This is a genomic window from Actinosynnema sp. NPDC091369 (assembly GCF_044757065.1).
In the GTDB taxonomy this organism is placed as follows: domain Bacteria; phylum Actinomycetota; class Actinomycetes; order Mycobacteriales; family Pseudonocardiaceae; genus Actinosynnema.
In genome coordinates, this window is sequence record NZ_JBIVUG010000018.1 from 1 (window position 1) to 57,671 (window position 57,671).

The window sequence follows — 57,671 nt, forward strand, 5'->3', positions numbered from 1 at the left end:
AATCACCGGGATTGGCCGCGACCCACCTCGCACTCGACGTGTTCGGGTCGACGTAGAACGCGGAGTCGGCCGCCTGCGCGGTCGTCGCGCCGCCGCCGAGGACCAGGGCCACCGCACTGGCCACCAACGCGCCGGACAGCGCGCCGGCCGTCGCCAGCCTGGCCTTGTGGCGCGGTTCGTGGGTCGGGTGGCCGGGGCCGTGGGCGTCGTGTGCTCGCATCGGGTCCTCGCAGCGTCGGTGCTGAACGGGGGCTGACTTGACCTGGGAGCGCTCCCAGGTGGCAGGACTGTAGCCAGTGGGAAACGGTGAAGAAAAGAGGCCGTGATCGGCCGGTAGCTCACGATGGTTTATACGGTCCGTGAAGAAAACGCCGGATGAACCGCACCTGAGACCGGTCGCCTGCCGATGAACGCGGTGTTCGCCACCGTCGGTCACATTTTTTGGCCTGCGCTGGTCCGATCGGGTGAGTGAGATCCGGGTCACGGCGCGTTCGAAGTTGATGTCGAAAAAGTTGTCGAATTACGCTGTGCGGTCGCGGTGGCGCTGCTCCGAAAAGCGCAAGTCTGGTGCTTTAAACCGGACATTCCTAGTCTGGGAACGCTCCCAGCCCATTCTCGGGCCCTGTTCCCGACCCGGAGGCACCGCAATGACGCGCACTCCCTCCCGACCCGTCGCGGTGGCCGCGACGACGGCCCTGCTGGCCGCCGTCGCCCTCGCCGCCACCGTGCTCGTGCCGCACCTGCGGCCCGTGGCCACCGCCCAGGTGGCGGCCCAGGCCGACCCGAGGGTCGAGCAGCTGCTCGCCCGGATGTCGCTGGACGACAAGGTCGGCCAGATGACCCAGGTCGACCGCGGCGCGCTCAAGTCGACCTCGGACCTGGCCGCCTACCGGATCGGCTCGGTGCTGTCCGGCGGCGGTTCCGCGCCGGCCACCAACACGCCCCAGGCTTGGGCCGACATGTACGACGGCTTCCAGCGCGCGGCGATGGCCACGCCGCTGGGCATCCCGCTGATCTACGGCGTGGACGCGGTGCACGGGCACAACAACGTGCGCGGCGCGACGATCTTCCCGCACAACATCGGCTTGGGCGCCACGCGCGACCCGGAGCTGGTCGAGCGCATCGGCGAGGCGACCGCGAAGGAGGTCGCGGGCACCGGCATCGACTGGAACTTCGCGCCCTGCCTGTGCGTGGCGCGCGACGACCGGTGGGGCCGCACCTACGAGTCGTTCGGCGAGGTGCCGGAGATCCCCACCGCGATGACCAGCTACATCGACGGCCTCCAGGGCGCGACCCTCGGCGGCACGCCCAGCTCCGTGCTCGCCACGGCCAAGCACTTCATCGGCGACGGCGGCACCGAGGGCGGTGACGACCAGGGCGACGCGCGGATCAGCGAGCAGGAGCTGCGCTCGGTGCACCTGCCGCCGTTCAAGGCGGCCGTGGACCGGGGCGTCGGCTCGGTGATGATCTCCTACAGCAGCTGGAACGGCGTCAAGGCGCACGGCCACCGCTACCTGATCACCGACCTGCTCAAGACCGAGCTGGGCTTCACCGGGTTCGTGGTCTCCGACTGGGCGGGGATCGACCAGCTCGACGGCGCGACCGGGTTCACCGGCGCCGAGGTCGCCGCCGCGGTCAACGCGGGCATCGACATGGTCATGGTGCCGACCGACTACCAGCGGTTCACCAGCCTGCTCAAGGGCGAGGTGCAGGCCGGACGCGTGAGCACGGCCCGGATCGACGACGCCAACCGCCGCATCCTGACCAAGAAGTTCGAGCTCGGCCTGTTCGAGCGCCCGCTCACCGACCGGTCGCTGACCTCGACGGTCGGCTCGGCCGCGCACCGCGACCTGGCCCGCCAGGCGGTGCGGCAGTCGCAGGTGCTGCTGCGCAACGACGGCGTGCTGCCGCTGCGCAAGTCCGGCAAGTACTTCGTGGCGGGCAAGTCGGCCGACAACATCGGCTACCAGAGCGGCGGTTGGACGATCTCGTGGCAGGGCGGCAGCGGCAACGTCACCCCCGGCACGACGATCCTCCAGGGCATCCGCGACCTGGTCGGCTCCGGCGCGTCGATCACCCACGACCGGTACGGCGCGGGGGTGGACGGCTCGTACACCGCGGCCATCGCGGTGGTGGGGGAGACCCCGTACGCCGAGGGCCAGGGTGACCGGCCGTACGGCCTGGGCCTGGACCGCGAGGACCTGGAGACGATCAACCGGCTGCGGTCGGCGGGCGTCCCGGTGGTCGTCGTGCTGGTGTCGGGGCGTCCGATGGACATCGCGAACCAGGTGGGCGACTGGGACGCGCTGCTCGCGTCGTGGCTGCCCGGCACCGAGGGCCGCGGCGTGGCCGACGTGCTCTTCGGCGACCACAACCCGACCGGCAAGCTGCCCGTGACCTGGATGACCAGTGGCTCGCAGCAGCCGATCAACGCCGGTGACGGCAAGGCGGCCCTGTACCCGCTCGGGTTCGGCCTGAGCTACAGCCCGACCACGACCACCAGCACGACGACCAGCACCACCACCACGACGACAACCACCACCACGACTACGAGCACCACCACCACCACGACCACCGCGCCACCGCCCGGCGGCTGCGTGGCCACCGCCCGCGTCACGTCCTCCTGGCAGGGCGGGTTCCAGGCCGACGTGACCGTCACCAACACCGGCACCGCCCGGCTCAACGGCTGGACGGTCACCTGGGCGAAGTCCGGCGACCAGGCGATCACCTCGCTCTGGAACGGCAAGCTGACCCAGGCCGGCACGTCGGTGTCCGTGGACGACGTCGGCTGGAACGGCACGCTCGCCCCCGGCGCTTCGGGGTCCTTCGGGTACACCGCGAGCGGCCCGGCGTCCACGCCCGAGCTGACCTGCCGGGCGAGGTAGCACCGCGCCGTGGTCACTTTCTGGGAGCGCTCCCCCACGCTGGGTCATTCGGCTCAGCGCGTGCCGTCGTTCGGCCCAGAGGCGGAACGCCTCGAAGCCCAACTTGTCAAGCCTTTGTGGCTGAACCCTCTTTTCACGGTGTTTCGATGCCGTTACAGTCCCCGACTGGGAGCGCTCCCAGAAACCTCCACCGCCCTGCCCCTCGGAGGCACCGCATGCGACGACGCATGTCCGGAGCACTGGCCGGCACACTCGCTGTGCTGGTCAGCGCCTTGACGCTGACCCCGTTCCAGCCGTCCGCGACGGCCGCGCCCGCGTTCAACTACGGCGAGGCCCTCCAGAAGTCGATCTGGTTCTACGACGCCCAGCGGTCCGGCGACCTGCCCGCGGACAACCGGGTGAACTGGCGCGGCGACTCGGCGTTGCGCGACGGCAGCGACGTGGGCCTGGACCTCTCGGGCGGCTTCTACGACGCGGGTGACCACGTCAAGTTCGGCCTCCCGTTCGGTGCCACGATGACGATGCTGGCGTGGGGCGCGGTGGAGAACCGCGCGGCCTACGAGAGCTCGGGCCAGCTGCGGCACCTGATGGCCAACCTCAAGTGGGGCACGGACTGGATCATCAAGGCGCACCCGTCCGCGAACGTGGTGTACGGCCAGGTCGGCAAGGGCGACGACGACCACAAGTGGTGGGGCGCGGCCGAGGTCATGCAGATGGCCCGCCCGGCGTACAAGGTGGACGCCTCCTGCCCCGGCTCCGACCTCGCGGGCGAGTACGCGGCGGCGATGGCGTCGGCCTCGATGGTGTTCAAGGCGACCGACCCGACCTACTCGGCCACGTTGCTGACCCACGCCAAGCAGCTCTACAGCTTCGCCGACACCTACCGAGGCAAGTACAGCTCCTGCATCACCGACTCGGCGAACTTCTACAACTCCTGGAGCGGCTACCAGGACGAGCTCGTGTGGGGCGCGATCTGGCTCTACCGCGCCACCGGTGACGCGAGCTACCTGGCCAAGGCCAAGGCGGAGTACCCCAAGCTGTCCACCGAGCCGCAGACCACCACGCGCTCGTACCGCTGGACCATCGCGTGGGACGACAAGTCCTACGGCGCCTACGCGCTGCTGGCCAAGCTGACCGGGGAAGCCGAGTACGTCGCCGACGCCAACCGGTGGCTGGACTACTGGACCACCGGCTACAACGGCAACCGGGTGCGGTACTCGCCGGGCGGCCAGGCGCACCTCGACACCTGGGGCTCGCTGCGGTACGCGGCCAACACCGCGTTCGTCGCGCTGGTCTACAGCGACTGGCTGCGCGACCGCGACGCCGCCAAGGCGGCCACCTACCACGACTTCGGCGTGCGGCAGATCAACTACGCGCTCGGCGACAACCCGCGCAGCGCCAGCTACGTCGTCGGCTTCGGCGCCAACCCGCCGCGCAACCCGCACCACCGCACCGCGCACGGCGCGTGGGCCGACACCATGCAGGACCCCGTGACCAGCAGGCACGTCCTGTACGGCGCGCTGGTCGGCGGCCCCGGCACGAACAACGACGCCTACAAGGACGACCGCACCGACTTCGTCGCCAACGAGGTCGCGCTGGACTACAACGCCGGCTTCACCGGCGCGCTGGCCCGGCTCTACCAGGAGTACGGCGGCACGCCGCTGGCCAACTTCCCGGTCGCGGAGGCCACCGACGGCCCCGAGCTGACCGTGCAGGCTTCGGTCAACCAGAGCGCGACCGGCTTCACCGAGATCAAGGCGTTCGTCCTCAACAAGACCGCGTGGCCCGCCCGGATGTTCAACGGCTCGCTGCGCTACTACTTCACCCTCGACGGCGCCACCACGCCGGACCAGATCACCGTCACCACCAACTACAACCAGTGCGGCACGCCGAGCGCGCCCAAGCAGCACAGCGGCTCGGTGTACTACGTGGACGTGCCGTGCCCCGGCGTGTACCCGGGCGGCCAGTCCGCGCACAAGCACGAGGTGCAGTTCCGCATCACCAGCGCCGGCTCCTGGGACCCCTCGAACGACTGGTCTTTCGAGGGCCTGGGCACGGGCAACACCGTCGCGCTGACCGACCGCCTGGTGCTCGTGCAGGACGGCGCGGTGCAGTGGGGCAAGGAGCCCGGTCCGGCGGTGGTGGACCGCGAGGCGCCCACCGTCCCCACCGGGCTGCGGGCGGTCACCGGTCCGAACAACACCTTCACCCTGGGCTGGAACGCCTCCACCGACAACGTCGGGGTGGCCGGCTACGACGTGCTGCGGGCGGACGGCACAGTCGTAGGTGCCACGGCCACCCCGACGTTCCCCCTCTCCGGTCTCGCGCCCGGCTCGCACTCCTTCTCGGTGCGGGCCAAGGACGCGGCGGGCAACGCGTCGGCGGCGAGCACGCCGATCGTGATCACCGTGGCGGACAACGGCGACCGCGAGGCGCCGACCGTCCCGGGTGGACTGGCGGCCTCCGCGATCACCAGCACCGGCGCGACGATCACCTGGACCGCCTCCACCGACAACAACGCCGTGGTGGGCTACGACATCCTGCGCCCGGACGGCACGGTCGCGGCCACCACGACCGGGGTGAGCCACCAGCTGACCGGCCTCACCGCCGATACCGCGTACACCTTCGCCGTCCGCGCCCGCGACGCCGCCGGCAACGTCTCCGCGGCGAGCACCGCGGTCACGTTCCGCACGACGACCGGCGGCCCGACCGGCCCGATCGCCGTGCAGCAGCGCGGCAGCGGCTCGGCCTCGGCCAACCAGATCGGCGCGACGCTGGCGGTGGTCAACCGCGGCACGGCGGCGGTCGACCGGTCCGCGATCACCCTCCGGTACTGGTTCACCGGCGACACGGCGAACGCCAACTACCAGGTGTTCTGCGACTGGGCGGTGGTCGGTTGCGCCAACGTGCGCGCCACCGTGGTGAAGCTGCCCAACGCCCGGCCGGGGGCGGACGCCTACCTCCAGGTGTCGTTCGCCGCGGGCACGCTCGCCGCGGGCGCGAGCACCGGCGACATCCAGCTGCGGGTGGCCAAGTCCGACTGGTCGACCTTCAACCAGGCCGACGACCACAGCTACCGGGTCAGCGCGACCCTCACCGACTTCGACCGGGTGACCGCCTACACCGGCGGTTCCCTCACCTGGGGCACCGAGCCCTAGCACCAGTCTCGGCACGGGGCGTTCTGCGCGCCCAGGCGTCCCGTGCCGACTCCACTCTCCGCCACGCCGCTTCAAGCTCGCGGGTCAATGGCTGATCCGTGCAGGAGGAGGACGCATGAGGTACCGCACCAGAGCGGGACGGTTGCGCACCGGTCCGCTCGCGCTGATAGCCGCGGCGGCGACCGCCGCGGGTGTTATGCCGTTCGTCGCGCCGGTGGCGAACGCAGCCGTGGCCTGTACGGTCAACTACCAGGTCACCAACCAGTGGCAGGGTGGCTTCGGCGCCAACGTGTCGATCCGCAACGAGGGTGACGCGGTCAACAACTGGCGCCTCACGTGGACCTTCCCGGACGGCCAGCGCGTGCAGCAGGGCTGGAACGGCACGTTCTCGCAGAGCGGCAGCGTCGTCACGGTGGCCGCGCCGAGCTGGTCGCCGAACCTGGGCACGGGCGCCAGCGTCACGCCCGGCTTCAACGGCTCGTGGACCGGCCAGAACCGGCCGCCCACGGACTTCGCCCTCAACGGCACCCGGTGCACCGGTCCGAACGTCAACGCCAACCCGACGGTGTCGTTGACCTCGCCGACCACGGCGCAGTCGTTCCAGGTCGGCCAGGCGGTCCCGCTGGCGGCCACCGCGGCCGACTCCGACGGCACCGTCGCCAAGGTCGAGTTCCTGGCCGACGGCGTGGTCGTCGCGACCGACACGAGCGCCCCGTACACGGGCTCGTGGACCGGCGCGGCCGTGGGTGAGCACGCGATCGTCGCCCGCGCCACCGACGACAAGGGCGGCATCGGCAACTCCAGCATCGCCAGCATCCGCGTCATCGCGGGCCAGGCGATCCAGGTCAGCCCGCCGTCGCTGAGCGTGCGGCAGGGCGGCACCGGCACCTTCGGCGTCTCGCTGGCCACCGCGCCGACCGCGAACGTGACGGTCGCCGTGGCGCGTTCGGCCGGCAGCACCGACCTCACGGCCGGTCCCGCGTCGCTGACGTTCACGCCGAGCAACTGGGCGACCAAGCAGAACGTCACGGTCACCTCGGCGGCCAACGGCGGCGAGCTGGCCACGGCCACGTTCACCGCGAGCGCCACCGGTGTGACGGCGGCGTCGGTGGAGGTCAAGGAGACCAGCGCCGACACCTCGACGTTCGAGCAGGAGTTCCTGGACCTCTACGCCAAGATCAACGACCCGGCGAGCGGCTACTTCCGCACCTTCTCCGATGGCCTGAAGGTGCCGTACCACTCGATCGAGACGCTGATGGTCGAGGCGCCGGACCACGGTCACCAGACCACGTCCGAGGCGTTCAGCTACTACCTGTGGCTCGAGGCCAGCTACGGCAAGATCGTGGGTGACTGGGCGCCGTTCAAGAAGGCTTGGGCGTCGATGGAGAAGTACATCATCCCGGCCAAGGTCGACCAGCCGACCAACGACAAGTACGACGCGTCCAAGCCCGCGACGTACGCGCCCGAGCACCCGCGGATGGACCAGTACCCGTCGGTGCTGGACTCCGGCGTGCCGGTGGGTCGCGACCCGATCGCGGCCGAGCTGAAGGCCGCCTACGGCAACAGCGACATCTACGGCATGCACTGGCTCCTCGACGTTGACAACACCTACGGCTTCGGCCGGTGCGGCGACGAGTCCGACGCGGCGCCCGCGTACATCAACACCTACCAGCGCGGTTCGTCGGAGTCGGTGTGGGAGACCATCCCGCAGCCGTCCTGCGACACCTTCGCGCACGGTGGCCCCAACGGCTTCCTCGACCTGTTCACCAAGGACGCCAGCTACGCCAAGCAGTGGAAGTACACCAACGCCCCGGACGCCGACGCGCGTGCGGTGCAGGTGGCCATGCTGGCGCAGGAGTGGGCGACCGAGCAGGGCAAGGCGACCGAGATCGCGCCCGAGCTGGAGAAGGCCGCCAAGATGGGCGACTACCTCCGCTACGCCATGTTCGACAAGTACTTCAAGAAGATCGGCAACTGCACCAGCCCCAGCTGCGCGGCCGGCACCGGCAAGGACAGCGCGCACTACCTGATGTCCTGGTACTACGCCTGGGGTGGCGCGACCGACACGTCGGCCGGGTGGGCGTGGCGCATCGGTGACGGCGCCTCGCACCAGGGCTACCAGAACCCGCTGGCGGCCTACGCGCTGGCCAACGTGCCCGCGTTGAAGCCGAAGTCGACCACCGGCCAGCAGGACTGGGCCACGTCGATGACCCGGCAGCTGGAGCTGCTGCAGTGGCTGCAGTCCGCCGACGGCGCCATCGCCGGTGGTGTGACGAACAGCTGGGAGGGCCAGTACGCCGCACCGCCGTCGGGCACGCCGACGTTCTACGGCATGTACTACGACCCGCACCCGGTGTGGCGCGACCCGCCGTCGAACCGCTGGTTCGGCTTCCAGGCGTGGCAGATGGAGCGCACGGCGGCCCTGTACGAGAAGACGGGCAACGCGGCGGCCAAGAAGATCCTCGACAAGTGGGTCCCCTGGGCGATCGCGAACACCACCGTCGGCACCGGCGGCCAGTTCCAGATCCCGTCGGACCTGGAGTGGACCGGCGCGCCGGACAACTGGAACGCCACCAGCCCCGGCGCCAACGCGAACCTGCGCGTCACGGTGCTCAACCACAGCCAGGACGTCGGCATCGCCGCGTCCTACGCCAAGACGCTCCTCAACTACGCGGCCAAGTCGGGCAACGCCCAGGCGAAGACCGTCGGTGAGGGCCTGTTGACGGCGCTGCTGGCGCACAAGGACGACAAGGGCATCTCGGTGCCGGAGGAGCGCAAGGACTACAACCGCTTCGACGACGTCTACAACTCGACGACGCGCGAGGGTCCGTACGTTCCGTCGGGCTGGTCGGGCGACATGCCCAACGGCGACCAGATCAAGCCCGGTGTGTCCTTCGTGGACATCCGCTCGATGTTCAAGCAGGACAAGGACTGGCCGAAGGTCCAGGCGTACCTGGACGGCGGCCCCGCGCCGACCTTCACCTACCACCGGTTCTGGGCGCAAGCTGAGATCGCCACGGCGTTCCAGCTGCACGTGGAGCTGTTCGGGTAGACCGAAGAAGGTCGCCGGCACCCCCCTCACGACGTGGTGAGGGGGGTGTTCGGCGTGTCGTGGAACGTCTCGACAATCGATTGTGCTCGACGTGGACTTCGCCGGTGGCACAACTCCGGAACTTCGGTGTTGACGCCGGTGAGAGAGCTGTGCCACATTTCTGGCACCCCGCCAGCTGACTCCGGTCGGCGCCGTTGTCGCAGCGATCGAAACGATTCGATTCAGTGAGCTGCACCTTCGAACAATTCGACGACCGCGAGAGGTGTGCCGTGGACCCGCTGCCGTTCCGAGATCCGGGTCTGCCGGTCGAGGACAGGGTGACCGACCTGCTCGGCCGGCTGACCGACGAGGAGAAGGTGGCGCTGCTGCACCAGCACCAGCCGCCCGTGCCGCGGTTGGGCCTGGCGGGGTTCCACACGGGCATGGAAGCGGTGCACGGCGTGGCGTGGCTGGGTCCGGCCACGGTGTTCCCGCAGCCGGTCGGGCTGGCCTCGTCGTGGGACACCGACCTGGTGCGGCGGGTCGGCGAGGCGGTCGGCGTCGAGGCGCGGGGCTTCCACCACCGCGACCCGGTGGCGCACGGGCTGAACGTGTGGGCGCCGGTGGTGAACCCGTTGCGCGACCCGCGGTGGGGCCGCAACGAGGAGGGCTATTCCGAGGACCCGACGGTGACCGCGGCGATGGGCACGGCGTACGCGACGGGATTGCGCGGCGACCACCCGCGCTACCTGCGCACGGCGCCGACGGTGAAGCACTTCCTCGGCTACAACAACGAGGACGACCGCTGCGTCACGTCGTCGGACCTGCGGCCGCGCGTCCTGCACGAGTACGAGCTGCCGTGCTTCCGCGGCCCGGTCGAGGCGGGTGCGGCGGTCGCGGTGATGCCGTCGTACAACCTGGTGAACGGCCGGCCCGCGCACCTGAGCCCGTTGATCGAGCAGGAGCTGCGGACCTGGGCGCCGAACGGGCTCGCGGTCGTCAGCGACGCCTACGCGCCGTCGAACGTGGCCGGGTTGCAGGCGCACCTGCCGACGCACGCCGAGGCGCACGCGGCGATGCTCGAAGCGGGCGTGGACAGCTTCACCGACCAGGACGCCGACCCCTCGCTGACCGTCGAGAGCGTCACCACCGCGATCAAGGACGGCCTGCTGGACCGGTCGGCGGTGGACCGCGCGGTGGGCAACGTGCTGGCGCTGCGGTTCCGGCTCGGCGAGTTCGACCCCGTCGACGACAACCCGTACGCCGCCATCACCTCCGACGTGATCGGCACGCACGGCGAGCTCGCGCTGGAAGCCGCCCGGCAGGCGGTCGTGGTGCTGCGCAACGAGTCCGCGCTGCCGCTGGCGCGCGGCGCGAAGCTCGCGGTGATCGGCACGCACGCCGACGCGCTGTTCGAGGACTGGTACAGCGGCACGCTGCCCTACCAGGTGACCGTGCGGAGGGGGCTGGAGGAGTTCGCCTCCTCGGTCTCCTACGCCGAGGGCGTCGACCGGATCGCGCTGCGCGCGGCGGACGGCCGCTACCTCGGTGTGCGCGGCGGCGTCGTGGGCCTGGGGGAGCGGGCGCTGTTCGACCGCTTCGACTGGGGCGACGGGGTGTGGACGCTGCGCGACGTGGGCTCGCGGCGCTACCTCGGCGTGGCCGAGGACGGCTCGCTGGTCGCCACCGCGACCGCGCCGGGCGGCTGGGACGTGCGGGAGCTGTTCGAGCCGAGGCTGACCGACGCGGGCGTGGTGCTGCGCGACAAGGTCCACGGCGCGGACACCGCTCCGTTCGCGATCGAACGCGTGGTGGACGGCGTCGCCGCGGCGGCCGAGGTGGCGGCGGGGGCCGACACCGCCGTGCTGGTGCTCGGCAACGACCCGCACATCAACGGCCGGGAGACCCAGGACCGCACCACGCTGCGGCTGCCGTCGCTGGACCTGGTGCGCGCGGTCCGCGAGGCCAACCCGAACACGGTGGTGGTGCTGGTGAGCGGCTACCCGTACTCGCTGGACGGCGAGGAGCGGCACCTGCCCGCCGTCGTGTGGACCGCGCACGGCGGTCAGGAGCAGGGCCGGGCGGTCGCGGAGGCGTTGTTCGGCGCGTTCTGCCCGTCGGGCCGGCTCACCCAGACCTGGTACCGCTCCGACGACGACCTGCCGGACATCTTCGACTACGACATCATCCGCGCGGGCGGCACGTACCTGTACTTCACCGGCGAGCCGCTGTTCCCGTTCGGCCACGGGCTGAGCTACACCACGTTCGAGTACTCCGACCTCACGTGGGCCGACGGCGTGGCCGCGGTGTCGGTGACCAACACCGGCGAGGTGGCGGGCGCGGAGGTCGTGCAGCTGTACTCGTCGGCGCTGGACTCGCGGGTGCGCCGGCCGGTGCGCGAGCTCCAGTCGTTCGAGCGGGTGTTCCTCGCGCCGGGTGGGACGGCGGTGGTGCGGCTGCGGACCGACCGGCTGTGGCACTGGGACGTCACGACCGGTCGCCGGGTGGTGGAGGCCGGGCGGTACGAGCTGTGCGCGGGTTCGTCGTCGCGCGACATCCGGTCCCGGCTGGTGGTGGACGTGCCGGGGGAGCGGATCGGGCCGCGGACGGGCCCGTTGGCGGCGGTGGACTTCGACGACTGCGACGGCGTGCGGCTGGTGGACGACGAGGTCGTGTTCACCGGCGAAGGCGCGTGGATCTCGTTCCACGACGTGGCGCCGGGGTCGCGGTCCGCGCCGCCGCCGGGCACCCGGATCTCGTTCGACGGCACGTCGTTGGTGCTCACCGCCCAGACCGCGGGCGTGCGCGTGAAGGAGGTGCGCTGACATGGTCACGATCGCCGATGTGGCCCGGCACGCCGGGGTGGCGCCCAGCACGGTGTCGTACGTGCTGACGGGCCGCCGTTCGATCTCCTCGGCCACCAAGGCGAGGGTCGAGGCGAGCGTGCGGGCGCTGGGCTACCACCCGCACGCGGGCGCCAGGTCCCTGGCCAGCAACCGCGCGAACGTGCTGGCGCTGGTGCTGCCGATGCGCGAGGGCATGCACATGCCGGTGCTGATGCAGTTCGTCGTCGCGGTCGCCAACGCGGCCCGCCGGCACGACCACGACGTGCTGCTGGTGACCGCCGACCAGGGCGCGGCGGGGCTGCGCCGGGTGGCGGGCAGCGCCCAGGTCGACGGGCTGCTGGTGATGGACGTGGAGATGCACGACGAGCGCGTGCCCGTGCTGCGCGACCTGGACCGGCCGTCGGTGCTCATCGGCTTCCCCGCCGACGCGGCCGGGTTGACGTGCGTGGACCTCGACTTCGCCGAGGCGGGCTCGCGGTGCGTGGACCACCTGGCCGACCTGGGCCACACCTACGTGGCGCTGGTCGGCGCGCCCCGCGCGGTCTACCAGCGCGACACCGGTTTCGCGCACCGCACCATGGCGGGGTTCAGCGCGGCGGCGATGCGGCGCGGCGTCTCGTCGACGACGCTGCCGACCGAGACCGACCACGAGTCGGTCCGGGTCGCCATCACCGGCCTGCTCGAACGGCACCCGGCGGTCACGGGCCTGGTGGTGCACAACGAGGCCGCGCTGCCGTCCGTGGTCGAGGTGCTGCGGTCGTTGGGGCGCAAGGTGCCCGACGACATCGCCGTGATCGCGATCTGCCCGGACGACCAGGCCGAACGGCTGATGCCGCCGCTGACCTCGGTGGCGGTGCCGGCCGAGCAGCTCGGCCACCACGCGGTGGCGCTGCTGATGGCCAAGCTCGACCGCACGCCGACACCGCCGCTGACGCTGCTGCCGCCGCGGCTCACCGAACGGGCGAGCACGACCCGCTGACGCCGCGGCTCCCCGGACGGGCGAGCACGAGCCGCCGACCTCCGCTGGCCGGCGGCTACCCTCCGGTGGATGGACGACAACCACGTCGTGGTCATCACCACCACCGACAGCGAGGACGCGGCGGGCGCCTTGGCGAAGGCGATCGTGGAGGCGCGGCTGGCGGCGTGCGTGCAGGTCGGCGGCCCGATCCGGAGCGTGTACCGGTGGGACGGCGAGGTGCACGACGACCGCGAGTGGCAGCTGTGGATCAAGACCGCCTACGACCGGGTGGACGAGCTGACCGAGTTCGTCAAGGCGCGGCACTCCTACGACGTGCCCGAGGTGGTGGCGCTGCCGGTGCTCGGCGGCAACGCCGACTACCTGGCCTGGGTCACCGAGCAGACCCGCCGCTGAGCAGCGCGGTGACCGGCGCGGCACGCGGCGGCCAACCGGGTTCGCGTCCCGGGCGCGCGGCGCGGACCCGTCCCCCGGCAGCACCTGCCACGCCATGGTCACGACCGCCTGCCCACCCTGGTGCCGGAGGTCACCAGGCCCGCCTGGCCACCGGCAACGACGTCCTGCGCGTGCGTGACGGCCGGTTCGCGGAGTACCGGGTCGCGACCTGGACCGGGTCCTAGATCCCCAACCGCCGCCGCACCAGGGTGGCGGTGTGCACGGGCTCCGCGTCGGTGCCGTGGCGGACCTGCGTGCGGCAGCTGAACCCGTCCGCCACGACCGCCGTGCCCCCGTCGGCCGACCGCACGGCCGGGAACAGGGTCTGCTCACCCACCGCCATCGACACGTCGTAGTGCCCGCGCTCGAACCCGAAGTTGCCCGCCAGCCCGCAGCACCCCTCGAGCAGGGACGCGCCCACCCCGGTCTTGGCCAGCAGCTCCCGGTCGGCGTCCAGCCCCAGCTCCGCGTACTGGTGGCAGTGCGGCTGCACGACCGCGCGCCCCTCGCCCGGCACCGGCTCCAGCAGCGGCGAGACGTGCTCGGCGAACGTGCGCACGGACCCGGCCAGCCGCACCACGTCCGGGTCGTCGCCCGCGACCTCCAGCGCGTCGGACCGCAGGAACGCCGTGCAGCTCGGCTCCAGCCCCACCACCGGGACGCCGTCGCGCGTCCACCGCCGCAGCACGCGGGCCGTCCGCCGCACCACCCGCCGCGCCACCCCGAGCTGACCGGTGGAGAACCACGTCAACCCGCAGCACACCGCGCCCTTCGGCACCTCCACCGCCTGCCCGACGTGACCGAGCACCGCCGCCGCGTCGAACCCGATGCCCGGCTCGAAGTGGTTGGTGAACGTGTCCGGGAACAGCAGCACCCGGTCACCGCCGCCGACCGGGGTGAACCGGGACTGGAACGACCGCACCGGCGTCGGCAGCGGCCGTTCCGGCGCGACCCCGCCGAACCGCCCGAACCGCGCCGTCACCGGGTTGACCAGCCGCAGCCGCAGCCACAGCGGCAACCACCCCATCGAGTAGTGCGCCGCCGGCCGGACCCGTCCCCGGTAGTGGTGGTGCAGGAACTCCGCCTTGTAGGTGGCCATGTCCACGTCCACCGGGCAGTCCCGCTTGCACCCCTTGCAGCCCAGGCACAGGTCCAGCGCGTCGCGCACCTCCTCCGACCGCCACCCGCCGCGCACCACCTGCCCGCTCAGCATCTCGAACAGCAGCCGCGCCCGGCCGCGCGTCGAGTGCTTCTCCTCCCTGGTCACCCGGTAGCTCGGGCACATCACCCCGCCGGAGGTGTTCAGGCACTTGCCCACGCCCACGCACCGCCGCGTCGCCGCCGCCAGGTCGCCGCCGTCGGCGCGCAGCGCGAGCGCCGCCCGGGTCGGGATGACCGGGGGAGCCACCAGCACCCGCAGGTCGTCGTCCAGCTTCGCGGGCGCCACGATCCGGCCGGGGTTCATCAGGTTGCCCGGGTCGAACGCCGCCTTGAACCGCCCGAACGCCTCGATCGCGGCCGGCGGGTACATCCGCGGCAGCAGCTCCGACCGCGCCTGCCCGTCGCCGTGCTCGCCCGACAGCGACCCGCCGTGCGCCACCACCAGGTCCGCCGCGTCCTGGAGGAACGACCGGTGCCCGCGCCGGAAGTCGAAGTCGATCCGCACGTGCAGGCAGCCCTCGCCGTAGTGCCCGTAGGTGATGCCGCGCCGGCCGTGCCCGGCCAGCAGCGCGTCGAACTCCCGCAGGTAGGCCCCCAGCCGCTCGGGCGGCACGGCCGCGTCCTCCCAGCCCGACCACGCCTCGCCGCCGTCGGGCATCCGGGTCGCGAGCCCCGCGCCGTCCTCCCTGACCCGCCACAGCGCGCGCTGCCGTGCCGGGTCGGTCACGACCACGGAGTGCGGCGCGAGCGCGGCGGCCAGGTGCGCGACCGAGTCCTCCGCGGTCTCCACGAACAGCCAGCTCTCGCCGGGCGGCAGCAGCAGCCGCGCGTCGCCCGCCGCCCGCGCCAGCTCCGCGTTCAGCCCCTCGACCGTGAGCACGTCCAGCTCGCGCAGCTGCGGCGCGAGGTCGGCGGCGTCGTACGGGCCGTCGAAGCCGAGCACGGCCAGCACCCGGCGCGGCGGCGCCTGCACCAGCTCCACGGTCGCGCCGAGCACGGTCGCGCACGTGCCCTCCGAGCCGACCAGCGCCCGGGTCAGGTCCGGCAGCGCGTCCAGCCGGTAGCCCGACACCCGCCGGTCCAGCGCGGGGAACCACGACGGGTCCACCGCCGGCAGGTCCAGCGGCGGGGGAGTGCGGGTGTCGAACCGTCGGCCGTCGGCCAGCAGCACGTCGAGCGCGCGCACGTTGTCGCTGGTCTTGCCCCAGGCGACGGAGTGCGCGCCGCACGCGTCGTTGCCGATCATGCCGCCGAGCGTGCAGCGGGAGTGGGTCGACGGGTCGGGGCCGAACACCAGCCCGTGCGGCCGGGCGGCGTCGTTGAGCCGGTCCAGCACCACCCCCGGCTGCACCACCGCGACGCGCTCGACCGGGTCCACCGAGATCACCCGGTCGAGGTACCGGGAGAAGTCGACGACCAGGCCCGCGCCCGCCGAGTTGCCCGCGATCGAGGTGCCCGCGCCCCGGTGCGTGATCGGCACGCCGTGCGCGACGGCCACCCCGACCGCCGCCACCACCCCGTCCACCGACCGCGGCCGCACGACGACGGCCGGCACGTGGCGGTAGTTGGACGCGTCGACGGAGTACAGCGCGCGGTCGCCGGGGGCGGCGAGCACGTCGCCGTCGACCTCGGCGGTGAGTTGTTCGACGAAACCGGTCACCGGCCGATTGTGATCCACCTCCGGCCGATGGTGGCGTACTCCGGGGTACGGGATAGCCTCGCCCGCATCAACCAGCAGCGATGGGAGCAAGCGTGTCGAGGTCCGTTCTGGTCACCGGCGGCAACCGGGGCATCGGTCTGGCGATCGCGCGGGCGTTCGCCGCGCAGGGCGACAAGGTCGCGGTGACGCACCGCGGGTCCGGCGCGCCCGAGGGCCTGCTCGGCGTCAAGTGCGACGTGACCAGCTCGACCGAGGTCGACGCGGCGTTCGCCGAGGTCGAGGCCGCGCACGGACCCGTCGAGGTGCTCGTGGCCAACGCCGGCATCACCGACGACACGCTGCTGCTGCGGATGACCGACGAGCAGTTCACCCGGGTCCTGGACGCCAACCTGACCGGCGCGTTCCGGGTCGCGCAGCGCGCGTCCAGGGGCATGCTGCGCAAGCGCCACGGCCGGATCGTGTTCATCTCCTCCGTGGTCGGCCTCATGGGCGGCGCGGGCCAGGTCAACTACGCGGCCAGCAAGGCGGGCCTGGTGGGCGTGGCCCGGTCGATCGCCCGCGAGCTGGGCACCCGCAACATCACCGCGAACGTCGTCGCGCCCGGCTTCATCACCACGGACATGACCGACGCGCTGCCCGAGGAGCGCCGCAAGCAGATCCTCGCCCAGGTGCCGTCCGGCCGCTACGGCACGACCGACGAGATCGCCGCCGCCGTCACCTTCCTGGCCTCCGACGCCGCCGCCTACATCACCGGCGCGGTGCTGCCGGTCGACGGCGGCCTCGGCATGGGCCACTGAACCAACCAGTACCAGAGCACAACATTTCGGAGGACGGGTTTCAGTGACGGGACTGCTCGAAGGCAAGCGGCTGCTGGTCACCGGTGTGATCACGGACGCGTCGATCGCCTTCCACGTGGCCAGGGTCGCGCAGGAGCAGGGCGCCCAGGTCGTGCTCACCGGCTTCGGCCGGCTGAGCCTCGTGGAGCGGATCGCCAAGCGCCTGCCGCAGGCCGCGCCGGTGGTCGAGCTCGACGTGCAGAACCAGGAGCACCTGGACACGCTGGCCGACCGGGTGCGCGAGCACGTGGACGGCCTGGACGGCGTGGTGCACGCGATCGGCTACGCCCCGCCCTCGTGCCTGGGCGCGCCGTTCATGGACGCACCCTGGGAGGACGTCTCCACGGCCGTGCACGTGTCGGCCTACTCGTACAAGGCGCTGGTCAAGGCCACCCTGCCGCTGATGGGCCGCGGCGCGTCGGTGGTCGGCCTGGACTTCGACGCCCGCCAGGCGTGGCCCGCCTACAACTGGATGGGCCCGGCGAAGGCCGCGTTCGAGGCGATCAACCGCTACCTCGCCCGCGACCTCGGCCCGGAGGGCATCCGGGTCAACCTGGTCTCGGCCGGTCCCGTGCGCACCATGGCCGCCAAGTCGATCCCCGGCTTCGCGCAGCTCGAGGCCATGTGGGGCGAGAAGGCGCCGCTCGGCTGGAACGTGGACGACCCGGAGCCGGTCGCCAAGTCGGTGTGCGGGCTGCTGTCGGACTGGTTCCCGGCCACCACCGGCTCGATGGTGTTCGTCGACGGCGGCGTGCACTTCCTGGGTCTCTGACGCGCGGACCGGGTCGGCGTGCGTTCGATCACGCCGACCCGGTTGTGCGGGTCCCGGGCGGCGGCGCGAGGATGTCCGGGTGAGTTACGACGCGCTGCTCTGGCTGTCCTTCGGCGGACCGGAAGGACCCGACGACGTCCGCCCCTTCCTGGAGAACGTGACCCGCGGCCGGGGCGTCCCGCCCGAGCGGTTGGACGAGGTCGAGCAGCACTACCAGCACTTCGGCGGCGTGTCGCCGATCAACGCGCTCAACCGCGCCGCGATCGAGGCCGTGCGCGGCCTGGTCGACCTGCCGATCTACTTCGGCAACCGCAACTGGCACCCCATGGTCGAGGACACGCTGGCCGAGATGAAGGCCGACGGCGTCCGGCGCGCCCTCGTCTTCCCGACCAGCGCCTACGGCGGCTACTCCGCGTGCCGGCAGTACGACGAGGACGTCCTGCGCGCCCGCGCGGCCGTGCCGGACGCGCCCGAGCTGGTCAAGCTGCGCCAGTTCTTCGACCACCCGCTGTTCGTGGAGTCGTTCGCGGACGCCGTGCGCGCCGCCGCGGCCCGGTTGCCCGGTGGCGACCACCGCCTGGTGTTCACCGCGCACTCGGTGCCGGTGTCGGCGGACAAGGCCGCCGGACCGCCCGAGGACGGCGGCCACCTCTACTCCCGGCAGGTCGCCGAGGCGTCCCGGCTGGTCGCCGAGGCCGTCGGCGCGGCCGAGCACGACGTGGTGTGGCAGTCGCGGTCGGGGCCGCCGCAGGTGCCGTGGCTCGAACCGGACATCGTGGACCACCTCGACGCCCTCTACGACAGGGGTGTGCGCAACGTGGTGGTGTGCCCGATCGGGTTCGTCAGCGATCACCTGGAAGTGGTGTGGGACCTCGACACCGAGGCCCGCGAGCGCGCCCAGGAGCTGGGCATGGGCTTCGCCCGCGCGGCCACGCCCAACGACGACCCGCGCTTCGCCCGGCTCGTGGCCGAGCTCGTCGCCGAGCACGTGTCCGACGCCCCGGCGCGCAAGCTGTCGGACTTCCGCACCCTGGGCTGCACGGTCGACGGCGCGTTCTGCGCCACGCGGTGCTGCGAGCCGGCGAAACGGCCGGGAGCGGCCCGGTGAGCGTGGACTTCAGCTGGTCGCCCCGGCCCGCGGACTGGCGTGACGCGCTGCGCACCGCCGTGCCGCTGTACCGGTGGGCGCCGTGGTTCGCTGCGGCGCTCGCCGTGCTGGGCGTCGTGGTGCTCGTGCTGGGCATGACGTGGGCGGGCGTGTTCGGGCTCGCGCTCGCTGTGATCATCCTCGCACTCGTGCCGGTGGGCACCGCGGTGAACTTCCACAACCACCCGCTCGCCGCGAAGACGGTGACCGGCACGGCGGACGCGCACTCGCTGCGGATGTCGGTCGGCGAGGCCGCGCGCAGCGAGCTGAGCTGGGCGGAGCTGCCCGGCTGGGTGGAGACGGCGCGCGGTTTCGTGCTGCGGACCGGCACCACCGCCGTGTACGCCGTGCCGCACCGCGCGTTCGCCGACGCCGAGGCGGTCGGGAGGTTTCGCTCCCTGCTGGTGGAACACGTCGGCCCGGCGGCCTGAACCGCCGCCGGGGCCCGCGTACCCTCGGCAGGCGTGTCTTGTGCGAGTGCGACGCTGGTCGTGTGGACGTCCGCCTGGCTGCATGGTGCGGCCGCGGCCGACGACGTCCTCGACGCCCTGGGGTTCTGGGCCGGGCTGCACGAAGTGGTGGCCGACGACGACGGCACCGCGACGGCGCTCGACCTGCCCGGCCCCGACGAGGTCCCCGTAGGCCCCGCGCTGCTGCTGGCGTCGCTGCGCCGCGCGTCCGCGACCACCGCCCGGCTGGTCATCCCCGTACCCGGTGACGTGCGCGGACTCGGCGCCAACGGCCCCCTCGGCAAGTCCGCGCTGCGCGCCGGCCAGGCGGCCGTGCTGCCGGAGGTGGGCGTGGGGCTGGTGCCGAAGCTGGTGGCCGACGGCGTGCTGCGGTGGACGGTGTTCGACCTGCCCGGCGCACCCGCCGCCGAGCACGTGCCGATCGGCGAGGCCGAGCACGGCCTGGCGTCGGCGATGCGGGAGGCGGCCACCGCGCTGGTGACGCTGGACGTGGCGCGGCACCGGCCGAACGTGCGCGCCGAGATCGCCGCGCTGTCCGCGGAGCACTCGGGGCTGGAGTGGCCCGCCGGGATGCCGTCGCGCGCGCTGCGCGTGCTCCAGCGGGCCGCCGAGGTCGCCGCGATCCTCGCCGTGGCGGCGTCCGACGCGCCGGGCGGAGCGGTGTCGGCGACCGCGACGAGGGCGCGGGACGAGGCGCTGCGGCCGTTGTCCGAGGCCGTGCGGCGGGCTCGGCTCGCGGCGGTGGACGAAGCGGTGCGCGTCCTTTCGGATCAGGGTGCCGGCCGCCATTAGGTGGTAACCGCCGTCGAATGTTCGACAACTGTTCGGTGATCTTCGAAATGGTCGGTAGACCGATGTCGGGACGGCCCTGTCGAATATTCGACGGCGACCATGCTCCCGAACCGCGCGGACAATCGGCTGAACAGGTGATCCGGGCGGCGACCATTCGCGCTCCGAATCGATTCCGGCTGAACTCGCCACTACCGTCCCATCGGTGACCGAAGTACTGTCATCGCAGGTCACGGGGCTGCTGCGGGGGTTCGTGCGCGGGTATAGCCACGGATTATGTCCAGGTCAACCCCTCGTCAACACGAGGTGTCGTGCGTTACCGTACGTCTGGGAGCGCTCCCAGGAAGCCGTTTCGGTCTCGCGTCGAATCCCGATTCGGGGAAATCGCTGGGAGCGCTCCCAGATGGCGGGTTGCTCGCAAGGAGGCGATGCATGAGTCTGCGCACGTTCGTACGTTCCCGGAAACTGACCGGGGCATTGGCGGTGACCTCGGTGGCGGCCCTGTCCGTTGCCGGGGTGGTGGCTTCGACCGCCACCGCCAACGCTGCCCCCGGTTGTCGGGTGGCGTACCAGATCACGAACCAGTGGCAAGGCGGATTCGGCGCCAACGTCACGGTCACCAACCTGGGTGACGCCATTTCCGGCGGGTGGACGCTGGAGTGGGACTTCGCCGCCGGACAGCGGGTCCAGCAGGGTTGGAACGGCACGTTCTCCCAGTCCGGGACGCGCGTGACCGTCAAGAGCCCGTCCTGGGCCGGCAACCTCGGCACCGGCGCTTCGGTGACGCCCGGCTTCAACGGCTCGTGGACCGGGTCCAACCCGGCCCCCACGCAGTTCCGGTTGAACGGCACGGTGTGCACGGGGTCGATCGACACCACGACGACCACGACCACCACCACGACGACGACCACCACCACGACCTCGACGACGACCACCACCACCACGGGCAACAACCCGGGTGGTCCGAGGGTCGACAACCCGTACGTGGGTGCGGGCGTGTACGTCAACCCGCAGTGGTCGGCTCGCGCCGCCGCCGAGCCGGGTGGCTCGCGGATCGCGAACCAGCCCACCGCGGTGTGGCTGGACCGGACCAGCGCGATCGACGGCAACGGCTCGCCGACGACCGGCAGCATGGGTCTGGCCGCCCACCTCGACGAGGCCGAGAAGCAGCGCGCCGCGCGTGCGGACGGCCAGCTCGTCTTCCAGTTCGTCGTCTACAACCTGCCCGGTCGCGACTGCGCCGCGCTGGCCTCCGCCGGTGAGCTGGGCCCGACAGAGATCGGTCGCTACAAGACCGAGTACATCGACAAGATCACGAGCATCGTCAGCAACCCGAAGTACTCGAAGCTGCGCATCGTCGCGGTCATCGAGATCGACTCGCTGCCGAACCTCGTCACCAACGTGTCTCCGCGCGCCACGGCCGTGCCTGCCTGTGACACGATGAAGGCGAACGGCAACTACGTCGAGGGCGTCTCGTACGCCGTCGGCAAGCTGGGTGACATCCCGAACGTCTACAACTACCTCGACTCGGGCCACCACGGCTGGATCGGTTGGGGCGACACGGTTCCCGAGTACGACAACTTCTACGCGGCGGCCAAGCAGTTCACGGCCATCCTGGGCAAGAACGGCGCCACCAAGGACAAGGTCCACGGCTTCGCCACCAACACGGCGAACTACTCCGCGCTGGAGGAGCCGTTCTGGACGGTCGACGACGTCGTCGGTGGCCGCCCGGTGAAGGAGCAGGCGAAGTGGGTCGACTGGAACGACTTCAACGGTGAGCTGGGCTTCGCCACGGCGATGCGCGCCGAGCTGGTCAAGCAGGGCTTCGACAGCGGCATCGGCATGCTGATCGACACCTCGCGCAACGGCTGGGGCGGCCCGAACCGGCCCACCGCCAAGTCGACCGCGACCAACGCGGACGACTACGTGAACCAGTCGCGCATCGACCGCCGTTACCAGAAGGGCAACTGGTGCAACCAGGCCGGTGCCGGCCTGGGTGAGCGTCCGAAGGCCGCTCCGAAGCCGAGCATCGACGCCTACGTCTGGATCAAGCCGCCGGGTGAGTCCGACGGTGCGTCCAGCGAGATTCCGAACGACGAGGGCAAGCGCCTCGACCGGATGTGCGACCCGACCTACGGTGGCAACATCCGCAACGGCAACAACCCGTCGGGTGCTCTCGCCGACGCGCCGCTTTCGGGCCACTGGTTCTCGGCCCAGTTCCAGCAGCTGATGGCCAACGCCTACCCGGCGCTGTGACCACGAGCTGACTGACAACTGAACAACGCACTGCACACCCCGTAGGCGGCGTCCACCCGGACGCCGCCTACGGGCGTCTATTCGTTTGCCGGCGCTCCTAACGTGGCACCGGTGGACATCGACGAGATCACCGCGCGGTTGGCACAGCGGTTCGGCCCCCCGGTCGCCGGGTGGTGCGCACGGGTGCCCGAGCCGGCGGCCGAGGTCGCGGCGCGCTGGGACCTCATCCTGGGCGACGTGATGCCGGCGGGCGCTTCGTCGGTCGTGGTGGCGTGCTCGCGCGGTGGTGCGCCGATGGCCCTGAAGCTGAGCCCGGACCCCGTCTTCCTGGCCTCGCAGGCGTCCGTGCTGCGCCACTTCGCCCCGTCCGGCCGGGTGCCCGCCGTGCCGGCCGAAGCCGACGGCGTGCTGCTGATGGACGCCGTGCGACCCGGCACCCCGGCGGACGGACTGCCGACCCCGCCGGCGCCGGGGCAGTGGGCGGACCTGGTCACCGCGCTGCACGGCGTGCCGGACCGGGCCACCCCCGGCCGGACCTGCGCGCCCGCTGCGAGGACGCTTTCACCCGCATCGGCCGCCGCCTGGCCGACCCCGCCGTGGCCGCCCACGTGTCCGAGCGGACCTGGGCCCGCGCCCGGGAGCGCTGCTCGGCGTTGCTCGACACCCAGCCGCGCGTGCTGCTGCACGGCGACCTCCACCCGGGCAACGTCCTGGACGGCGGCCACGCGCTGGTCGCGATCGACCCGAGGCCCTGCGTGGGCGACCCGTGCTTCGACGTCGTCGACTACGCCCTGACCGCCGCCGGCCACGGGGACGTGCCGACCCGCGCCACCGCCGTCGCCACCGCCGCCTCCCTGGACCCCGACCGCCTCCACGACTGGTGCCGCGCCCTGGCCCCGATGATCGCCACCTCCTACCTGGACGACGAGGCGACCCGAACGGAACTGCTCACCCTGGCCCGCTGACCCGGGAACGCTTCGCCGGAGTCCCCGCCCAGGGGCCCCTGTTCTCATTCTCCCAGAGGGGTCCGACAATTCCGGTCCGGTCGGGGAGTTCCGGCGGAAAACGCGAGGTGGAGTCGCTCCACGTCGACCGAAGGGCCGTCAGTGCGTAACTTCGGTGGGGTGACCTCTGACCTCCCCACCACCGCAGGCGCCCTCCGCGCGGCCGGTTACGCGCCGCGCGGGGTCAAGGCCGAGATCCGGGAGAACCTCCTGGCCGCCCTCCGCGACGGCCGCGACCCGTGGCCCGGCATCGTCGGCTTCGACCGCACCGTCCTGCCGCAGCTGGAGCGGGCGCTGCTCGCGGGGCACGACGTGGTGCTGCTCGGCGAGCGCGGGCAGGGCAAGACCCGGCTCCTGCGCACCCTCGTCGGCCTGCTCGACGAGTGGACCCCGGTGATCGAGGGCGCCGAGCTGAACGAGCACCCGCTCGACCCCATCACCCCCGAGTCGAAGCGCCGCGCGGCCGAGCTCGGCGACGACCTGCCCGTGACGTGGAAGCACCGCGACGAGCGGTTCGCCGAGAAGCTCGCCACGCCGGACACCAGCGTCGGCGACCTGGTCGGCGACGTCGACCCGGTCAAGGTCGCCCAGGGCCGCAGCCTCGGCGACCCGGAGACCATCCACTACGGCCTGCTGCCCCGCTCCCACCGCGGCGTCATCGCCGTCAACGAGCTGCCCGACCTGGCCGAGCGCATCCAGGTCGCGCTGCTCAACGTGATGGAGGAACGGGACATCCAGATCCGCGGCTACACGCTGCGGCTCCCGCTGGACGTCCTGCTCGTCGCCACCGCCAACCCCGAGGACTACACCAACCGCGGCCGCATCATCACGCCGCTCAAGGACCGCTTCGGCGCTGAGATCCGCACCCACTACCCGCTGGAGATCGGCGCCGAGGTCGACCTGGTCCGCCAGGAGGCGCACCTGGTCGCCGAGGTGGGCGACCACTTGCTGGAGGTCATCGCCCGGTTCGTGCGGCACCTGCGCGAGTCCTCCTCGATCGACCAGCGCTCCGGCGTGTCGGCCCGGTTCGCGGTCGCGGCGGCGGAGACGGTGGCCGCGAGCGCGCTGCGCCGCAGCGCCCTGATCGGCGAGAACCCGCCCATCGCGCGCCCCGTCGACCTGGACTCGGTGCCCGAGGTGCTGCGCGGCAAGCTCGAGTTCGAGGCCGGTGAGGAGGGCCGGGAGCAGGAGGTGCTGGTGCACCTGCTGCGCCGGGCCGTCGCGGACACGGCGCGGTCCACGTTCGCGGGCGTCGACCTGCGGCCGCTGGCCGAGCTGGTGTCCGACGGCCATCCGGTGGCCACCGGTGAACGCGTGCACCCCGGCGACCTGCTGGCCGCGCTGCCGGAGCTGCCCGTGCTGCACGACGTGGCGCAGCGCGTCGGCGCGGGCCCCAAGGACCCGGCGGGCCGCATCGCGTCGGCCGTCGAGCTGGCGCTGGAATCGCTCTACCTGACCCGTCAGCTGTCGAAGGACAGCAGCGACGACGACCGACAGGTGTACGGATGAGCAGTTACCGGTACGGCCGGTACGTCGACGGGCCCGACCCGCTCGCCCCGCCGACCGACCTGCGCGCGGCCATGGACGAGCTGGGCCGCGAAGTCATGGAGGGTGCCTCGCCCGCCTCGGCGCTGCGCGAGCTGCTGCGTCGGGGCCTGCCGGGCACGCGTGGCCTGGACGACCTGACCGCGCGGCTGTGGCAGAAGCGGGCCGCCCTCACCCGCCGCCACCGGCTCGACGGCACGTTGCAGGAGATCCAGCGGCTGCTGGAGGAGGCGTTGAGCGCCGAACGGGCCGCGCTGTTCCCCGACCCGGACGACGAGGCGCGGTTCCGCGAGGCCCGGCTGGACGCGCTGCCGCAGTCGACCGCGGCGGCGGTGAGCGAGCTGGCCGAGTACGACTGGCGCTCGCCGCAGGCCCGCGAGTCCTACGAGAAGATCCGCACCCTGCTCGGCCGCGAGCTCATGGACCAGCGGTTCCAGGGCATGAAGCAGGCCATGGAGAACGTCCGCCCCGAGGACGTGCAGCGCATCCAGGCCATGCTGGGCGACCTGAACGACCTGCTCGCCGCGCACGCCGCGGGCGAGGACACGGCCGAGCGGTTCGAGCGGTTCATGCGCGAGCACGGCGAGTTCTTCCCGGAGAACCCGAAGTCGGTGGACGAGCTGATCGACGCGCTGGCCGCCCGGTCCGCCGCCGCCCAGCGCATGATGAACTCGATGTCGGAGCAGCAGCGCCAGGAGCTGTCGGCGCTGTCGCAGCAAGCCTTCGGCGACTCCGGCGTCGGCGCGCAGCTGTCGCAGTTGGACAGCCTGCTGCAAGGGCTGCGGCCGGGCGAGGACTGGAACGGCTCGGCCCGGTTCCGCGGGAACAACCCGCTGGGGCTGGGCGAGGGCGCGCAGGCCATGGCGGACCTGGCCGAGCTGGACGCGCTGGCCGAGCAGCTCTCGCAGTCCTACCCCGGCGCGCGGCTCGAGGACATCGACGTGGAGGCGCTGGTCCGGCAGCTCGGCGCGGAGGCGGGCGTGGACGCGCGCAGGCTGGCCGAGCTGGAACGCGAGCTGCGGTCCCAGAACCTGCTGGAACGCGCGCCGGACGGCTCGCTGCGGTTGACGCCGAAGGCGCTGCGGCAGCTGGGCGAGACGGCGTTGCGCGGCGTGCTCGACCGGGCGAGGGAGCAGGGCCAACGGGACAACTCGTCGGCCGGCGCGGCCGGTGAGCTGACCGGGTCGACGCGACCGTGGCGGTTCGGCGACACCGAGCCGTGGAACGTGCCGCGGACCGTCACGAACGCCGTGCTGCGGTCGGCGGGCGGACCGGTCGAGCTGGACGTGGTGGACGTCGAGGTGAGCGAGACCGAGCAGCGGTCACGCGCGGCGGTCGCGTTGTGCGTGGACACGTCCTGGTCGATGGTGCAGGACGGGCGGTGGGTGCCGATGAAGCGCACCGCGCTGGCGCTGCACCACCTGGTGCGGACCCGGTTCCGCACCGACGCGCTGGAGCTGATCACGTTCGGCCGGCACGCCGAGACCGTCGACATCGGGCAGCTCACCGCGCTGGAAGGGGTGTGGGAGCAGGGCACGAACCTGCACCACGCGCTGCTGCTGGCCGGTCGGCACGTGCGCAAGCACCCCGACGCGCAGCCCGTGGTGCTGGTCGTGACCGACGGCGAGCCGACCGCGCACCTGGAGGCGACCGGCGACGCCGAGTTCCACTACCCGCCGCTGCCGCGGACCATCGGCAAGACCCTGGTCGAGGTCGACGCGCTGGCCCGGCTGGGCGCGTCGATCACGGTGTTCCGCCTGGGCGACGACCCGAGGTTGACCAGGTTCGTGGACGCCGTGGCCCGGCGGTCGGGCGGCCGGGTCGTCGCGCCGGACGAGGACGGGCTGGGCGCGGCCGTGGTGACCGACTACCTGCGCTCCCGCAAGCGCCGTTCATGACGCGGTGACCGGGCGCGCGGGCGCGCGCACCGCGGATCGTCGACCAGGACCGCCGGTGCGTTGGGAGGCCCGAGGATTCACCACCGCTGTCCGCGTTCCGACCGGGAATCGCCGTCGCCTGAGCGATCATGATCGGCATGACCATTTCACCGCCACCCACCGCGCGGCCCTGGGACACCGACGACACACCACCCGCCGTGCTGGCGCGGCTCGCCGGGGAGGCCGAGCGTGCCTTGGCGCTCAGCGCCGAGGTCGCCGCACGGCTGCGCCGGCACGTCGTGGACCACCGCGACGACGTGCTGGCGCCGGCGCACGAGGCGGGCGAGCACTACGCCGAGGCGCGGCGAAAGCACCTGGACACCGTGCGGCGCGCGCTGGGTGGCGCGGCGTTGCGCGCAGGAGCGTTCGTCTGCCTGGGGCCGGTGTTCGCGCTGGCGGCACTCGGCCCGTTCGTGACTGCGTGGCTCGCGGCGGACCTGGTCACGCCGGGGTGGCACCTGCCGTTCCTCGCCGTCGCCGCTCTGCTGTGGTGGGGGAGCCTGCGGCTGCCCAAGCGGTGGGCGGGCGCACCGATCGCGGCGGTGGCGGTGTCCGCCGCCGCCGCCGGGCCGTGGCTGGGCTTCCGACTGTTCGGCGAGGACGACGGCATCGGGATCGGGATCGCCGTGCTCGTCGGTGCCGTCGTCGTCGGGACCGTCGGCGCGGTCACCCTGGCGTACCAGGACGACGGGGCCAGCGCGGCCGAGGCCCAAGGCGCCTTCGACACCTGGGTGGAGCAGGTCTACCGACGCGGGGTGCTGCCGGCCGCCGCGCTCGTGGCCAACAGCCCCGGACCGGTGTACTCGACCCGGCTGGCCGGTGCGACCAGCTGGGTCGACTTCGGCACCGTGGTGGACGTGGAAACGCCGGCGACCGCCGACCTGCGCCGCCTGCTCAGCCGGAACCAGGGCAGTTTCGCGCTGGCCGGACCGCGTGGCGCGGGCAAGACGACCCTGCTGGAGCGGTGGTGCGAGGGTCGCTACCTCGACGACGGCGGCACCGCCGCGCTGGCGGTGAAGGTCGAAGCGCCCGTCGGCTACGACCCGCGTGAGTTCCTGGTGCACCTGTTCGGCAAGCTGTGCGACGCGGCCGAGCGGTACGCGCCGGCCGAGCCACCGCGCCGGCCGTGGTACCTGCGCTACGTCGAGCCCGAGCGGCCTCGGTGGTCCGAGGCCCGGATCACGCCCGCCGAGCTGGGCGTCCTCGCCCGCCGTGAGCGCGAACGGATCCGGTACGTGCGGCGCCGCACGGTGGAGCGGGAGGCGGGCTTCGACCTGTCGTGGGTGGTGAAGCCCGCTGTCAAGCGTCGGACGTCGGTCACCCGCGACGACGTGCCGCTCAACCACCCGGAGCTGGTGGACGAGTTCCGCTGGTTCCTGCGCAAGACGGCCGAGGTCGTCGGCGGCGCGGGCGGCAAGGTGCTCGTCGCGGTGGACGAGCTGGACCGGATCGGCGACGGCGAGCAGGCCCAGCGGTTCCTCAACGAGCTGAAAGCCGTGTTCGACGTGCCGAACTGCTTCTTCCTGGTGTCGGTGTCCGAGGACGCCCTGGGCGACTTCGAGCTGGCCGCGATGGGGGTGCGCAGCGCGTTCGACAGCGCGTTCGACGCCGTGGTGCGGGTCGACTACCTCGGTTTCGCCGAAGCGCGCACGGTGCTCCACCGGCGGGTGGTGAACCTGCCCGAGCAGTTCGCCGCGCTCGCCCACGTGTTCTCCGGTGGGTTGGCCCGCGAGCTGGTGCGGGTGGTGGAGGTGATGGCGGCGGAGGGCGGTGACCTGGCCGACGTGACGGCCCGGCTGGTACGCCGACTGCTGACGCGCACCACGCGGGCGGCGGCCGGCCGGCTCCTCCGGACACCCGACCGGCACGCGGGCGCGGTGTTGCTCCCGGTGCTGGACGAGCTGCCGACGGACCTTTCCCGCCTGCGGGATTACGCGGCCGTTCTGGAGTCGACCGAGGTGGGGGCGTCGGCTGAAGCGATTCGGCTGGACGTGGTGGTGACGGTCGAGTACCTGGCCACGGTGCTGGCCGTGTTCGACGGACGGCTGGACGAGCGGCGCAGCGCGCGCGGCCTGGAGCCGGGGCACGGCGGCTTCGACACGCTGGCCCGCGTGCGGCGGCACCTGGGCGCGAACCCCCACGGCGCGCGGGAGCTGCTGGCCGCGTTCGACCGGGCGTGGGGTCTCAGTCGTTGCGGTCGTCCTTGACCTCGTCCTTGGTCTCGCGCTCCCGCTCGGTCGAGGCCAGCGCCTTCTCCGTGGTGGCGTCGGGCTCGACGTGGTGCCGGCCGGGCCGGAGGGAGAAGTGCGACTCGTCGCGCATCCGCTCCACCATGTGCGGGTAGTGCAGCTCGAACGCGGGCCGCTCGGACCGGATGCGCGGCAGCTCGGTGAAGTTGTGCCGCGGCGGTGGGCACGTCGTGGCCCATTCGAGGGAGTTGCCGAAGCCCCACGGGTCGTCGCGCTCGGCGGGGTCGCCGAACCGGTAGCTGCGCAGCACGTTCCACACGAACGGCAGCACGGACGCGCCCAGCAGGAACGCCCCGATCGAGGAGATCGTGTTCAGCAAGGTGAAGTTGTCGCTCTCCAGGTAGTCGGCGTAGCGGCGGGGGAAGCCGAGGTTGCCGAGCCAGTGCTGGATCAGGAACGTGCCGTGGAAGCCCAGGAACGTGGTCCAGAAGTGCAGCTTGCCCAGCGGCTCGTTCAGCATCCGCCCGGTCATCTTGGGGAACCAGAAGTAGATGCCCGCGTAGGTGGCGAACACGATCGTGCCGAACAGCACGTAGTGGAAGTGGGCCACCACGAAGTACGTGTCGGTGACGTGGAAGTCCAGCGGCGGCGACGCCAGGATGATGCCGGTCAGCCCGCCGAGCAGGAACGTCGCCAGGAACCCGATGCTGAACAGCATCGGCGTCTCGAACGTCAGCTGCCCCTTCCACATGGTGCCGATCCAGTTGAAGAACTTGATGCCGGTCGGCACCGCGATCAGGAACGTCATCAGCGAGAAGAACGGCAGCAGCACCGCGCCGGTGGCGAACATGTGGTGCGCCCACACCGCCACCGACAGCGCCGCGATGGCGAACGTGGCGAAGACCAGTCCTTTGTAGCCGAACAGGGGCTTGCGGCTGAACACCGGGAAGATCTCGCTCACGATCCCGAAGAACGGCAGCGCCACGATGTAGACCTCGGGGTGGCCGAAGAACCAGAACAGGTGCTGCCACAGGATCACGCCGCCGTTGGCCGGGTCGAACACGTGCGCGCCCAGGTGCCGGTCGGCGGCCAGGCCCATCAGGGCGGCGGTGAGGATCGGGAACGCCAGCAGGATCAGGATGCTGGTGACGAAGATGTTCCAGGTGAAGATCGGCATCCGGAACATGGTCATGCCGGGCGCGCGCAGGCAGCACACCGTGGTCACCATGTTGACCCCGCCGAGGATCGTGCCCAGGCCGGACACCGCCAGGCCCATGATCCACAGGTCGGGCCCGACGCCCGGCGCGTGCACCGCGCTGCTCAGCGGCGTGTACGCGGTCCAGCCGAAGTCCGCCGCGCCGCCGGGCGTGAGGAACCCGGCCATCACGGTGAGCCCGCCGAACAGGAACAGCCAGTACGAGAACGCGTTGAGCCGGGGGAACGCGACGTCCGGCGCGCCGATCTGCAGCGGCAGGATGTAGTTGGCGAAGCCGAACAGGATCGGCGTCGCGTACAGCAGCAGCATGATCGTGCCGTGCATGGTGAACAGCTGGTTGTACTGCTCGTTGGACAGGAACTGCAGCCCCGGCCGGGCCAGCTCGCCCCGGATGAGCAGTGCCATCACGCCGCCGACCATGAAGAACACGAACGACGTGCTCAGGTAGAGCAGCCCGATCTGCTTCGGGTCGGTGGTGCGGAACAGGCCCAGCAGCACGGCGCCCTTCGGCCGTCGTCGGGCCGCACCCGGGTGGGTGATGACGGGTTCCGGCTTGAGCGCGGTCATGCCGCCTCCCTCGTCCCGACGACGTGAGCCAGACCACATCGTCCCCCCGCCGGCGGCCCGGGGCAAACGCTCAGCCCTGCTCCGGGACCCTGACCTGCTGTTCTATCGAACCCGTCGCCCGTTCGAGGAAGCGCAGCAGCTCGACCGGGAACGGCAGCACCAGGGTCGAGTTCTTCTCCGCCGCGACCTCCACGATGGTCTGGAGCAGCCTGAGCTGCAACGCGGCGGGCGTGGCGGCCATCGCGGCGGCGGCCTCGGACAGCTTCTTCGACGCCTGCAACTCGCCGTCGGCGGTGATGATGCGGGCCCGCCGCTCCCGCTCCGCCTCGGCCTGCCGCGACATGGACCGCTTCATGCTCTCCGGCAGCGCCACGTCCTTGATCTCGACCCGGTCGATCTCGATGCCCCAGGACACCGCCGGGTTGTCGATCATCAGCTCCAGGCCCTGGTTGAGGCGCTCGCGGTTGGACAGCAGGTCGTCCAGCTCGCTCTTGCCGATGATCGAGCGCAACGACGTCTGCGCGACCTGGAGCATGGCGAACCGGTAGTCCTCGACCGTCACCACGGCCCGCACCGCGTCGACCACCTTGAAGTACACGACGGCGTCCACGCGCACCGTGACGTTGTCGCGGGTGATGCCGTCCTGCGCGGGGATGGGCTGGGTGACGATCTGCAGGTTGACCTTCCGCAGCCGGTCGATGCCCGGCACGACCATGGTCAACCCCGGTCCGCGCAGCGCGGGCCGCACCTTCCCGAAGCGGAACACCAGGCCCTGCTCGTACTGCTTGACGATGCGGGCGCTGCCCGCCAGCCCGAGCGCGACCACGCCCAACGCGCCGATGACGATGTCGAGGATCATCGCGACCATCTCCCACGTCCCCTGCCGACGAGGGTACGCCCGCACTTCCCGCGAAGCGGACGTTTCGTCCCCGGTCCCGCCCGCGAGCTAGGGTCGTTGACATGCAGACCTGGTCATCCACTCCTGTCCCGCGGGTAGCGGGGGAGCCGCGCCCGTTGCGCCTGTTCGACACCGCCGCCGGCGAGGTGCGCCCGACCGCTCCCGGCGCCACCGCCAGGCTGTACGTCTGCGGCATCACCCCGTACGACGCCACGCACCTGGGGCACGCGGCCACCTACCTGGCGTTCGACCTCGTCCACCGGGTGTGGCTGGACAACGGCCACGACGTGCACTACGTGCAGAACGTGACCGACATCGACGACCCGCTGCTGGAGCGGGCCGAGCGCGACCAGGACGACTGGGTGGTCCTCGGCATGCGCGAGACCGCGCTGTTCCGCGAGGACATGGTGGCGCTGCGGGTGCTCCCGCCGCGCGACTACGTGGGCGCGGTCGACGCGATCCCCGAGGTCGTCGAGGTCATCGCGAAGCTGCTGGCGGGCGGCGCGGCGTACCGGGTCGACGACCCGGAGTACCCCGACGTGTACTTCGACCACACGGCGACCGGCCGGTTCGGCTACGAGTCGAACTACGACCTGGAGACCATGGGCCGGTTCTTCGCCGAGCGCGGCGGCGACCCGGACCGGGTGGGCAAGCGGCACCCGCTGGACGCGCTGCTGTGGCGCGCGGCCCGGCCGGGCGAGCCGTCGTGGCCGTCGGAGCTGGGTGAGGGCAGGCCGGGCTGGCACATCGAGTGCAGCGCCATCGCGCTCAACCGCCTCGGCACGTCGTTCGACGTGCAGGGCGGCGGGTCGGACCTGATCTTCCCGCACCACGAGTTCTCCGCCGCGCACGCCGAGGCGGTCACCGGGGAGCACCCGTTCGCCCGGCACTACGTGCACGCGGGCATGATCGGCCTGGACGGCGAGAAGATGTCCAAGTCGCGCGGCAACCTGGTGTTCGTGTCCAAGCTGCGGGCGGAGAAGGTCGACCCGAACGCGGTGCGGCTGGCCCTGTTCGCGGGCCACTACCGCACCGACCGGCCGTGGAGCGACGCCCTGCTGGCCGAGGCGGAGGCGAGGCTGGCGAAGTGGCGCCTGGCGGCGTCGCTGTCCACGGGCCCGAGCGCCGCCGACACCGTGGCCCGGCTGCGCGACCACCTCAGCGACGACCTCGACACCCCGCGCGCTCTCGCGGCGATGGACGCGTGGGCGGTTGAAGCCATCTCCACCGGCGGCTCCGACCACACCGGCCCGACGCTCTTCCGCGCCGCCGCGGACTCGCTGCTGGGCGTGGAGCTCTAACTCTCGCGGAGGCGTCGCGCGCGCTCCTGGGCGGCCTCGGCCCCGTCGTCGTCGCCCAGGTCGCGCAGCACGGCCGACAGCAGCTCCCAGTGGATCGCCGATCCCGGGTGGTCCGGCCCGTGCACCGGGTCGATGATGGCGATCGAGCGTCGGACCAGCAGCCGGTGCAAGACCGTGACGTGCTCCCCGGTGCGCCGGACGAAGTAGTGGTCGACCAGGGCCCCGACGGCGCGGTTGAGCGCGATCGGGTCGGTGACCACGTCGTCCAGGGGCGTGGGCAGCAGGTCGGGGTTGCGGGTGAACAGGCCCAGCGGCACGGGTTCGGGCGCGAGGTGGGCGAGCACGTCGAGCAGGTGCCGCGCGGCCGGGTTCCGGTCGGTGAGCGTGGCCGGCGACAGGTCCCACAGCGAGGCCAGCGTCTCGTCGAGGCCCACGACCCGGCCCTCCGCGAGCATCTCGGCGGCACGGGTGCGCAGCAGGTCCGCGTAGGCCGCCACGGGCACACCGGTGGTGGTGAGGTAGGCCGCGGCCTGCTCGATCGCCAGCGGCAGGTCGCCGAGCAGGTCGGCCAGGGCGTCGGCCTCCGCGGGCGTCGCGTGCGGCAGGCGTCGGCCGATCAGCGCCGTGCTGTCCGCGCGGTCCGGCAGGTCCAGGTCGACCACCTCGCCCAGCACGTCGAAGCCGGCCCGCCGGGTGGTGATGATCGACCGCCCGGGACCTTGCGGCAGGTGGGGGCGCAGGTCTCCGGGGTCCTCGGCGTTGTCGAAGATGAGCAGCCAGCGCCGGCGTCGCCGCAGCACGGCGTGCACCGCCGCGACCGGGTCGCCCGGGGCGGTGTGGCCGAGCGCGGACGCCAGGGCGGCGAAGTGCTGGGGGACGGCCGCCGGCTGCTCCGACGGCACCCACCACACGACGTCGAACTCCGCCGCGTGCCGGTGGGCGTGCTCGATCGCCAACTGCGACTTGCCGATCCCGCCCATGCCCCGCACGGAGTGCACCGACACCGTGGCGGACGTGCGGTGCAGCGCCGCCAACTGCTCGGCGCGGCCGGTGAAGTGGGTGTTGTTGTGCGGTGAGGACGTGCCACACCTCCGGCAGCACGCCGGGGAAGCGGGGTGACGCGGTGGGGAACGCGGGGGCGGCGGCGGGCTTGGCGCGTCCGGTGAGCACACCGCGCACGGCCTGCCGCAGTCGCTGCCGGGCGGCGACCTCACCGAGCCCGAACAGGTCCTCCGACGTCACCGATCCCAGCAGGCCCGGCCGGGCGCAGTCCTCGACGCGCAGCACCAGCAGCTTGCGGCGCTCACCCAGCGGGTCGCCGCGCCACGCCGCCTGCCACTCCGCCCGGCCGTACGCGGACGACAGGTAGGCCGACGACAGGACCGCGACCGTCCGCTCCGCGCCCCGGGCGGCCTCGTGCGTGCGGTCGACCCAGTCGGAACCCGGCACGAAGTCCCACGCCTGCACCAGCACGCGGTGGCCGTCGTGCTCCAGCTCCCAGGCGATCCACTCCGCCCACGCCCGGTCCGCGCTCGTGTACGAGACGAAGAAGTCCCACCCACCCGGCACCATCCCTCGGCGACCCATCGTGGCCCACGGGTGTCGCGTCACGCGAACGGGGCCGTCCCGGAGTGGGGCGGCCCCGCCGGTCACGTCACGCTCAGACGTCGAGCGTCCAGCTGTTGAGGTAGCCCGTGTCGAACAGCGCCTGGTCGCGGACGCGCAGCTTCCAGGTGCCCGCAGCCGCCTCGGAGGAGGCGTTCACGGTGTACGAGCGGTTGATGTTGTCGGTGCTGCCGCCGCTGCGGTTGTGCAGGTTGTAGACCGTGCCGTCCGGCGCGACCAGGTCCACGACCAGGTCACCGATGTAGGTGTGCACGATGTCGACCTGCACGGTCGTGGTGGCCGAGGCGTTGGCGGCGCAGGTCAGCGAGATGGGGCTGCTGACGTCGGAGTTGTCGCCGATCGTCACGTCCGTGCCGTTGGTGGCCGGGTCGCAACCGCCGCCGGTCGACGTGATCGCCCACGAGAACGTGGTGCTGCCGGTGCGCGACGCCGAGTCGGTCGCGGTCACCGTCACCGAGGACGTGCCCACCGCGGTCGGCGTGCCGCTGATCAGGCCCGAGGAGCTGATCGACAGGCCGGTGGGCAGGCCGGTGGCCGAGAAGGTGTACGGCGCGGTGCCGCCGCTCGCGGTGAGCTGGAGGCTGACCGGGGTGCCCACGACGGTCGACTGGTTGCCCGGGTTGGTGACGGCCGGGCCGCCGGGGGTCGCCGTGCCGGTGAACAGCAGCTTGTTCGGCGAACCCGTCCCCGGGCTGGTGATCTTGTCGGAGGTGGCGGCGGCGACGATCGCCGCGTTCACCGTCGGCGGGGTCGCGGTCGGGTTGTCCGCCAGGTACAGCGCGGCGGCGCCCGCGACGTGCGGCGACGCCATCGACGTCCCGCTGATCGTGTTGGTGGAGGTGTCGTTGGTCATCCACGCCGAGGTGATGTTCTGACCCGGCGCGAACAGGTCGGTGCAGGTGCCGAAGTTCGAGAACGAGGCGCGCGCGTCGGTGTTGGTGGACGCGTTCACGCTCAGCGCCTCGGCGACCCGGGCGGGGGAGTAGTTGCACGCGTTGGCGTTGGAGTTGCCCGACGCCACGGCGTAGGTGACGCCCGCGGCGATGGAGTTGCGCACCGCGGTGTCCAGGGCGGTGTCGACGCCGCCGCCCAGCGACATGTTCGCGACGGCCGGCTTGACCGCGTTCCGGGTGACCCAGTCGACGCCGCTCACCACGCCCGCCGTGGTGCCGGAGCCGGCGCAGTTGAGGACCTTGACCGCGATGAGCTGCACGCCCTTGGCGACGCCGTGCGCCGTGCCGCCGACGGTGCCGGCGACGTGGGTGCCGTGGCCGTTGCAGTCGGTGTTGTTGGTGTCGACGGTGTTGGTGCCCCAGGTGGCGCGACCGCCGAAGTCCGAGTGGGTGGTGCGGATGCCGGTGTCGATGATGTACGCCCGCACGTTGCTCGCGGTCGTCGAGTAGTTGTAGGCGCTGTCCAGCGGCAGGGAGCGCTGGTCGATGCGGTCCAGGCCCCACGACGGCGGGTTCTGCTGGACGGCGTCGACCGAGATCGGCAGGTCGGCCTGGACGAACGCGACCCGCGGGTCGGCGGCCAGGCGCCGGGCCTGCGCCGGGGACAGGGTGGCGTGGAAGCCGTTGAGCGCGTGCTGCCAGGTCGCGCGGACCTGGCCGCCGTACGTGTCGACCAGCGAGGACGCGGCCGACGCGGACGCCGACCTCGGCGACGCCGAGTCGTTCAGGGCCACGATGTAGGAGCCGGGGACGGCGTCGGCGCGCTCCGCGCCGAGCACGGTGCCCTCGGCCGCCGCCACTCCGACGTTCGCGAGGGCCAGCGCGGCGGCCGACACGGCGGCGAGGCCGAGCACGGCCAGTCTTCTGGTGGTTCGGGCGTCTCCCATGTCAGGGTTCTCCCTTTGGGGCAGGGCTGCGCGGCCGTGCCGGGCGGGTGCGCCGGTCGGCCGGGCGGTGCAGGGGATGGGACGTCCGCGCGAACGGGGTGGTGCGACCTGGTCACATGCATGGTCGGGACAAAACCGACGGCCCAGTAGCGCCGATAGTCGTAACTAGGTCGAATCGGGATCGATCGGTACGGGCCGTCAGGACCGGTCGGCGGAGTCCGGTGCGCCCAGTCGCCCGTCCCGGTACGACCGCCAGTGCTTGAGCAGGTTCGGCAGCTCGGCGTGGACGAACTCGAAGAACATCAGCGTCTCGGCGATCCGCCTGCCCGCGGGCGTGGCGGGGCCGAGCACCCCGATGCCCTCCTTGAGCGGGCCGGACCACCGGCGGAACATCTCGTCGCGGCGGAACAACGCCTCGTACCAGACGTCGTCGAACACGCGGTAGAGGTCGCGGCGCGAACCGGTCTCCCGCTCGCGGCTGACCAGGTTCATCTGGGCGAGGTAGCGGACCGCGCCGGAGATCGCGGCGGGCGACACGCGCAGCAGGTCGGCCAGCTCGGCGGCGGTCATCTCGCCGGAGTCGGTGGCCAGGAGGGCGACGAACACCCGTGACGGCATCCGCGGCATGCCGGACTCGGCGAACACCGCGCCGAAGCGCTCGATGAAGCGCAGCACCGCCTGCTCGTCACGCTCGCCCACGTCTGTCACCGCCGGATCATCCCTTCGTGGTCCCCTGAACGAAGGGCAGTTTATACGCTTCCTTAACTTCACCACTTTGTGAAATGACTGTAGCTTGCCTGGCATGACTGCTGCGATATCCGTGTCGGGCCTGGTCAAGACGTTCGGCCCGACACGAGCGCTGGACGGCTTGGACCTGACCGTCCACGAGGGGGAGGTGCACGGCTTCCTGGGCCCCAACGGGTCGGGCAAGTCGACCACCATCCGGGTCCTGCTGGGACTGCTGCGCGCCGACGCCGGCTCGGCGTCGCTGCTGGGCGGCGACCCGTGGCGCGACACCGCCGAGCTGCACCGCAGGCTCGCCTACGTGCCCGGCGACGTCAGCCTGTGGCCGAACCTGACCGGCGGCGAGGTGATCGACCTGCTGGGCAGGCTGCGCGGCGGGCTGGACGAGAAGCGCCGCGCCGAGCTGCTGGAGCGCTTCGAGCTCGACCCGCGCAAGAAGGGCCGCGCCTACTCCAAGGGCAACCGGCAGAAGGTGGCCCTGGTCGCGGCGCTGGCCTCGGACGTGGAGCTGCTGATCCTGGACGAGCCGACCTCCGGGCTGGACCCGCTGATGGAGGCCGTGTTCCAGGAGGCGGTCAACGAGCTGCGCGGGCGGCGGACCGTGCTGCTGTCCAGCCACATCCTGGCCGAGGTCGAGGCGCTGTGCGACCGCGTCAGCATCATCCGCAACGGCCGCACGGTCGAGACCGGCACGCTGGCCGACCTGCGCCACCTGACCCGCACCAGCGTCTCGGCCGAGCTGGTCGACGCGCCCGCCGGGCTGGCCGGGCTGCCGGGCGTGCACGACCTGGTGGTGGAGGGGCGGCGGGTGCGGTTCGAGGTCGACACCGACCACCTGGACGCGGCGCTGCGGGCGCTGGTCGGCAGCGGTGTCCGCACGCTGACCAGCCAGCCGCCCACGCTGGAGGAGCTGTTCCTGCGGCACTACGAGGACGAGCTGCCCGCCGGCGCGACCGAGGGGGCGGTGTCGTCGTGACCGGCCTCGGCTCGCTGGTGCGCCTGGCGTTGCGCCGCGACCGGCTGCTGCTGACCGTGTGGGTCGTCGGCCTGGTCGGCATCACGGTGTCCACCGCCTCGACCGTGGGCGAGCTGTACGGCTCGGTCGAGTCGCGGCAGCAGCTGGGCGCGACGGCGGGCGGCAACCCCGCGTTCCTGGCGATGCTCGGCCCGCTGTACGACGCGTCCACGACCGGCGGCGTGGTGGCCTGGCGGTGGGGCGTGTTCGGCGCGCTGCTGGTCGGGCTGATGGCGATGTTCCTGGTCTCCCGGCACACCAGGGCGGAAGAGGAGACGGGCCGGCTGGAGCTGATCGGCTCGGCCGTCGTCGCCCGGCACGCGCCGCTGGCCGCCGCCGTGGTGGTGGCGCTGCTGGCGAGCACGGTGATCGGCCTGCTGGTCGCGCTCGGCCTGACCGGGCTGGGCGAGTCGGCGTCCGGGTCGTTCGCGCTCGGCCTCGCGTTCGCGTCGGTGGGCTGGGTGTTCACCGGTGTGGGCGCGGTCAGCGCGCAGCTGTCCGAGAGCGCCCGCACGGCCAACTCGATCTCCGGCGGGGTGCTCGGCGTCGCCTACCTGCTGCGCGCCGTGGGCGACGCGGCCGGCGACGAGGGCCCGACGTGGCTGACCTGGCTGTCCCCGTTGGGCTGGCTGGAGCGGACCAGGGCGTTCGCGGGCGACCGGTACTGGGTGCTGGTGCTGCCCGTGGCGCTGTTCGCGGTGCTGATCGCGGCGGCGTCGGTCCTGGTGACCAAGCGGGACCTCGGCGGCGGCCTGGTGCCGACCCGGCTCGGCCCGGCCCGCGCGCCCGGCTCGCTGGGCAGCGCGTTCGGCCTGGCCTGGCGGTTGCAGCGGGGCACGCTGATCGGCTGGACGCTGAGCCTGTTCGTGCTCGGCGCGGTCTACGGGTCGGTCGCGCGCGGCGTCGAGCAGATGCTGGAGGCCAACCCGGCGTTGCAGAGGATCATCTCGCAGATGGGCGGGACGGGCGCGATCGTGGACGTCTACCTGGCGTCGATCCTCGGCATCATCGCCCTGTTCAGCGCGATCTACGTGGTGCAGTCGACGTTGCGGCTGCGCGCCGAGGAGACGGAGTTCCGGGCGGAGCCGGTGCTGGCCACGCCGGTCAGCCGGTTCGCGTGGGTCGGCGGCCACGTGCTGTTCGCGACCGTCGGCACGGCCGTCGTGCTGGCCGCGGCGGGTGCGGGCGCGGGCCTGGTGCACGGCGCGCGGGTGGGTGACGTGGGCGGTCAGGTCGTGCGGCTGGTCGGCGCGTCGTTGGCGCACGTCCCGGCGGTGTGGGTGGTCGCTGGCCTCGCGCTGGCGCTGTTCGCGCTCGTGCCGAGGTGGTCGTCGGCGAGCTGGGCGGTGATCGTGGTGTTCCTGGTGCTCGGCCAGCTCGGGCCGCTGTTGCGGCTCGACCAGTGGGCGATGGACCTCTCGCCGTTCACGCACATCCCCAAGGTGCCGGGCGTCGAGGTCACCGCGGCGCCGCTGGTGTGGTTGACGCTGGTCGCGGTGGTGCTGGTGGTGGTCGGCTTCGTCGGGTTCCGCCGGCGGGACGTCGGCTGACAATCTGAAAGAAGACTTTCGAAAGAGTTCTTTCAGGTCTACCGTCGGGGCCATGGACCTCCCAGGGCCCCGACGGGTCACCGATGCCGAAGCGCTCAAGGCGCTGGCGCACCCGCTGCGCGTGTCGCTGCTCAACCACCTGCTCGCGGTCGGCCCGCGCACGGCGAGCGAGTGCGCCGAGGCGGTCGGGTCGACCGCGTCCAACTGCAGCTGGCACCTGCGGCAGCTGGCGAAGTCCGGTTTCGTCGAGCGGGCCGAGGCGGGCGACGGGCGGGAACGGCCGTGGCGGGCGACCTCGGTCGGATACGACGTCGGCGCGTTCGCCGACGACCCGGAGGTCCGCAGCCGGCAGGACGCGCTGATCGCGCTGGGGCTCGACGAGGACAACCGGCTCGTGCGGCGGTTCCTGGAACGGCAGCACGAGCTGCCGCGCGAGTGGCTGGAAGCCTCCGCCCTGCACGGCTACGCGGTCACCGTGACCGCGGAGGAGCTGTCCGACCTGCTCGGCAGGATCGACGACGTCCTGCGCCCGTACCTCGCGCCGGTGCGCCGCGACGTGCCCGAGGGCGCGCTGCCCGCGCACGTCGGCATCCGGGCGTTCCCGCGGTGACCGGCCCGCTGGGGGTGCCGGCGTTCCGCCGGTTGTGGATCGCCGGGTTCGTCTCCGAGATCGGCGACTGGGTGCTGCTGGTCGCGCTGCCCGTGTACGTCTACCAGCGCACCGGCTCGGCGGCGGCGACCGCGACGACGTTCGTGGTGGCGCTGCTGCCGAGCCTGGCGCTCTCGCCGCTGGCCGGGGTGCTGGCCGACCGCTGGGACCGGCGCCGGCTGATGCTGCTGGTCAGCCTCGCGCAGGCGGTCACCCTGCTGCCGCTGCTGACCGGCGACCTGGTGCTGGTGAACGTCGTCACGGCGGTGCAGGCCGGGTTGGCGGCGCTGTTCGAGCCCGCCAAGAACGCGTTGCTGCCGACGCTCGTGCCGCGCGAGCAGGTGCCGGCGGCCAACGGGCTGGTCGGGCTGAACGCCAACCTGGCCCGGCTGGTCGGCGCGTCGCTGGGCGGGCTGGTGCTCGGGTGGACCGGGCTGCCGGGCGTGGTGCTGGTGGACGTGGCGTCGTTCCTGCTCGCGGCGGCGCTGTTGGCCGCGCTCGGCACCGCGGACCCGGTGCGCCCGGCGGGTGAACCCGCGTGGCGGGCCTGGCTCGACGGCGTGCGCGAGATCCGCGGGCCGTTGCGGCCGATGGTGGGCGTGGTCGCGTTGATGGCGACGGGGCAGGGCTTGTTCGTGGTGCTGTTCGTGGTGTTCGTGACCGAACGGCTCGGCGGGGGAGCGGCCGAGGTGGGGTTGTTGCGCGGGGTCCAGGCGGTCGGCGGGCTGCTCGGCGGCCTCCTCGTGGGGGTGCTCGCGCGCCGCCTCGCGCCCGGACGGCTGCTGGGCGTGTCGCTGGTCGGCTTCGCGGTGGTGGCGGCGGTGGGCTGGAACGGGCCGCACGTGACCACGGCGCTCGTGTTCTACCTGGCCGCGTTCGTGGTGGTGGGCGTGCCGGGGGTGATCGCGGGTGCCGGGATGATGTCGGTGCTGCAACTGCACGCGCCCGACGACGTGCGCGGTCGGGTGCTGGCGACGTTCGTCAGCCTCTACGACGGCGGTCAGGCGCTCGGCATGGTGCTCGCCGGCGCGCTGACGCCCGTGCTCGGCCTGTCCGCGCTGCTCAACGCCCAGGCCGCGCTCTACCTGGCGGCGGGCGTGCTGGCGCTGGTGGCGCTCGACGTCCCGGCCGGCCTCCGGACCTGACTCACCGCCGTGCGGACCGGCCGAGCAGCAGCACGGGCGGCACGGCCAGCACCAGCCCGGCGGGCACGAGGAACGCGCTCGCCGGGTCCAGGTGGTACAGCGGCACGAACGCCACCGGCGACGCCGCGCCGCCCAGGAACCGCCACGACTGCACCACCGACACCGCCCCGCCCCGGTTGGCGTCGTCCGAGGACAGCACCAGCGCGTTCAGCCCGACGATCACCGCCTGGCTGAACGCGCCCGCCACCGCCCACAGCGCCCCGACCGCGACCAGCGACGGCACCAGCCCGACACCGACCAGCAGCACCCCGCCGACGGCCGCGCCGGACAGCGCGCACCGCCGCGGCCCGAACCGGTCGATCGCCCACCCGGTCAGCCGGGCCGTGCCGATCCCGACCAGCCCGAAACCGGTCAGCACCAGCCCCCGCTGCCCCGCGCCCAACCCGAACGCGTCACCGAGGCGCAGGGCCACCAGGAACGACACCCCGCCCAGGCACCCCCAGCCCACGAACCCCACCGCCGCCACTCGCAACGTCCGGGGCCGCCAGGCGCTGCGGAGCCGGGGCCGCGCGGCGTCGCGCGGCGGGTCGGCGGGCAGCCCGACCACCGCCAACGCGCCCGCCACCACGGCCGCGCCGACGAACGCCCACCGCCACGACGCCTCGGCCGCCACCCCGCCCAGCAGCGGCGCCGACGTCTGCCCGGCGGCCTGCATGGACGCGAACACGCCCAGCGCCCGCCCCAACCGGGCCTTCGGCGTCACCGCCGCGATCGCCGCCAGCAGCAGGGGAGTGGTGAACGCGTTCGCCGCCCCCTGCACGGCCCGCCCGCCCATCAGCACCGGGAACGACCAGGCGACCGCGCACAACGCCGACGCCAGGACGTACACGACGTACGCGACGCGCACGGTCCGCCGCGCGCCCCACCGTTCGCCCAACGTGCCGGACACCAGCATGAGCAGCGCGAACGGCACGAGGTACCCGGTCAAGGTCGCCGCCGCCGTCCCGGCCGACACCCCGAAGTCCCCGCCGACCTCGGGCAGCACCGAGGCCGTCATCGCGCCGCCGAAGGGCCCGAGGAACCCGCCCGCGTACAACGCCGTCACCCGGACGCGGGAACGAAGGTCGTCCACGGGGAGCGACCTAACCACCGAGGCCGTCCGACCCGACCACGAGGGGGACGCCGGACCTCCGCCCCTCGCCGCCCGGTGATCCGCGACCGGCCCGCCGATAGGTTCTCCCGGTGACCGAGCAACCGCCCGGTGGCGGCGTCGAGCTGTCGCCCGCCGGGATCGCCGCCCTCGACGCCAGGTGGGCGTCCTGCTGGACCCCGAGCGCCGTCGCACCGCGACTGGCCGGGCCGGCCACGCCCTGGTGCGTGGTCGCGGGCTGGGCGCTGGACCTGTTCCACGGCGCTCGCACGCGCCCGCACGGGGACATCGAGATCGCGATCCCGGCCGCCGGCTTCCCCGAGCTCCGCGCCCGCTTCACCGGGTACGCCTTCGACGCCGTGGGCGGCGGCCGGATCTGGGAGGACGCCACGCCGGAGGCGCTGGCGGCCACGCACCAGACCTGGCTGCGCGACCCGGGCACCGGCGACTACCTGCTCGACGTGTTCCGCGAACCGCACGACGGCGACACCTGGATCTGCCGGCACGACGAGACGATCCGGCTGCCCTACCGCGACGTCATCCGCCACACCGACGACGGCGTCCCGTACCTGGCGCCCGAACTGGTCCTGCTGTTCAAGGCCAAGCACGTCCGGCCGAAGGACCAGGACGACTTCGACCGGACCGTCCCGCGCCTGAGCCCGGCGCAGCGCGGGACCCTCGCCGACCTCCTGGCCCACGCGCACCCGGGACATCGCCGGCTCGCGGACCTGTGACCGGCGGCACCCGCGCCCGGCCGTCGTTCACCGCGGTGGTGCGGGCCGGGCCCGCGTCACATCCCCGTCGGGCCCCGACCCGGACCCCGGCCGCGACGGCGCAGGTAGCGCTCGAACTCGGCCGCGATGGCGTCACCGCTGGCCTCGGTGATCTGGATCTCCGCGTCGCCGCGCTCCTCCAGCGCCCGCACGTAGTTGCGCACGTCCTCGTCCTCGTCGGCCATCTCGCTGACCGTGCGCTCCCACTCCTCGGCCTGCTCGGGCAGCGCGCCGAGCGGCACCTCGATGTCCAGGACCTCCTCCACCCGGTGCAGCAGCGCGAGCGTCGCCTTCGGCGAGGGCGGCTGGGAGACGTAGTGCGGCACGGCCGCCCAGAACGAGATCGCGGGCACGCCCGCCTGCACGCACAGGTCCTGGAACACGCCGACGATCCCCGTCGGCCCCTCGTACCGGGACCGCTCCAACCCGTACTTCGCCGCCGCCGCCTCGTCGTACGCGGTCCCCGTCACCGGCACCGGCCGGGTGTGCGGCGTGTCCATCAGCAGCGCGCCGAGCGTCACCACGGTGGTCACGCCCAGGTCCTCGATGTGGCCCAGCAGCTCGGAGGCGAACTTCCGCCACCGCATGTTCGGCTCGATCCCGTGCACGAGCACCACGTCCGTCGACGACCCGGGCGGGCGGCACACCGACAGGCGGGTCGTCGGGAATTCCACCCTCCGGGTGACACCGTCCACGAGGCGGACGGTGGGCCGGGTGACCTGGAAGTCGTAGTAGTCGTCCGGATCGATCTCCGCCAACGGCGTCGCGTCCCACGTGAGCTGCAGGTGCTCGATCGCCGTGCTGGCGGCGTCTCCTGCGTCGTTCCACCCCTCGAACGCGGCAACCATGATCGGGTTGTTGAGCGGTTCGCTGGGGTCGAAGGGGGTCTGGGCGGCCTGGTCCGGATCGGTCACGCGGCCAGACTACGACCACCGCCGCGCACCCGACGCCGTAGGCTTGGCGCATGTCGGTTCGTGTCACGCCGCCCCCACCCGGCGCACCGGCCGACCACGTCGTCGCCGACGGCGGCACGAGGGGCGCGGTGCCCCGGCCCGGCGGCCTCCTCCCGGGTGTTTCCCCAGTCCAAGGCGGTGCGGCGGGATCTTCGGCCGGTCGACTCGAGGCAGTGCCGCACGGCTGCCGCGGCCCGGGCGTGACGTCGTCGGGATCCGTTCACACCACTGCGGGATGATTACGCCGAACAGGTGACCCGCCTGGGACGCCCATGATCACTCGAAAGGTGCATATGACGGTCGACGCGGTGCTGTGGGACATGGACGGCACGCTGCTGGACTCCGAGAAGCTGTGGGACATCCCGCTCAACGAGTTCGTGGAGAAGCTGGGCGGGACGCTGTCGCTCGCGACCAGGCAGGCCATGGTCGGGTCGAGCACGGCCCGAACCGTGGGGCTGCTGTTCGCCGAAGCGGGCGTCGTGCCGACCGACTCCGACCTCGTCGACGGCGCGGCGTGGATCAGCAGGCGCACCGAGGAGCTGTTCCGCGCCGGGCTGCCGTGGCGGCCGGGCGCCCGGGACGCGTTGCGCGCCGTGCGTGACGCCGGTGTGCCGATGGCCCTGGTGACGTCGACCGAACGGCAGCTGACCGAGGTCGCGCTGGACACCATCGGACGCGACCTGTTCGACGTCACGGTGTGCGGCGACGAGGTGGACCGCCGCAACAAGCCCCTGCCCGACCCGTACCTCAAAGCCGCGCGGCTGCTCGGCGTCGACCCGACCCGCTGCGTCGCGGTCGAGGACTCGCCGACCGGCGTGGCGTCCGCCGTGGCGGCCGGCTGCACGGTGCTCGTCGTGCCGTGCGACGTGCCGGTGGAGCAGGGCGAGCGCCGCGTGTTCCGCGAGTCCCTGGTGGGAGTGCGGTGGGAGACGCTCGCCCCGCTGCTAGACCGCTGACACCTCCGCCCGCCGCGTCGCCGGGTCGACCAGCAGGCCGAACACGACGCCGAGCCCGAGCCACAACGTGGCCGTCTCCGCGAGCGAGGCCAGCCTGAACTCCCACAGCACGCCACCCGGCACGTCGGACGGCACGACGTCCGGCGTGGCCGGGAACGCGACCAGCAGCACGACCACCGCCGCCACCGCGGCCAGCGCCACCGCGGTCGACCGGACCGGCGGCGACAGGTGGCCCAGCCGGGAGGCCAGGAAGCTCGCCCCGACCGCGACCAGCAACCCGGCCGCGATCAGCCCGAGGTAGAGCACCGTGCGGTACTCCACCGTGTCCGCGGCGCCGACCCCGGGCGGGTTGGCCGGGTACTTCACCGCGGGCAGCACCGCCGCCGCGCCGAAGGCCGCCGCCGACAGCGCCACCGCCCGCACGAACGGCGCCCGGGTCGTGAACCAGCGCCGGGACCCCGCGTACGCGGTGGCGAACAACGCGCCGACGGCGATGCCCACCACCACCGCGGCGAGCACACCGCCGACCACCTGCGTGCCGCGGCTGAACACCTCGCCGTGCTCGTGACCGCCGCCGGGCTCGGCGGGCCGTGCCTGCTCGACGGCCAGCGCCGCCCGGATCGGCGCTTCGACCACCAGCACGCCGACCAGGCCCGCGAGCAACCCGGACACCGCGCCCGCGCCGACACCGCGCGCCAGCAGGCCCTTGTAGGTCAGGCCCTTGTGCGTCGACATGGTCGCCGCGCCTAGTGGCACGGGACGCCGAGCGCGTGGCGCCCGTCGTGGAAGAACTCGTGCACGGTCTCGGCGGCGTGGCCGAGGGCGATGCCGTTCTCCTGGAGGACCAGCCAGGTCACGATCAACGCGACCAGTGCGACGGCGTAGGCCCACTTGGGGATGGGGACGGAAAGGGGGTGCGCGGGGCTCGTCATGACGGCCTCCTCCATACCTCGTGGAAGGTCAACAACAACTCGTGCCGCAGCCGGTCTCCTGACTCCCGGATCGACGCCGTCCCCGCGTCTTCCCAGCCGCTGCGCGCGACCAGTGACGTTCTCGGCGGGTTGGCTCCCCGGTCACAGTGGCGAGGACCGCGCCGGATTCACACCGGCTTCCCGTCCACTGCGGCGCTGCGAACCGTAGATGTCGATCGCCGGCCGGCACAACCGACCAGACGAGTTGTCGTGCTCGTCACGCGGTCACCGCCGGGGCAGCGGGCAGTCACCGCACGTGCCGCCCCCGTCGAGCCGGTAGTAGAGGCAGCAGCTGCGCCGCCGGAACACCACCTCGCCGGGGAACGGGATGAACTCGCCGGTGCCCTTGAGCGGCGGCTCGGCGAACAGCTCGTCCGCCAACGCCGCGCAGTCGACGCCACCGCGGCTGACCGTGCGCAGCGCGCCCGCCACGTTCGACCCGGCGTTGCCCCACAGCAGGCCCCGCGCCACCGGCGTGACCGCGTGCACGGCCTCCACCACGGGGTCCACCGACTCGCCGATGCCGACGCCCGCGACCGGGTCCTTCAGCCGGACCTGGAGCCCGTCCGGGGCGTAGCGCCACCACAGGTTGCCGGGTCGGACGTCCGGCGCGACCCCGCCGACCGCGCGGGCGGCGACGACCGGGCTCAGCACCCGCGCGGAGTAGCCGAGGAAGAACAGCGACGCGGCGACCCGCCGTTCCCGGGTGCGGTAGCGGGCGGCGATCCGGTCGAGGGCGTCGGGCAGGGCGGGGCCGTCGGACAGGGCCGCGCCGTCGTGCCAGCTCTCGTCGGGCCGGCCGACGTCGAGGGCGAAGAAGGGGCTGAGGCCGCGGATCTGCCGCAGGGTGGCCAGGACTCGGGCGAACTCGGACACGTGACCTAGTCTGCCGCCGTGGACGCACTGGGGTGGGGACTGACCCTCGGCCTGGCCGCGAGCATCAGCCCCGGCCCGCTGTTGGTGCTGGTGGTGACGTCGGCGCTGCGCTCGGGATGGCGGTCGGGCGCCCTGACCGCCTGCGCACCCCTGCTCTCCGACGCCGCCGTGGTCGTGGTGACCCTGCTCCTGCTGGACCGCCTGCCCGCCCGTGCCCTGGGCGTGCTCGGCGTCGTGGGCGCGGTGTTCGTGGTGTGGAGCGGCATCCACACCGTCCGCGACGCCCGCTCCGCCTCCCTGACCGGACCGCCCCCACCGCCCGACCGCCACGCTTCGCAGGGGTCGCCGCCCAGGGGAACCCTGGATTCAACCCTACCAACGGGGTCCGACAATCCCGGGGCTCTCGCCCTGCGCCGAGCCGTGCTGGTGAACCTGCTCAGCCCGCACCCGTGGATCGCGTGGGCGACCGCGCTCGGCCCCCTCACCATCACCACCTGGCGCACCTCACCTCCCGCCGGCGTGGCTTTCCTGCTCGGCTTCTACCTGACCCTGGTCGGCGGCAAGGTGGTGATCGCCCTGCTCGTCGCCCGCGGCCGCCGCCGCCTCGGCACCACCGGCTACCGCCGCGCCCTCACCGCCGCCGGCGCGCTGCTCGTGCTCGCGGGCGTCGCGATGGGCGTCGAGTTCGCCACCTACGGCATGTAGAACGTCATCAGGTCACCGCGCACCGGCGGGAACAGGGTGTGCATCAGGTCGGCGTTCGGACCCGGGTACACGTCCGGGAACCGCGCGGTCAGGCCCTTGATGCCGTGCGGGCCGAACAGGAGCGACGCCAGCATGTCCGGTGCGACGCCCGCGCCTCCCGCGGCGCCGGGGGACTGCATCCGGCCGCCCGCGACGACCGGCCCCACCTCGCCCGCCTCGAACGGCAGCCGCACGTGCGACCGGTAGAACGAGACGACCGCCTCGCCCTGCCCGTCGCCGAAACCACCCTCCGCCAGCCGCCGCCCGAACACCGGCCGCAGGTGCTCCAGCAACGCCACCGGGTCACCGATCCGCACGTAGTAGGAGTTCGCCTCCTCCGGCGCGGGCCCGAGGAACGGGTCCAGCGCCGCACCCGCCACCGACCCCGGCCGCTCGGTCACCTCCTCGGCCCCGGTCAGCGCGAGCAGCGCGTGCGCCGCCGCCTCGTCCACCGCGGCCACCTCGCACAGCCGCACACCCTCCTCCGGCGGCGTGGTGCGACCGGTCGCGACGGGCACGCCGTCCCGCTCCACCAGCCACTCCGTGCTGCCGTCCCGCGCCACCAGCCACCGCCACAGGGCGGGGGAGTGCGGCATCCTCAGGTCGGCCCGCGCCTGCTCGGCGTCCTGCAACCGAGTCATCGCCGGGATGTCCTCGACGCCCGCCCGGCGCAGCACGTGCCCACCGCCGTCGGGACGACCGGTCACCGGGCGGGTGGCCGAGATCGGGATCGCGTACGTGTAGCCGAACTGGCGGTAGAAGTACGGGATGCCCAGCATCACGTTCACCAGCTGCCCCCGTGCCGCCGAACGCCGGTGCGCCCAGTCCATGAGCGCGCGCACCAGCCCGCGGCCCTCGTAGGCGCGGTCGGTGGCGACCAGCTCCACCTGGCTCGCCGGGATCCCCACCCCGTCGAGCACCAGCGTCTCGTCCAGCAGGGTCGCGGTGGACACGACCTCGTCGCCGTCCACGACGACCGCGCACGCCTCCCAGCCCGCGTCCGGGTCCTCGACGACCAGGCGGTGGTCGACCGCGTCCGCCGGTTCGCCGCGGTCGGCCAGCAGCGCGCCGATCTGCGGCAGGTCTTCCGGGCGCGCGGTCCGCAGCACCAGCCCATCGGTCACCGGGGCAGTGTCTTGGGTGTGGCGAACGTCGCGCCACCGGTTTTTCGGTGGCGACGCCGGTCCGGCCCGCGCAGAATCCGCGCCATGCCGTGGCTCCCCACCGACTTCGCCCACCCGACCCGCGTGCCGCTCGACGGCGGGCACCACCTGCGCCCCATCCGCGAGTCCGATGTGGACGTCGACTACCCCGCCGTGATGGGCTCGCGGCAGCGGCTGTGGTCGCTCTACGGCGAGAAGTGGGGCTGGCCGCCCGCCGACATGACCCACGAGCACGACCGCGTCGACCTCGCCCGGCACGAACGCGAGCAGGACGCGCACGAGTCGTTCAACTACGCCCTCTTCAACGCCGACGAGACCGAGCTGTACGGGTGCGTCTACATCGACCCCGTCGAGGACCCCGAGCGCACCGACGACGCGCAGATCTCGTGGTGGGTCGTGGACGACCGCGTGGGCACCGACCTGGAGCGCGCGCTGGACGCGTTCGTGCCGAGGTGGATCGCCGAGGTGTGGCCGTTCACCAGCCCGCACTACGGGATCTAGCGTCCGCGGGGTGACGCCGTCGGTCGAGTGCACCGCCGTCCCGGTCCGCTCTGCCGCGCCGGCCGTGCCCGCGCCGGCGGGGGCCGTCCGCCCGGTCCGGGCCTGACCTGGGTTCCTGCGGCCGTTCGGGGGATGGGAGGATCAGACCCCGTGAAGACCTTCGACGAGCTGTTCGCCGAGCTGAGCGAACGCGCACGCACCCGCCCTGAGGGCTCCGCCACCGCCGCGGCTCTGGAGGCCGGGGTGCATGCGCAGGGCAAGAAGGTGCTGGAGGAGGCGGGCGAGGTCTGGATCGCCGCGGAGCACGAGTCCGACGAGCGCCTGGCCGAAGAGGTCTCCCAGCTGCTGTACCGCGTGCAGGTGCTGATGCTCGGCCGCGGCCTGACCCTCGAAGACGTCTACAAGCACCTGTGATCCTGGAAGTCGCCGCGCTCGACGTCCGCCCCGGCCTGGAGGCGGACTTCGAGCGGGCGTTCGGGCAGGCCCGCGAGGTCATCGCGCGCTCGCCCGGCTTCCTCTCGCTGGACCTGCGGCGCTCGGTCGAGCAGCCGTCCCGCTACCTGCTGCTGGTGGAGTGGGAACGGCTGGAGGACCACACGGTCGGCTTCCGGCAGGGGCCGCTGTACCCGCGGTGGAAGGCGCTGCTGCACCACTTCTACGACCCGTTCCCGACCGTCGAGCACTACCGCGCGCCCTGACGGCGGCGCAGCAGGTCGACCACCTGCTCGTCCGTCGTCTGCTCGAAGTGGGCGTAGAACCGGCCGACGGCCCGGAAGTCGACCCGCGGGTGCGGGCAGACCACCAGGTCGGCGTCCGCGCCGAGGGCCCGCACCGCGTCCGCCGCGCCCACCGGCACGGCCAGCACCAGGCGGAGTGGCCGCTGCCCGCGGGCTTCGCGCAGCGCGGCACGGGCCGTGACGCCGGTGGCCAGGCCGTCGTCCACGACCAGCACGTCCCGCCCTTCGAACCGGACCGGGCCGTCGCGGTACAGCTCCAGCCGCCGCCGGGCCTCCCGCCGCTCGGCCTCGCACGTCCCCGCCAGGTCCCGAGGGGTCAGGCCGAGCATCCGCAGCGCCTCCCCGTCGAAGATCGGCTCGCCGTCCGCGGTGACCGCGCCGATGCCGTACTCGGGGTGCCCCGGCGCGCCGATCTTGCGCGCCACGGCCACGTCCAGCTCACCGCCCAGCGCCGAGGCGACCTCGAACGCCACCGGCACGCCGCCGCGCGCCAGCCCGAGCACCAGGGGGTCGGTCCACGACTGCCCGGCCAGCGCTCGGGCGAGCACCCGGCCGGCGTCGGAGCGGTCGGCGAACCTCACCCCTCCATGGTGCTCGCGTCCCGCGCCGGCGGCGACCGTCAGCGCTCCCGCACGAACAGCGACTGGGCGCTGCGCCCCACGGGGCCGTGCTCGTCGTGCAGCACGCTGCTCGCCACGCCGACGCCGGACGGCCCGATCACGGTCGTCGCGTCCAGGGCGAACCACTCGCCGACCGGCTCGCGGTGCAGGTGCACGGTCAGGTCGGTGTTGATCGCGTACCAGGTGCGGATGTCCAGCCGGCTGGACACGCCGCTGGCCGAGTCGGCCACGGTGAACAGCCGTTGCGCGGCGCTCGGCTCCTCGCCGGCCACCACGCGCACCCGCGCCCGCGCCCACACCACCGCGTCACCGGGCGCGAAGATGCCGCCGTCGACCGAACGCCACTCCGTGGCCGCGAGGTAGCCGCCCCGCCAGTGCTCCGGCACGGCCATGGGCGCGCACCGCGCCGGCCCGACCAGCGGCCCGCCCGCGCCGGCCGCCACCGCCGTCGTGTCGGCGGTCACGATCCGCCACGCGCCGGCCCGCAGCACGGGACGGCCCTCGTGCGCCAGCTCCGCCGTCAGCAGCTCGACCGAACGCCCCGGCCGCGTCACCGACGCGGTCACGGTCAGCTCCGCCACCGGCACCGGCCCGAGCACCTCGAACGTCACCCGCGACAGCACCGCGCCCGGCCGCGGCGCGCACCGCTCCAGCGCCCGCACCAGCAGTGCCGACGGCGGCCCGAGGTGCTGGCTGTCGTTGCCCCACGGCCCGGTGGTGTGCCCGGTCGCGGCGAACCGGTCGGCGTCGAGCTGCTCGTAGAACGCGTCCACCCGCGAGACCCCCGTCAGTCGGCCCGGTCCAGCGGGGTCTCCACCCCGGCGTCCGGCTCCGGCCAGCCCGGGTACGGCGGCGGCGTGCCGTCGAACGCCGGGCACAGCGCCTTGTGGTCGCAGTAGTCGCACAGCCTGCTCGGGTTCGGCCGGAAGTCGCCGGACTTCGCCGCGCGCAGGATCGCGTCCCAGATCGCCTCCAGCGTGCGCTCGAACCGGGCCAGCTCCGCCTCGTCCGGCTGGTAGGCCAGCGCCTGCCGGTCGGCCAGGTACATCAACCGCAGCTGGCGCGGCACCACGCCGCGCAGCCGCCACAGCACCAGGGCGTAGAACTTCATCTGGAACAGCGCCTTGGCCTCGCCGACCTCGCGCGGCGCGGCCCCGGTCTTGTAGTCGACCACCCGGATCTCGCCGGTCGGCGCCACGTCCACGCGGTCGACGTACCCGCGCAGCAGCACGCCCGACGGCAGCTCCCACTCCACCAGCAGTTCCCGGGCGTCCGGGTCGAACCGGCGCGGGTCCTCCAGGCCGAAGTAGCCCTCCAGCAGCTCCTCCGCCGACGCCAGCCACTGCTCCTGCTCGGGGTCGCCCTCGGCGAACAGCTCGGCGAACTCCGGCCGCTCGGCCCGCACCCGCTCCCACGCCGGGCCGACCAGCGCCCGCGCCTTCTCCGGCACGCGCTCGGCGGCGGGCAGCCCGAACAGGTCCTCCAGCACCGCGTGCACCACCGTGCCGCGCACCTGCGCCCTGGTCGGCTTCTCGGGCAGCCGGTCGACGGCGCGGAAGCGGTAGAGCAGCGGGCACTGCTTGAAGTCGCCCGCGCGGGAGGGCGACAGCGCTGGCCTGCGAACAGGGCGCTCGGTGATCGTCGGCACTGCCATGGGACGCAACCCTAGGCCAACCCCCCGACAAGATCGGGTCCGAACCGCGCGGTGCTACGCGGCGGCGGGGGCGTAGTCCGGCAAGTCGATCTTGCTGGTGATGTCCTTGCCCGCCTTGAGCATCAGGGCGAGCAGGAACCGGTTGCCCAGCAGGCCGTTGCGCGCACGCAGGCCGAACGCGCTGCCGGGCGCCAGGAACCTGCCCGTGCGGTCCCCGCCCTTCTGGCACCGCCGCGCGTAGTCGCGCATCCGGTCCTCGTAACGCCGGAACGCCGCCCGGTGGTCGCCGCCCGCCGCGGCCAGCTCGCCCGCGAGCACGTACGCGCCGACCACGGCCGTGCCCGTGCCCATCCCGCCGATGGTCGCGCCGCACGCCGCGTCGCCGACCAGCGCGACGCGGCCCCGTGACCAGGGGGTGACGTCGACCCGGCTGATCGAGTCGAAGTACAGCTCCTCGGTGTGCTCCAAGGTCGCCAGCAGGCGGGGCGTCTCCCACCCCATGCCGTCGAACGCCTCGACCAGCAGCCGTCGCTGGGCGGCCACGTCACGCCGGTCGTACGCCAGGAGCGGCGACTTGAAGACCACGAACGCGCCCCGTCCGCCGAAGGACACGAGCCTGCCCGGCGCGTTGTGGCTCACCGGCGCGCGGTCGAACCCGGCGGGCAACGCCCAGGTCGCGACGTAGTAGCCGAGGTGGCTGACGAACTCCTCCTCCGGCCCGAAGACCAGGGCGCGCACCTTCGAGTGGATGCCGTCCGCACCGATGACCAGGTCGAACGTCCGCTGCGCGCCGGATGCGAACGTGACGTCGACGCCGTCGGGCGTCTCGTCCAGCGCGGCGATCGAGTCGCCGAAGACGTAGTCCACCTGTTCTTTCCCGTGCTCGTGGAGCACCCGTGCGAGGTCTCCGCGCAGCACCTCGACGTCGCCGCCCGCGAAGTCCGCCGGCAGGTGGAGCAGCGTCCGGCCGCGCTCGTCGACGAACGTCATCGGGCTGCCTCCGGTCTGCACCTCGCGCAGCCGGTCCAGCACACCAGTCCGCTCCAGCACGGTGAGGTGGGTCTCGCCGCGGAAGTCGACCGCCGCCCCGCCGCCGCGCAGGGCCGGCGCGATCTCGACCACGGTCGGCTCGAAGCCGTGCCGCGCCAGCCAGTAGGCCAGCGCGGGACCCGCCACGCTCGCGCCGGAGACCAGCACCCGTTCGCCCGCCATGTCCGCCCCAAACTGTGTCCATCGGAAGCAATTCTATTTGTGTATGGTAGACACAGTTTTCTCGCGGCGGCAACACCGGAGGTGGCGATGGACCTGACGGGCAGCCTCGACCTGCTGTGGGGCGACCGTCCCGGCCCCCGTCGCGGCCCCAAGCCCGCGCTCACGCACGAGGTGATCGCCCGCACCGGCATCGCCGTCGCCGACGCCGAGGGGCTCGCCGCCGTGTCGATGCAGCGGGTCGCCGCCGAGCTCGGCTTCACGAAGATGTCCCTGTACCGCTACGTGCCCGGCAAGGCCGAGCTGGTCGCCCTCATGGCCGACCTGGCGATGGGCACGCCGCCCGCCGACCTGGGCGGCGGTGACCGGTGCGCCCGGTTGCGCGCGTGGGCGCTGGCACTGCTGCCCGGCTTCCTGCGGCACCCGTGGGTGCTGGAGGCCACCACGGGTCCGCGCGTGGTCGGCCCGAACGAGCTGGCGTGGATGGAAGCCGCCTTGGCCCTGCTCGACGGCACCGGCCTGGGCGGCGCGGCGCGGATGGACGTGCTGGCCGTGCTCGCCGGCCACGTGCGCGGCATCGCCCAGCAGGCGGCGACGACACCGGGCGGCGACACCGGGACGCAGTTCGGCGCGATCCTGGTCGAGGTGGTGCGCGAGCGGGGGGAGCGCTACCCCGCGGTGAAGGCCGCGCTGGCCGAGGCGGCCGAAAGCGGCGAGGACGAGGCCCTCGGGTTCGGCCTGGACCTCATCCTCGACGGCCTGCGCGCCCGGATCGGCGAACCCGCCCCGATCGGCGAACCCGCCCGGTCCGACCCTGATCCAACACAGTCTTGATACACCCGGCCGCCTAGGCTCGGCACGTGGCGACGACGGGGAGTTGGCGACGGCAGGTCGGCCGGGACGGCGGGCTGCCGCTGTTCCGCGCGGCCGGCATCCCCGTGCTGCTCGCGCCCTCGTGGTGGCTGGGCTCGGCGGCCATCGTGGTGCTGTACGCGCCGCTGGTCGGCCGCATCGCGCCCGGCGCGGGCGGTCTCACCGGCGTGCTCCTCGCCGCCACGTTCGCGGTCTTCCTCGGCCTCTCGGTGCTGGCCCACGAGCTCGGCCACAGCCTGGTCGCGCTGCGCCTGGGCCTGCCGGTGCGCCGGTTGCGCCTGTTCCTGCTCGGCGGCGTGTCCGAGGTGATGCGCACCCCGACCCGCCCCGGCCACGAAGGGGCCATCGCCGCGGCCGGCCCGATCGTCTCGATCGTCCTGGCGGGCGCGTTCGCGCTGGCCGCCTCCGCCATCCCCGAGCCCGACGCGGTGTGGCTGCTGATCGCGCAGACCGCGTTCGCCAACGCCGCCGTCGCCGTGTTCAACCTGCTCCCGGGCCTGCCGCTGGACGGCGGCCGGATCCTGCGCGCGGGCGTGTGGGCCGTCACGGGCCGCCGCTCGGCGGGCACGAAGGCCGCCGTGGTCGGCGGCGGCGTGGTGGCCGCGCTGCTCGTCGTGTGGGCCGTCTGGGGCGTGCTCGACGGCGCCGAGGACCGCTGGCTGCGCTTCGGCGTGTGCCTGCTGACCGCCTGGTTCGTGCTGGCGGGCGCGCGCGGCGAGTTCACCGCCGAGCGCCGCAGCACCTGGCCCGACGGCCTCACGCTCGGCCAGCTGGTCCGCCCCGTGCTCCAGCTGCCCGCCGAGAGCCCGGTGTCCGGCGCGCTCACCGCGTCCGCCGGCCGGGGCGTGGTGCTGGTCCGCGCCGACGGCGTCGCCGCCGGCCTGCTCGACCGCGAGCTGGCGCGCCGCCTGGCCAGCACCTCGCCGCACGCGCCCGCCGAGCAGGCCGCCGTGCCGATCCGGCCGGAGACCGTGCTGCTGGAGAACGAGACCGGCGCGGAGGTGGTGGACCGCGTGCACGGCACCGCCGCCTGGGAGTACCTGGTCGTCGACCTCGAAGGACGGCCCGCGGGCGTGCTGCGCCGCGAAGACCTCAAGGCCGCCCTGAACCGCCGCTGACCGGTCCGTCCGGGCCGCCGAGCAACCCCGCCTCCTGGGCCAGGATCGCCGCCTGCACCCGCGACCGGAGGTCCAGCTTCGTCAGCACCCGCGACACGTGCGTCTTCACCGTCGTCTCACCGATGTGCAGCTTTCGCCCGATCTGGTGATTCGACAGTCCCTCGCCCAGGCAGTGCAGCACCTCGACCTCACGGTCGGTCAGCGCGTCCAACCCGGCCGGGCGGCACCGGGGCACGGCCGAGGCGAACTCCCGCATCACCCGCCGCGTCACGCTCGGCGCCAGCACACCGTCACCGGCCGCGACCTGCCGCACCGCCTCCACCAGCGCGGACGACTCCACCGACTTCAGCAGGAACCCCGCCGCGCCCGCCCGCAGCGCGCCGCGCACGTACTCGTCCAGGTCGAACGTGGTCAGCACCAGCACCTCGCACACGCCGCTGAGCTGCCGGGTCGCCTCGATGCCGTCCACCCCGGGCATCCGGATGTCCATCAGCACCACGTCCGGCCGAAGCCGCTTGGCCAGCCGCACCGCCTCCGCGCCGTCCGCCGCCTCGCCGACCACCTCGACGCCGTCCGCGTCGCCGAGGATCATCACCAGCCCGGCCCGGATCGCCGCGTGGTCGTCGGCCACCACCACCCGGATCACAGCGGGAACTCCGCCCGCACGACCCAGTCGCCGTCGCCGTCGCGGCCCGCGGAGAACACCCCGCCGACCAGGTGGGCGCGTTCGGCCATGCTCACCAACCCCGTTCCCGTCCCCGAGCCGCGCGCCCCGTCGACCACCTCGTTGCGCACGACCACCACCAACCGCCTGACCTGCCGTTCGAGCACCACCGACGTGCGCGCCCCGGGCGCGTGCTTCACCGCGTTGGTCAACGCCTCCTGCACGATCCGGTACGCCGCGACGTCCACGCCCACCGGGAGCCCGCCCGGGTCCGCGCCGCGCGACGACACGTCCAGCCCCGCCGCGGCGGCCGACTCGACCAGCCTGCCCACGTCCGCCAGCCGCACCGCCACCGGCTCGTCCTCCGGCTCGTCGGCCCGCAGCACGTCGATCATCGTCCGCATCTCGGCCAGCGCCCGCACGCTGTTCTCGCGCACCGACTTGAGCACCGTGCGCGCGGTCTCCGGGTCGCCCGAGCGCAGGGACAGCACCGCCTCGGACTGGATCGCGATCGCCGACATGTGCCCGGCCACCACGTCGTGCAGGTCGCGGGCCATCCGGTTGCGCTCGGCGTTCACCGCGGCCCGCCGGTCCAGCTCGGCGATGCGGGCCACCTGTTCGGCGCCCTCCCGGTGCCGGCGCACGTTCGTCGCCCACCACACGGGCACCACGAGCAGCGAGAACACCTGCAACCCGGTGTAGAAGGACTCCCGCCAGCCGACCGCCGCCGCAGCGGTCGCCGTCATGCCGACCGTCACCGCCGCCACCACGCCCACGAGCACCTGGTGCAGCCTGCGCGGCCCGTGCAGCGCGGCCACGAACAGCACGTCGATGCACACCATCATCATGGGCGCGCTGAGACCGAGGTAGACGTCGGCCGCCGTGGCCGCCCCCACCACGGCCACCGCTACCACCGGGGCCCGGTGGCGGAACGCCTGCCCGGCGCACGCCACCGCGAGGATCGCCATCCGCGTGCCGAGGGGCGCCTGCCCGTCCCGGCTGCCCATCAGCTGGTCCAGGCCGAGCCGGTGGATCAGCAGGCCCGCGGTGAAGAAGGCCAC

At 73.0% G+C, this 57,671-nt stretch carries 47 protein-coding genes, 3 pseudogenes and 1 riboswitch (1 of these 51 running past the window's edge); of the genes and pseudogenes, 30 read left to right on the forward strand and 20 right to left on the reverse strand.

The genetic code is table 11. From position 1 onward, the window contains the following. Positions 1-220: pseudogene (locus tag ACIQMJ_RS37605) on the reverse strand (hypothetical protein); the annotation flags it as partial. Between the two features lie 427 nt (positions 221-647). Between ACIQMJ_RS37605 and ACIQMJ_RS37610 the strand changes: the two are divergent. The 7 genes and pseudogenes from ACIQMJ_RS37610 to cutA form a co-directional block, all read left to right on the forward strand. After that, positions 648-2,483, forward strand: a pseudogene (locus ACIQMJ_RS37610) (glycoside hydrolase family 3 protein); the annotation flags it as partial. Positions 2,484-2,597: 114 nt separating this feature from the next. Continuing rightward, entirely contained in the window at positions 2,598-2,885 is a 288-nt protein-coding gene (locus ACIQMJ_RS37615) for a cellulose binding domain-containing protein (protein WP_499765874.1), read from the forward strand. Positions 2,886-3,100: 215 nt separating this feature from the next. Continuing rightward, positions 3,101-6,043: a glycoside hydrolase family 9 protein gene (locus ACIQMJ_RS37620; RefSeq protein WP_499765789.1), complete on the forward strand. Its 2,943-nt coding sequence runs from the start codon at positions 3,101-3,103 to the stop codon at positions 6,041-6,043. 115 nt (positions 6,044-6,158) lie between these two features. After that, positions 6,159-9,095 carry a glycoside hydrolase family 48 protein gene (locus tag ACIQMJ_RS37625; protein WP_499765790.1) on the forward strand — a complete coding sequence of 979 codons (2,937 nt, stop codon included), beginning with the start codon at positions 6,159-6,161 and terminating at the stop codon, positions 9,093-9,095. 269 nt (positions 9,096-9,364) lie between these two features. Continuing rightward, on the forward strand, positions 9,365-11,899 hold the full coding sequence (locus ACIQMJ_RS37630) for a beta-glucosidase family protein (RefSeq protein WP_499765791.1): 2,535 nt from the start codon (positions 9,365-9,367) through the stop codon (positions 11,897-11,899). 1 nt (position 11,900) lies between these two features. Then, complete coding sequence (locus ACIQMJ_RS37635; protein WP_499765792.1) at positions 11,901-12,899, forward strand: LacI family DNA-binding transcriptional regulator; 999 nt, start codon at positions 11,901-11,903, stop codon at positions 12,897-12,899. A 69-nt stretch (positions 12,900-12,968) separates the two neighbouring features. Continuing rightward, positions 12,969-13,292 carry a divalent-cation tolerance protein CutA gene (gene cutA / locus ACIQMJ_RS37640; protein WP_499765793.1) on the forward strand — a complete coding sequence of 108 codons (324 nt, stop codon included), beginning with the start codon at positions 12,969-12,971 and terminating at the stop codon, positions 13,290-13,292. 220 nt (positions 13,293-13,512) lie between these two features. Here the strand turns inward: cutA and ACIQMJ_RS37645 are convergent, their stop codons facing one another. Beyond that, positions 13,513-16,152 carry an FAD-binding and (Fe-S)-binding domain-containing protein gene (locus ACIQMJ_RS37645; RefSeq protein WP_499765794.1) on the reverse strand — a complete coding sequence of 880 codons (2,640 nt, stop codon included), beginning with the start codon at positions 16,150-16,152 and terminating at the stop codon, positions 13,513-13,515. Positions 16,153-16,244: 92 nt separating this feature from the next. Between ACIQMJ_RS37645 and fabG the strand changes: the two genes are divergently transcribed. The 10 genes from fabG to ACIQMJ_RS37695 all read left to right on the forward strand — a co-directional run bounded on the left by fabG (position 16,245) and on the right by ACIQMJ_RS37695 (position 29,115). Next, the gene (gene fabG / locus ACIQMJ_RS37650) at positions 16,245-16,949 is read left to right on the forward strand and encodes a 3-oxoacyl-[acyl-carrier-protein] reductase (RefSeq protein WP_499765795.1); all 705 of its coding nucleotides are present in this window, start codon (positions 16,245-16,247) and stop codon (positions 16,947-16,949) included. Positions 16,950-16,992: 43 nt separating this feature from the next. Further along, the gene (gene fabI, locus ACIQMJ_RS37655) at positions 16,993-17,760 is read left to right on the forward strand and encodes an enoyl-ACP reductase FabI (RefSeq protein ID WP_499765796.1); all 768 of its coding nucleotides are present in this window, start codon (positions 16,993-16,995) and stop codon (positions 17,758-17,760) included. A 79-nt stretch (positions 17,761-17,839) separates the two neighbouring features. Beyond that, positions 17,840-18,868, forward strand: a complete 1,029-nt coding sequence (locus ACIQMJ_RS37660; protein WP_499765797.1) for a ferrochelatase — start codon at positions 17,840-17,842, stop codon at positions 18,866-18,868. Next, on the forward strand, positions 18,865-19,338 hold the full coding sequence (locus ACIQMJ_RS37665; RefSeq protein WP_499765798.1) for a YcxB family protein: 474 nt from the start codon (positions 18,865-18,867) through the stop codon (positions 19,336-19,338). Before ACIQMJ_RS37660 ends, ACIQMJ_RS37665 begins: the two co-directional genes overlap by 4 nt. 33 nt (positions 19,339-19,371) lie before the next feature. Next, complete coding sequence (locus ACIQMJ_RS37670; RefSeq protein WP_499765799.1) at positions 19,372-20,169, forward strand: Rv1486c family protein; 798 nt, start codon at positions 19,372-19,374, stop codon at positions 20,167-20,169. Positions 20,170-20,598: 429 nt separating this feature from the next. Next, positions 20,599-22,422: a glycoside hydrolase family 6 protein gene (locus ACIQMJ_RS37675; RefSeq protein WP_499765800.1), complete on the forward strand. Its 1,824-nt coding sequence runs from the start codon at positions 20,599-20,601 to the stop codon at positions 22,420-22,422. Between the two features lie 476 nt (positions 22,423-22,898). Then, positions 22,899-23,387, forward strand: coding sequence for an aminoglycoside phosphotransferase family protein (locus ACIQMJ_RS37680; RefSeq protein ID WP_499765801.1), 489 nt, complete (start codon positions 22,899-22,901; stop codon positions 23,385-23,387). Between the two features lie 159 nt (positions 23,388-23,546). Further along, entirely contained in the window at positions 23,547-24,935 is a 1,389-nt protein-coding gene (locus ACIQMJ_RS37685) for a sigma 54-interacting transcriptional regulator (protein ID WP_499765802.1), read from the forward strand. Then, the gene (locus ACIQMJ_RS37690; RefSeq protein WP_499765803.1) at positions 24,932-26,869 is read left to right on the forward strand and encodes a vWA domain-containing protein; all 1,938 of its coding nucleotides are present in this window, start codon (positions 24,932-24,934) and stop codon (positions 26,867-26,869) included. Before ACIQMJ_RS37685 ends, ACIQMJ_RS37690 begins: the two co-directional genes overlap by 4 nt. 137 nt (positions 26,870-27,006) lie before the next feature. Further along, positions 27,007-29,115, forward strand: a complete 2,109-nt coding sequence (locus ACIQMJ_RS37695; RefSeq protein WP_499765804.1) for a hypothetical protein — start codon at positions 27,007-27,009, stop codon at positions 29,113-29,115. Here the strand turns inward: ACIQMJ_RS37695 and ctaD are convergent. Both ctaD and ACIQMJ_RS37705 read right to left on the reverse strand, forming a co-directional pair. After that, positions 29,093-30,880, reverse strand: a complete 1,788-nt coding sequence (ctaD, locus tag ACIQMJ_RS37700; protein ID WP_499765805.1) for an aa3-type cytochrome oxidase subunit I — start codon at positions 30,878-30,880, stop codon at positions 29,093-29,095. The genes ACIQMJ_RS37695 and ctaD overlap by 23 nt on opposite strands. A 70-nt stretch (positions 30,881-30,950) precedes the next feature. Next, positions 30,951-31,739 carry an SPFH domain-containing protein gene (locus ACIQMJ_RS37705; protein WP_499765875.1) on the reverse strand — a complete coding sequence of 263 codons (789 nt, stop codon included), beginning with the start codon at positions 31,737-31,739 and terminating at the stop codon, positions 30,951-30,953. Positions 31,740-31,840: 101 nt separating this feature from the next. On the opposite strand from ACIQMJ_RS37705, the gene mshC reads away from it, so the two are divergent. Beyond that, positions 31,841-33,079 (forward strand): cysteine--1-D-myo-inosityl 2-amino-2-deoxy-alpha-D-glucopyranoside ligase, encoded by a 1,239-nt coding sequence (gene mshC / locus ACIQMJ_RS37710; protein ID WP_499765806.1) that lies wholly within the window; start codon positions 31,841-31,843, stop codon positions 33,077-33,079. Here mshC and ACIQMJ_RS37715 read toward each other — a convergent pair. The 4 genes and pseudogenes from ACIQMJ_RS37715 to ACIQMJ_RS37730 all read right to left on the reverse strand — a co-directional run bounded on the left by ACIQMJ_RS37715 (position 33,076) and on the right by ACIQMJ_RS37730 (position 37,253). Next, positions 33,076-34,083 (reverse strand): NB-ARC domain-containing protein, encoded by a 1,008-nt coding sequence (locus ACIQMJ_RS37715; protein ID WP_499765807.1) that lies wholly within the window; start codon positions 34,081-34,083, stop codon positions 33,076-33,078. The genes mshC and ACIQMJ_RS37715 overlap by 4 nt on opposite strands. Positions 34,084-34,279: 196 nt before the next feature. Next, positions 34,280-34,666 (reverse strand): annotated as a pseudogene (locus ACIQMJ_RS37720) (toll/interleukin-1 receptor domain-containing protein); the annotation flags it as partial. A gap of 73 nt (positions 34,667-34,739) precedes the next feature. Beyond that, positions 34,740-36,545 (reverse strand): S8 family peptidase, encoded by a 1,806-nt coding sequence (locus tag ACIQMJ_RS37725; protein WP_499765808.1) that lies wholly within the window; start codon positions 36,543-36,545, stop codon positions 34,740-34,742. Between the two features lie 198 nt (positions 36,546-36,743). After that, positions 36,744-37,253, reverse strand: a complete 510-nt coding sequence (locus tag ACIQMJ_RS37730; protein ID WP_499765809.1) for a GbsR/MarR family transcriptional regulator — start codon at positions 37,251-37,253, stop codon at positions 36,744-36,746. A 94-nt stretch (positions 37,254-37,347) separates the two neighbouring features. Here ACIQMJ_RS37730 and ACIQMJ_RS37735 point away from each other — a divergent pair, with 94 nt between their 5' ends. The 4 genes from ACIQMJ_RS37735 to ACIQMJ_RS37750 are packed head-to-tail and all read left to right on the forward strand — an operon-like array spanning position 37,348 to position 41,648. Continuing rightward, entirely contained in the window at positions 37,348-38,265 is a 918-nt protein-coding gene (locus ACIQMJ_RS37735; RefSeq protein WP_499765810.1) for an ABC transporter ATP-binding protein, read from the forward strand. Next, entirely contained in the window at positions 38,262-39,854 is a 1,593-nt protein-coding gene (locus ACIQMJ_RS37740) for an ABC transporter permease (RefSeq protein ID WP_499765811.1), read from the forward strand. The genes ACIQMJ_RS37735 and ACIQMJ_RS37740 overlap by 4 nt, the downstream gene beginning before the upstream one ends. A gap of 52 nt (positions 39,855-39,906) precedes the next feature. Then, positions 39,907-40,464, forward strand: a complete 558-nt coding sequence (locus tag ACIQMJ_RS37745; RefSeq protein WP_499765812.1) for an ArsR/SmtB family transcription factor — start codon at positions 39,907-39,909, stop codon at positions 40,462-40,464. After that, on the forward strand, positions 40,461-41,648 hold the full coding sequence (locus tag ACIQMJ_RS37750) for an MFS transporter (protein WP_499765813.1): 1,188 nt from the start codon (positions 40,461-40,463) through the stop codon (positions 41,646-41,648). The genes ACIQMJ_RS37745 and ACIQMJ_RS37750 overlap by 4 nt, the downstream gene beginning before the upstream one ends. A 1-nt stretch (position 41,649) precedes the next feature. On the opposite strand, the gene ACIQMJ_RS37755 is transcribed toward ACIQMJ_RS37750, so the two are convergent. Further along, positions 41,650-42,780 carry an MFS transporter gene (locus ACIQMJ_RS37755; RefSeq protein ID WP_499765814.1) on the reverse strand — a complete coding sequence of 377 codons (1,131 nt, stop codon included), beginning with the start codon at positions 42,778-42,780 and terminating at the stop codon, positions 41,650-41,652. A 110-nt stretch (positions 42,781-42,890) separates the two neighbouring features. Here ACIQMJ_RS37755 and ACIQMJ_RS37760 point away from each other — a divergent pair, with 110 nt between their 5' ends. After that, complete coding sequence (locus ACIQMJ_RS37760; protein ID WP_499765815.1) at positions 42,891-43,532, forward strand: nucleotidyltransferase domain-containing protein; 642 nt, start codon at positions 42,891-42,893, stop codon at positions 43,530-43,532. A 56-nt stretch (positions 43,533-43,588) separates the two neighbouring features. Here the strand turns inward: ACIQMJ_RS37760 and ACIQMJ_RS37765 are convergent, their stop codons facing one another. Further along, positions 43,589-44,485: a PAC2 family protein gene (locus tag ACIQMJ_RS37765; RefSeq protein ID WP_499765816.1), complete on the reverse strand. Its 897-nt coding sequence runs from the start codon at positions 44,483-44,485 to the stop codon at positions 43,589-43,591. A gap of 332 nt (positions 44,486-44,817) precedes the next feature. Between ACIQMJ_RS37765 and ACIQMJ_RS37770 the strand changes: the two genes are divergently transcribed. Then, positions 44,818-45,480: an HAD family hydrolase gene (locus ACIQMJ_RS37770; RefSeq protein ID WP_499765817.1), complete on the forward strand. Its 663-nt coding sequence runs from the start codon at positions 44,818-44,820 to the stop codon at positions 45,478-45,480. Here ACIQMJ_RS37770 and ACIQMJ_RS37775 read toward each other — a convergent pair. The 3 genes from ACIQMJ_RS37775 to ACIQMJ_RS37785 all read right to left on the reverse strand — a co-directional run bounded on the left by ACIQMJ_RS37775 (position 45,469) and on the right by ACIQMJ_RS37785 (position 47,327). Next, positions 45,469-46,215 carry a CbtA family protein gene (locus ACIQMJ_RS37775; RefSeq protein ID WP_499765818.1) on the reverse strand — a complete coding sequence of 249 codons (747 nt, stop codon included), beginning with the start codon at positions 46,213-46,215 and terminating at the stop codon, positions 45,469-45,471. The genes ACIQMJ_RS37770 and ACIQMJ_RS37775 overlap by 12 nt on opposite strands. A gap of 11 nt (positions 46,216-46,226) precedes the next feature. Beyond that, positions 46,227-46,412, reverse strand: coding sequence for a CbtB domain-containing protein (locus tag ACIQMJ_RS37780; protein WP_499765819.1), 186 nt, complete (start codon positions 46,410-46,412; stop codon positions 46,227-46,229). Between the two features lie 31 nt (positions 46,413-46,443). Further along, positions 46,444-46,627, reverse strand: a riboswitch (cobalamin riboswitch). Positions 46,628-46,676: 49 nt separating this feature from the next. Then, a complete protein-coding gene (locus tag ACIQMJ_RS37785; RefSeq protein WP_499765820.1) occupies positions 46,677-47,327 on the reverse strand; it encodes a (2Fe-2S)-binding protein in 651 nt (216 codons plus the stop codon). A gap of 18 nt (positions 47,328-47,345) precedes the next feature. Here ACIQMJ_RS37785 and ACIQMJ_RS37790 point away from each other — a divergent pair, with 18 nt between their 5' ends. Continuing rightward, complete coding sequence (locus ACIQMJ_RS37790; RefSeq protein WP_499765821.1) at positions 47,346-48,032, forward strand: LysE family translocator; 687 nt, start codon at positions 47,346-47,348, stop codon at positions 48,030-48,032. Here the strand turns inward: ACIQMJ_RS37790 and ACIQMJ_RS37795 are convergent. Next, positions 48,020-49,195: a GNAT family N-acetyltransferase gene (locus ACIQMJ_RS37795; protein WP_499765822.1), complete on the reverse strand. Its 1,176-nt coding sequence runs from the start codon at positions 49,193-49,195 to the stop codon at positions 48,020-48,022. The two genes, ACIQMJ_RS37790 and ACIQMJ_RS37795, sit on opposite strands and share 13 nt — an antisense overlap. An 84-nt stretch (positions 49,196-49,279) precedes the next feature. Here ACIQMJ_RS37795 and ACIQMJ_RS37800 point away from each other — a divergent pair, with 84 nt between their 5' ends. From ACIQMJ_RS37800 to ACIQMJ_RS37810, 3 genes are all read left to right on the forward strand, one after another. Next, positions 49,280-49,735 (forward strand): N-acetyltransferase, encoded by a 456-nt coding sequence (locus tag ACIQMJ_RS37800; RefSeq protein ID WP_499765823.1) that lies wholly within the window; start codon positions 49,280-49,282, stop codon positions 49,733-49,735. Between the two features lie 150 nt (positions 49,736-49,885). Next, positions 49,886-50,149: a phosphoribosyl-ATP diphosphatase gene (locus ACIQMJ_RS37805; protein ID WP_033434999.1), complete on the forward strand. Its 264-nt coding sequence runs from the start codon at positions 49,886-49,888 to the stop codon at positions 50,147-50,149. Beyond that, a complete protein-coding gene (locus ACIQMJ_RS37810; protein WP_499765824.1) occupies positions 50,146-50,433 on the forward strand; it encodes an antibiotic biosynthesis monooxygenase family protein in 288 nt (95 codons plus the stop codon). The genes ACIQMJ_RS37805 and ACIQMJ_RS37810 overlap by 4 nt, the downstream gene beginning before the upstream one ends. Here the strand turns inward: ACIQMJ_RS37810 and ACIQMJ_RS37815 are convergent. The 4 genes from ACIQMJ_RS37815 to ACIQMJ_RS37830 are packed head-to-tail and all read right to left on the reverse strand — an operon-like array spanning position 50,418 to position 53,958. Further along, positions 50,418-51,053 (reverse strand): phosphoribosyltransferase, encoded by a 636-nt coding sequence (locus ACIQMJ_RS37815; RefSeq protein WP_499765825.1) that lies wholly within the window; start codon positions 51,051-51,053, stop codon positions 50,418-50,420. The genes ACIQMJ_RS37810 and ACIQMJ_RS37815 overlap by 16 nt on opposite strands. A gap of 38 nt (positions 51,054-51,091) precedes the next feature. Next, complete coding sequence (locus tag ACIQMJ_RS37820; protein ID WP_499765826.1) at positions 51,092-51,865, reverse strand: thioesterase family protein; 774 nt, start codon at positions 51,863-51,865, stop codon at positions 51,092-51,094. Positions 51,866-51,879: 14 nt separating this feature from the next. Beyond that, positions 51,880-52,746: a RecB family exonuclease gene (locus ACIQMJ_RS37825; protein WP_499765827.1), complete on the reverse strand. Its 867-nt coding sequence runs from the start codon at positions 52,744-52,746 to the stop codon at positions 51,880-51,882. A gap of 54 nt (positions 52,747-52,800) precedes the next feature. After that, the gene (locus ACIQMJ_RS37830; RefSeq protein WP_499765828.1) at positions 52,801-53,958 is read right to left on the reverse strand and encodes an FAD-dependent monooxygenase; all 1,158 of its coding nucleotides are present in this window, start codon (positions 53,956-53,958) and stop codon (positions 52,801-52,803) included. 87 nt (positions 53,959-54,045) lie between these two features. Between ACIQMJ_RS37830 and ACIQMJ_RS37835 the strand changes: the two genes are divergently transcribed. Then, positions 54,046-54,789: a TetR/AcrR family transcriptional regulator gene (locus ACIQMJ_RS37835; protein WP_499765829.1), complete on the forward strand. Its 744-nt coding sequence runs from the start codon at positions 54,046-54,048 to the stop codon at positions 54,787-54,789. Between the two features lie 26 nt (positions 54,790-54,815). Then, on the forward strand, positions 54,816-55,946 hold the full coding sequence (locus ACIQMJ_RS37840; protein WP_499765830.1) for a site-2 protease family protein: 1,131 nt from the start codon (positions 54,816-54,818) through the stop codon (positions 55,944-55,946). Here the strand turns inward: ACIQMJ_RS37840 and ACIQMJ_RS37845 are convergent. Together ACIQMJ_RS37845 and ACIQMJ_RS37850 are read right to left on the reverse strand one after the other, a co-directional pair. Further along, positions 55,921-56,592: a response regulator gene (locus ACIQMJ_RS37845; RefSeq protein ID WP_499765831.1), complete on the reverse strand. Its 672-nt coding sequence runs from the start codon at positions 56,590-56,592 to the stop codon at positions 55,921-55,923. The two genes, ACIQMJ_RS37840 and ACIQMJ_RS37845, sit on opposite strands and share 26 nt — an antisense overlap. After that, on the reverse strand, positions 56,589-57,671 hold the 3' portion of the coding sequence (locus ACIQMJ_RS37850) for a sensor histidine kinase (protein ID WP_499765832.1). 39 nt of this gene lie beyond the right edge of the window; only the last 1,083 of its 1,122 coding nucleotides appear in the window; its start codon lies off the right edge, out of view; it ends in the stop codon at positions 56,589-56,591. The genes ACIQMJ_RS37845 and ACIQMJ_RS37850 overlap by 4 nt, the downstream gene beginning before the upstream one ends.

What these genes read in the sequence shown, in the direction of transcription:
- ACIQMJ_RS37620 (WP_499765789.1), top strand. Translation starts at nt 3,101, where the DNA reads ATGCGACGACGCATGTCCGGAGCACTGGCCGGCACACTCGCTGTGCTG.
- ACIQMJ_RS37625 (WP_499765790.1), top strand. Translation starts at nt 6,159, where the DNA reads ATGAGGTACCGCACCAGAGCGGGACGGTTGCGCACCGGTCCGCTCGCG.
- ACIQMJ_RS37635 (WP_499765792.1), top strand. Translation starts at nt 11,901, where the DNA reads ATGGTCACGATCGCCGATGTGGCCCGGCACGCCGGGGTGGCGCCCAGC.
- cutA (WP_499765793.1), top strand. Translation starts at nt 12,969, where the DNA reads ATGGACGACAACCACGTCGTGGTCATCACCACCACCGACAGCGAGGAC.
- ACIQMJ_RS37675 (WP_499765800.1), top strand. Translation starts at nt 20,599, where the DNA reads ATGAGTCTGCGCACGTTCGTACGTTCCCGGAAACTGACCGGGGCATTG.
- ACIQMJ_RS37690 (WP_499765803.1), top strand. Translation starts at nt 24,932, where the DNA reads ATGAGCAGTTACCGGTACGGCCGGTACGTCGACGGGCCCGACCCGCTC.
- ACIQMJ_RS37695 (WP_499765804.1), top strand. Translation starts at nt 27,007, where the DNA reads ATGACCATTTCACCGCCACCCACCGCGCGGCCCTGGGACACCGACGAC.
- ctaD (WP_499765805.1), bottom strand. Translation starts at nt 30,880, where the DNA reads ATGACCGCGCTCAAGCCGGAACCCGTCATCACCCACCCGGGTGCGGCC.
- ACIQMJ_RS37705 (WP_499765875.1), bottom strand. Translation starts at nt 31,739, where the DNA reads ATGATCCTCGACATCGTCATCGGCGCGTTGGGCGTGGTCGCGCTCGGG.
- mshC (WP_499765806.1), top strand. Translation starts at nt 31,841, where the DNA reads ATGCAGACCTGGTCATCCACTCCTGTCCCGCGGGTAGCGGGGGAGCCG.
- ACIQMJ_RS37725 (WP_499765808.1), bottom strand. Translation starts at nt 36,545, where the DNA reads ATGGGAGACGCCCGAACCACCAGAAGACTGGCCGTGCTCGGCCTCGCC.
- ACIQMJ_RS37735 (WP_499765810.1), top strand. Translation starts at nt 37,348, where the DNA reads ATGACTGCTGCGATATCCGTGTCGGGCCTGGTCAAGACGTTCGGCCCG.
- ACIQMJ_RS37745 (WP_499765812.1), top strand. Translation starts at nt 39,907, where the DNA reads ATGGACCTCCCAGGGCCCCGACGGGTCACCGATGCCGAAGCGCTCAAG.
- ACIQMJ_RS37770 (WP_499765817.1), top strand. Translation starts at nt 44,818, where the DNA reads ATGACGGTCGACGCGGTGCTGTGGGACATGGACGGCACGCTGCTGGAC.
- ACIQMJ_RS37775 (WP_499765818.1), bottom strand. Translation starts at nt 46,215, where the DNA reads ATGTCGACGCACAAGGGCCTGACCTACAAGGGCCTGCTGGCGCGCGGT.
- ACIQMJ_RS37780 (WP_499765819.1), bottom strand. Translation starts at nt 46,412, where the DNA reads ATGACGAGCCCCGCGCACCCCCTTTCCGTCCCCATCCCCAAGTGGGCC.
- ACIQMJ_RS37800 (WP_499765823.1), top strand. Translation starts at nt 49,280, where the DNA reads ATGCCGTGGCTCCCCACCGACTTCGCCCACCCGACCCGCGTGCCGCTC.
- ACIQMJ_RS37825 (WP_499765827.1), bottom strand. Translation starts at nt 52,746, where the DNA reads ATGGCAGTGCCGACGATCACCGAGCGCCCTGTTCGCAGGCCAGCGCTG.
- ACIQMJ_RS37830 (WP_499765828.1), bottom strand. Translation starts at nt 53,958, where the DNA reads ATGGCGGGCGAACGGGTGCTGGTCTCCGGCGCGAGCGTGGCGGGTCCC.
- ACIQMJ_RS37835 (WP_499765829.1), top strand. Translation starts at nt 54,046, where the DNA reads ATGGACCTGACGGGCAGCCTCGACCTGCTGTGGGGCGACCGTCCCGGC.